Annotated in this window: 57 protein-coding genes and 7 pseudogenes (1 of these 64 cut by a window edge); 42 read left to right on the top strand and 22 right to left on the bottom strand. The window is 35.8% G+C overall.

Annotated elements, in window-relative coordinates; all coding sequences use genetic code 11:
• From GFS03_RS12970 to GFS03_RS12990, 5 genes are all read left to right on the top strand, one after another.
• Positions 1–497, top strand: the final stretch of a protein-coding gene (locus GFS03_RS12970) for a nitrite/sulfite reductase (protein ID WP_153424471.1). The gene continues 1,396 nt to the left of window position 1, outside the view; the window shows 497 of its 1,893 coding nt (coding positions 1,397–1,893); its start codon lies beyond the left edge, outside the window; it ends in the stop codon at positions 495–497.
• Positions 484–1,185: a uroporphyrinogen-III C-methyltransferase gene (cobA, locus tag GFS03_RS12975; protein ID WP_153424472.1), complete on the top strand. Its 702-nt coding sequence runs from the start codon at positions 484–486 to the stop codon at positions 1,183–1,185. Before GFS03_RS12970 ends, cobA begins: the two co-directional genes overlap by 14 nt.
• A 118-nt stretch (positions 1,186–1,303) precedes the next feature.
• Positions 1,304–2,185, top strand: a complete 882-nt coding sequence (locus GFS03_RS12980) for a sulfurtransferase (RefSeq protein ID WP_153424473.1) — start codon at positions 1,304–1,306, stop codon at positions 2,183–2,185.
• Positions 2,182–2,433 (top strand): hypothetical protein, encoded by a 252-nt coding sequence (locus GFS03_RS12985; RefSeq protein ID WP_153424474.1) that lies wholly within the window; start codon positions 2,182–2,184, stop codon positions 2,431–2,433. The genes GFS03_RS12980 and GFS03_RS12985 overlap by 4 nt, the downstream gene beginning before the upstream one ends.
• Before the next feature lie 68 nt (positions 2,434–2,501).
• Positions 2,502–3,605, top strand: a complete 1,104-nt coding sequence (locus GFS03_RS12990; protein ID WP_153424475.1) for an NAD(P)/FAD-dependent oxidoreductase — start codon at positions 2,502–2,504, stop codon at positions 3,603–3,605.
• Here the strand turns inward: GFS03_RS12990 and sdx are convergent.
• From sdx to GFS03_RS13020, 6 genes are all read right to left on the bottom strand, one after another.
• A complete protein-coding gene (gene sdx, locus GFS03_RS12995) occupies positions 3,602–3,931 on the bottom strand; it encodes a sulredoxin (RefSeq protein WP_153424476.1) in 330 nt (109 codons plus the stop codon). The genes GFS03_RS12990 and sdx overlap by 4 nt on opposite strands.
• A 96-nt stretch (positions 3,932–4,027) precedes the next feature.
• The gene (locus GFS03_RS13000; RefSeq protein ID WP_153424477.1) at positions 4,028–4,819 is read right to left on the bottom strand and encodes an MBL fold metallo-hydrolase; all 792 of its coding nucleotides are present in this window, start codon (positions 4,817–4,819) and stop codon (positions 4,028–4,030) included.
• A gap of 227 nt (positions 4,820–5,046) precedes the next feature.
• Positions 5,047–5,466 carry a hypothetical protein gene (locus GFS03_RS13005; protein WP_238699132.1) on the bottom strand — a complete coding sequence of 140 codons (420 nt, stop codon included), beginning with the start codon at positions 5,464–5,466 and terminating at the stop codon, positions 5,047–5,049.
• A gap of 212 nt (positions 5,467–5,678) precedes the next feature.
• Positions 5,679–6,521 carry a hypothetical protein gene (locus GFS03_RS13405; protein WP_181443765.1) on the bottom strand — a complete coding sequence of 281 codons (843 nt, stop codon included), beginning with the start codon at positions 6,519–6,521 and terminating at the stop codon, positions 5,679–5,681.
• Positions 6,522–6,610: 89 nt separating this feature from the next.
• Positions 6,611–7,006: a hypothetical protein gene (locus tag GFS03_RS13015; RefSeq protein WP_153424478.1), complete on the bottom strand. Its 396-nt coding sequence runs from the start codon at positions 7,004–7,006 to the stop codon at positions 6,611–6,613.
• The gene (locus GFS03_RS13020) at positions 6,997–7,857 is read right to left on the bottom strand and encodes a DUF929 family protein (protein WP_153424479.1); all 861 of its coding nucleotides are present in this window, start codon (positions 7,855–7,857) and stop codon (positions 6,997–6,999) included. The genes GFS03_RS13015 and GFS03_RS13020 overlap by 10 nt, the downstream gene beginning before the upstream one ends.
• 99 nt (positions 7,858–7,956) lie before the next feature.
• Between GFS03_RS13020 and GFS03_RS13025 the strand changes: the two genes are divergently transcribed.
• A complete protein-coding gene (locus tag GFS03_RS13025) occupies positions 7,957–9,030 on the top strand; it encodes a hypothetical protein (RefSeq protein ID WP_153424480.1) in 1,074 nt (357 codons plus the stop codon).
• A gap of 51 nt (positions 9,031–9,081) precedes the next feature.
• Here GFS03_RS13025 and GFS03_RS13030 read toward each other — a convergent pair whose 3' ends face one another.
• On the bottom strand, positions 9,082–9,648 hold the full coding sequence (locus tag GFS03_RS13030; protein WP_153424481.1) for a hypothetical protein: 567 nt from the start codon (positions 9,646–9,648) through the stop codon (positions 9,082–9,084).
• A 95-nt stretch (positions 9,649–9,743) separates the two neighbouring features.
• Here GFS03_RS13030 and GFS03_RS13035 point away from each other — a divergent pair, with 95 nt between their 5' ends.
• The 4 genes from GFS03_RS13035 (at position 9,744) to GFS03_RS13050 (ending at position 13,319) form a co-directional block, all read left to right on the top strand.
• Positions 9,744–10,658 carry an aldo/keto reductase gene (locus GFS03_RS13035; protein ID WP_153424482.1) on the top strand — a complete coding sequence of 305 codons (915 nt, stop codon included), beginning with the start codon at positions 9,744–9,746 and terminating at the stop codon, positions 10,656–10,658.
• 56 nt (positions 10,659–10,714) lie between these two features.
• Positions 10,715–11,140 (top strand): carboxymuconolactone decarboxylase family protein, encoded by a 426-nt coding sequence (locus GFS03_RS13040; protein ID WP_153424483.1) that lies wholly within the window; start codon positions 10,715–10,717, stop codon positions 11,138–11,140.
• 42 nt (positions 11,141–11,182) lie between these two features.
• Entirely contained in the window at positions 11,183–11,602 is a 420-nt protein-coding gene (locus GFS03_RS13045) for a (R)-mandelonitrile lyase (protein WP_153424484.1), read from the top strand.
• A 226-nt stretch (positions 11,603–11,828) separates the two neighbouring features.
• Positions 11,829–13,319, top strand: coding sequence for a B12-binding domain-containing radical SAM protein (locus GFS03_RS13050; RefSeq protein ID WP_153424485.1), 1,491 nt, complete (start codon positions 11,829–11,831; stop codon positions 13,317–13,319).
• A gap of 44 nt (positions 13,320–13,363) precedes the next feature.
• Here the strand turns inward: GFS03_RS13050 and GFS03_RS13055 are convergent, their stop codons facing one another.
• Positions 13,364–13,996: a DUF973 family protein gene (locus GFS03_RS13055; RefSeq protein ID WP_256365651.1), complete on the bottom strand. Its 633-nt coding sequence runs from the start codon at positions 13,994–13,996 to the stop codon at positions 13,364–13,366.
• Positions 13,997–14,237: 241 nt separating this feature from the next.
• On the opposite strand from GFS03_RS13055, the gene GFS03_RS13060 reads away from it, so the two are divergent.
• The 7 genes from GFS03_RS13060 (at position 14,238) to GFS03_RS13090 (ending at position 21,902) form a co-directional block, all read left to right on the top strand.
• Complete coding sequence (locus GFS03_RS13060) at positions 14,238–15,041, top strand: XdhC family protein (RefSeq protein WP_153424486.1); 804 nt, start codon at positions 14,238–14,240, stop codon at positions 15,039–15,041.
• A gap of 31 nt (positions 15,042–15,072) precedes the next feature.
• Positions 15,073–16,005 carry an alcohol dehydrogenase catalytic domain-containing protein gene (locus GFS03_RS13065; protein WP_153424487.1) on the top strand — a complete coding sequence of 311 codons (933 nt, stop codon included), beginning with the start codon at positions 15,073–15,075 and terminating at the stop codon, positions 16,003–16,005.
• Between the two features lie 183 nt (positions 16,006–16,188).
• Positions 16,189–17,391 carry an acyl-CoA dehydrogenase family protein gene (locus GFS03_RS13070; RefSeq protein WP_153424488.1) on the top strand — a complete coding sequence of 401 codons (1,203 nt, stop codon included), beginning with the start codon at positions 16,189–16,191 and terminating at the stop codon, positions 17,389–17,391.
• A 34-nt stretch (positions 17,392–17,425) separates the two neighbouring features.
• A complete protein-coding gene (locus GFS03_RS13075) occupies positions 17,426–19,039 on the top strand; it encodes a long-chain fatty acid--CoA ligase (protein ID WP_153424489.1) in 1,614 nt (537 codons plus the stop codon).
• A 23-nt stretch (positions 19,040–19,062) separates the two neighbouring features.
• Positions 19,063–20,250: a thiolase domain-containing protein gene (locus GFS03_RS13080; protein ID WP_153424490.1), complete on the top strand. Its 1,188-nt coding sequence runs from the start codon at positions 19,063–19,065 to the stop codon at positions 20,248–20,250.
• The gene (locus GFS03_RS13085; protein WP_153424491.1) at positions 20,247–20,783 is read left to right on the top strand and encodes a Zn-ribbon domain-containing OB-fold protein; all 537 of its coding nucleotides are present in this window, start codon (positions 20,247–20,249) and stop codon (positions 20,781–20,783) included. The genes GFS03_RS13080 and GFS03_RS13085 overlap by 4 nt, the downstream gene beginning before the upstream one ends.
• Before the next feature lie 6 nt (positions 20,784–20,789).
• Positions 20,790–21,902 carry a 3-hydroxyacyl-CoA dehydrogenase gene (locus GFS03_RS13090; RefSeq protein WP_153424492.1) on the top strand — a complete coding sequence of 371 codons (1,113 nt, stop codon included), beginning with the start codon at positions 20,790–20,792 and terminating at the stop codon, positions 21,900–21,902.
• Between the two features lie 5 nt (positions 21,903–21,907).
• Here the strand turns inward: GFS03_RS13090 and GFS03_RS13095 are convergent, their stop codons facing one another.
• Both GFS03_RS13095 and GFS03_RS13100 read right to left on the bottom strand, forming a co-directional pair.
• Entirely contained in the window at positions 21,908–22,372 is a 465-nt protein-coding gene (locus tag GFS03_RS13095) for a GNAT family N-acetyltransferase (RefSeq protein WP_153424493.1), read from the bottom strand.
• Positions 22,360–23,643 carry an NAD(P)-dependent malic enzyme gene (locus GFS03_RS13100; protein WP_167738498.1) on the bottom strand — a complete coding sequence of 428 codons (1,284 nt, stop codon included), beginning with the start codon at positions 23,641–23,643 and terminating at the stop codon, positions 22,360–22,362. Before GFS03_RS13100 ends, GFS03_RS13095 begins: the two co-directional genes overlap by 13 nt.
• Before the next feature lie 87 nt (positions 23,644–23,730).
• On the opposite strand from GFS03_RS13100, the gene GFS03_RS13105 reads away from it, so the two are divergent.
• From GFS03_RS13105 to GFS03_RS13115, 3 genes are read left to right on the top strand one after another with little or no spacing between them, the layout of a single operon-like run.
• On the top strand, positions 23,731–24,555 hold the full coding sequence (locus GFS03_RS13105) for a DMT family transporter (protein WP_153424495.1): 825 nt from the start codon (positions 23,731–23,733) through the stop codon (positions 24,553–24,555).
• A gap of 31 nt (positions 24,556–24,586) precedes the next feature.
• The gene (locus GFS03_RS13110) at positions 24,587–24,919 is read left to right on the top strand and encodes a hypothetical protein (RefSeq protein ID WP_153424496.1); all 333 of its coding nucleotides are present in this window, start codon (positions 24,587–24,589) and stop codon (positions 24,917–24,919) included.
• Positions 24,916–25,248: a hypothetical protein gene (locus tag GFS03_RS13115; RefSeq protein ID WP_153424497.1), complete on the top strand. Its 333-nt coding sequence runs from the start codon at positions 24,916–24,918 to the stop codon at positions 25,246–25,248. The genes GFS03_RS13110 and GFS03_RS13115 overlap by 4 nt, the downstream gene beginning before the upstream one ends.
• Here the strand turns inward: GFS03_RS13115 and GFS03_RS13120 are convergent.
• Positions 25,195–26,114: pseudogene (locus tag GFS03_RS13120) on the bottom strand (IS1 family transposase). The gene GFS03_RS13115 and the pseudogene GFS03_RS13120 overlap by 54 nt on opposite strands.
• Before the next feature lie 352 nt (positions 26,115–26,466).
• Here GFS03_RS13120 and GFS03_RS13125 point away from each other — a divergent pair.
• The gene (locus GFS03_RS13125; protein WP_153424498.1) at positions 26,467–26,778 is read left to right on the top strand and encodes a muconolactone Delta-isomerase; all 312 of its coding nucleotides are present in this window, start codon (positions 26,467–26,469) and stop codon (positions 26,776–26,778) included.
• 30 nt (positions 26,779–26,808) lie between these two features.
• On the opposite strand, the gene GFS03_RS13130 is transcribed toward GFS03_RS13125, so the two are convergent.
• The gene (locus GFS03_RS13130) at positions 26,809–27,369 is read right to left on the bottom strand and encodes an acetate uptake transporter (RefSeq protein WP_153424499.1); all 561 of its coding nucleotides are present in this window, start codon (positions 27,367–27,369) and stop codon (positions 26,809–26,811) included.
• A gap of 93 nt (positions 27,370–27,462) precedes the next feature.
• On the opposite strand from GFS03_RS13130, the gene acs reads away from it, so the two are divergent.
• From acs to GFS03_RS13150, 4 genes and pseudogenes are all read left to right on the top strand, one after another.
• On the top strand, positions 27,463–29,463 hold the full coding sequence (acs, locus tag GFS03_RS13135; RefSeq protein ID WP_153424500.1) for an acetate--CoA ligase: 2,001 nt from the start codon (positions 27,463–27,465) through the stop codon (positions 29,461–29,463).
• A 74-nt stretch (positions 29,464–29,537) separates the two neighbouring features.
• Positions 29,538–29,978, top strand: a pseudogene (locus GFS03_RS13140) (PaaI family thioesterase).
• 49 nt (positions 29,979–30,027) lie between these two features.
• Complete coding sequence (locus GFS03_RS13145; RefSeq protein ID WP_153424501.1) at positions 30,028–31,428, top strand: selenium-binding family protein; 1,401 nt, start codon at positions 30,028–30,030, stop codon at positions 31,426–31,428.
• Complete coding sequence (locus GFS03_RS13150) at positions 31,397–31,957, top strand: hypothetical protein (protein WP_153424502.1); 561 nt, start codon at positions 31,397–31,399, stop codon at positions 31,955–31,957. The genes GFS03_RS13145 and GFS03_RS13150 overlap by 32 nt, the downstream gene beginning before the upstream one ends.
• Here the strand turns inward: GFS03_RS13150 and GFS03_RS13155 are convergent.
• Positions 31,938–32,123 (bottom strand): hypothetical protein, encoded by a 186-nt coding sequence (locus GFS03_RS13155; RefSeq protein ID WP_153424503.1) that lies wholly within the window; start codon positions 32,121–32,123, stop codon positions 31,938–31,940. The two genes, GFS03_RS13150 and GFS03_RS13155, sit on opposite strands and share 20 nt — an antisense overlap.
• A gap of 33 nt (positions 32,124–32,156) precedes the next feature.
• On the opposite strand from GFS03_RS13155, the gene GFS03_RS13160 reads away from it, so the two are divergent.
• A complete protein-coding gene (locus GFS03_RS13160) occupies positions 32,157–32,573 on the top strand; it encodes a hypothetical protein (RefSeq protein ID WP_153424504.1) in 417 nt (138 codons plus the stop codon).
• 2 nt (positions 32,574–32,575) lie between these two features.
• Here GFS03_RS13160 and GFS03_RS13165 read toward each other — a convergent pair whose 3' ends face one another.
• Positions 32,576–33,700, bottom strand: a complete 1,125-nt coding sequence (locus GFS03_RS13165) for an MFS transporter (protein ID WP_153424505.1) — start codon at positions 33,698–33,700, stop codon at positions 32,576–32,578.
• Positions 33,701–33,856: 156 nt separating this feature from the next.
• Here GFS03_RS13165 and GFS03_RS13170 point away from each other — a divergent pair, with 156 nt between their 5' ends.
• The gene (locus tag GFS03_RS13170) at positions 33,857–35,101 is read left to right on the top strand and encodes an MFS transporter (RefSeq protein WP_238699248.1); all 1,245 of its coding nucleotides are present in this window, start codon (positions 33,857–33,859) and stop codon (positions 35,099–35,101) included.
• Between the two features lie 92 nt (positions 35,102–35,193).
• Here the strand turns inward: GFS03_RS13170 and glcV are convergent, their stop codons facing one another.
• Genes glcV through glcT form a run of 3 tightly spaced genes read right to left on the bottom strand, consistent with a single transcriptional unit; the run spans position 35,194 to position 37,964 of the window.
• The gene (glcV, locus tag GFS03_RS13175) at positions 35,194–36,255 is read right to left on the bottom strand and encodes a glucose ABC transporter ATP-binding protein GlcV (RefSeq protein ID WP_153424506.1); all 1,062 of its coding nucleotides are present in this window, start codon (positions 36,253–36,255) and stop codon (positions 35,194–35,196) included.
• Between the two features lie 3 nt (positions 36,256–36,258).
• On the bottom strand, positions 36,259–37,110 hold the full coding sequence (glcU, locus tag GFS03_RS13180; protein WP_153424507.1) for a glucose ABC transporter permease GlcU: 852 nt from the start codon (positions 37,108–37,110) through the stop codon (positions 36,259–36,261).
• On the bottom strand, positions 37,107–37,964 hold the full coding sequence (gene glcT / locus GFS03_RS13185; protein WP_153424508.1) for a glucose ABC transporter permease GlcT: 858 nt from the start codon (positions 37,962–37,964) through the stop codon (positions 37,107–37,109). The genes glcU and glcT overlap by 4 nt, the downstream gene beginning before the upstream one ends.
• A 194-nt stretch (positions 37,965–38,158) precedes the next feature.
• Here glcT and glcS point away from each other — a divergent pair, with 194 nt between their 5' ends.
• The 7 genes from glcS to GFS03_RS13215 all read left to right on the top strand — a co-directional run bounded on the left by glcS (position 38,159) and on the right by GFS03_RS13215 (position 44,931).
• On the top strand, positions 38,159–39,817 hold the full coding sequence (glcS, locus tag GFS03_RS13190; protein WP_153424509.1) for a glucose ABC transporter substrate-binding protein GlcS: 1,659 nt from the start codon (positions 38,159–38,161) through the stop codon (positions 39,815–39,817).
• Positions 39,818–40,076: 259 nt separating this feature from the next.
• Positions 40,077–40,739, top strand: coding sequence for an ABC transporter substrate-binding protein (locus GFS03_RS13695; RefSeq protein WP_256365643.1), 663 nt, complete (start codon positions 40,077–40,079; stop codon positions 40,737–40,739).
• Positions 40,709–41,482, top strand: a complete 774-nt coding sequence (locus tag GFS03_RS13700; protein ID WP_256365644.1) for a hypothetical protein — start codon at positions 40,709–40,711, stop codon at positions 41,480–41,482. The genes GFS03_RS13695 and GFS03_RS13700 overlap by 31 nt, the downstream gene beginning before the upstream one ends.
• A 12-nt stretch (positions 41,483–41,494) precedes the next feature.
• Positions 41,495–42,250, top strand: a complete 756-nt coding sequence (locus GFS03_RS13200) for an ABC transporter ATP-binding protein (RefSeq protein ID WP_153424510.1) — start codon at positions 41,495–41,497, stop codon at positions 42,248–42,250.
• A 6-nt stretch (positions 42,251–42,256) separates the two neighbouring features.
• Positions 42,257–42,967 (top strand): ABC transporter ATP-binding protein, encoded by a 711-nt coding sequence (locus GFS03_RS13205; protein ID WP_153424511.1) that lies wholly within the window; start codon positions 42,257–42,259, stop codon positions 42,965–42,967.
• A gap of 6 nt (positions 42,968–42,973) precedes the next feature.
• Positions 42,974–43,894, top strand: coding sequence for a branched-chain amino acid ABC transporter permease (locus GFS03_RS13210; RefSeq protein WP_153424512.1), 921 nt, complete (start codon positions 42,974–42,976; stop codon positions 43,892–43,894).
• Positions 43,894–44,931 carry a branched-chain amino acid ABC transporter permease gene (locus GFS03_RS13215; protein WP_153424604.1) on the top strand — a complete coding sequence of 346 codons (1,038 nt, stop codon included), beginning with the start codon at positions 43,894–43,896 and terminating at the stop codon, positions 44,929–44,931. Before GFS03_RS13210 ends, GFS03_RS13215 begins: the two co-directional genes overlap by 1 nt.
• A gap of 477 nt (positions 44,932–45,408) precedes the next feature.
• Here GFS03_RS13215 and GFS03_RS13220 read toward each other — a convergent pair whose 3' ends face one another.
• Together GFS03_RS13220 and GFS03_RS13225 are read right to left on the bottom strand one after the other, a co-directional pair.
• Positions 45,409–45,792: a putative metallopeptidase gene (locus GFS03_RS13220; RefSeq protein WP_153424513.1), complete on the bottom strand. Its 384-nt coding sequence runs from the start codon at positions 45,790–45,792 to the stop codon at positions 45,409–45,411.
• Positions 45,789–46,490: a creatininase family protein gene (locus GFS03_RS13225; protein ID WP_153424514.1), complete on the bottom strand. Its 702-nt coding sequence runs from the start codon at positions 46,488–46,490 to the stop codon at positions 45,789–45,791. The genes GFS03_RS13220 and GFS03_RS13225 overlap by 4 nt, the downstream gene beginning before the upstream one ends.
• 421 nt (positions 46,491–46,911) lie before the next feature.
• On the opposite strand from GFS03_RS13225, the gene GFS03_RS13230 reads away from it, so the two are divergent.
• From GFS03_RS13230 to GFS03_RS13240, 3 genes and pseudogenes are all read left to right on the top strand, one after another.
• A complete protein-coding gene (locus tag GFS03_RS13230; protein WP_153424515.1) occupies positions 46,912–48,669 on the top strand; it encodes an AAA family ATPase in 1,758 nt (585 codons plus the stop codon).
• A 206-nt stretch (positions 48,670–48,875) separates the two neighbouring features.
• Positions 48,876–50,504 (top strand): hypothetical protein, encoded by a 1,629-nt coding sequence (locus GFS03_RS13235; protein WP_153424516.1) that lies wholly within the window; start codon positions 48,876–48,878, stop codon positions 50,502–50,504.
• A 329-nt stretch (positions 50,505–50,833) separates the two neighbouring features.
• Positions 50,834–51,540: pseudogene (locus GFS03_RS13240) on the top strand (mechanosensitive ion channel domain-containing protein); the annotation flags it as partial.
• 21 nt (positions 51,541–51,561) lie between these two features.
• Here the strand turns inward: GFS03_RS13240 and GFS03_RS13245 are convergent.
• A complete protein-coding gene (locus tag GFS03_RS13245; protein ID WP_153421922.1) occupies positions 51,562–52,614 on the bottom strand; it encodes an ISNCY family transposase in 1,053 nt (350 codons plus the stop codon).
• A 76-nt stretch (positions 52,615–52,690) separates the two neighbouring features.
• On the opposite strand from GFS03_RS13245, the pseudogene GFS03_RS13250 reads away from it, so the two are divergent.
• Positions 52,691–52,861, top strand: a pseudogene (locus GFS03_RS13250) (mechanosensitive ion channel family protein); the annotation flags it as partial.
• 100 nt (positions 52,862–52,961) lie between these two features.
• Entirely contained in the window at positions 52,962–53,375 is a 414-nt protein-coding gene (locus GFS03_RS13255; RefSeq protein WP_153421923.1) for an STK_08120 family protein, read from the top strand.
• Positions 53,376–53,382: 7 nt separating this feature from the next.
• On the opposite strand, the gene GFS03_RS13260 is transcribed toward GFS03_RS13255, so the two are convergent.
• A complete protein-coding gene (locus GFS03_RS13260; RefSeq protein WP_153421924.1) occupies positions 53,383–53,703 on the bottom strand; it encodes a DUF4364 family protein in 321 nt (106 codons plus the stop codon).
• 177 nt (positions 53,704–53,880) lie between these two features.
• Positions 53,881–54,900: pseudogene (locus tag GFS03_RS13265) on the bottom strand (potassium channel family protein).
• A gap of 83 nt (positions 54,901–54,983) precedes the next feature.
• Here GFS03_RS13265 and GFS03_RS13410 point away from each other — a divergent pair.
• The 3 genes and pseudogenes from GFS03_RS13410 to GFS03_RS13275 all read left to right on the top strand — a co-directional run.
• A pseudogene (locus GFS03_RS13410) lies at positions 54,984–55,595 on the top strand (molybdopterin-dependent oxidoreductase); the annotation flags it as partial.
• Between the two features lie 3 nt (positions 55,596–55,598).
• Positions 55,599–56,075, top strand: a complete 477-nt coding sequence (locus tag GFS03_RS13415) for a hypothetical protein (RefSeq protein WP_153421926.1) — start codon at positions 55,599–55,601, stop codon at positions 56,073–56,075.
• Positions 56,076–56,357: 282 nt separating this feature from the next.
• Positions 56,358–57,656 (top strand): annotated as a pseudogene (locus GFS03_RS13275) (molybdopterin-dependent oxidoreductase); the annotation flags it as partial.

Consider the following 57,656-nt stretch of genomic DNA (forward strand, 5'->3'; position numbering starts at 1 on the left):
CCTTTACTGACTCTGAAAGATTCCTTCCAGGTCTAATTGACGAGTTGGAGAGAAGAGGTTGGAAAGATATTCAAATCTCAATAGGATTGTCTGGTTGTGTAGCTCAGTGTTCAAGACCTGCTCTTCATCCCATAAGTTGGGTAGGTAGTGGTTATGAGCTTTACATGTTGAAGATAGGTGGAGGGAATGGGAGTTTAGGAGAACCATTAATTGACTGGGATGAAAATTCTATTTACCTATATCAAGTTCCGTCCAATAGGTTAGCTGATGTGACTGAAGCATTATTTGAATTATACGAGAAAAACAAGGATTTAAGTGAAGACCCCGGTGAGGTATTCAGATTACTAGGTAATAAGAAGATAATTGAGTGGTTGAAGAGTCACGAAAAGACTAAAGACCTTATGAAACCTCATAAGTTTGATAGAAAGATTGAGGGTTATAGGGAATATCACAATTTGTTACAAAAACGTTTAGAGGAGGTGAATGCGTACGGGTAAGGTAGTTTTAGTAGGTGCTGGCCCCGGTGATCCCGAACTAATAACATTAAAGGGTATTAAATATTTACAAATGGCTGATGTAATTGTTTACGATAAGTTAGTGTCCAGAGAACTTATTAATTACGCTAAGCCGTCCAGCATTGCGATACTCCTTAGTAACGATGATACTGAAGTTGATTTGTTGAGAAAGTACGCTTTGGAAAATAAACTAGTAATAAGACTAAAGAATGGAGATCCTTACATATTTGGAAGAGGTGGAAAAATTTGTCAAGAGTTAATTAAAGACGGTATAGAGTGCGAGGTAGTACCTGGAGTTTCATCAGTTAACTCAGTTCCTGCATACGCTGGAATTCCGCTTACTTTTAACGGAATCTCAGATATGATAACAATCGTAAGTGCTGTCTCACAAGGTGGGAAACTCTTTGACTTTCAAAAAATTCCAGATTATGGTACTCTAGTAGTTTTAATGGGAGGTAAAAGATTAGAGGAGGTGAGTAAAGGATTGATGATTAAGAGAGATTCTTCAGAAGATGTAGCAGTTATAGAGAGGGGAACTTATCTGGATCAGAAGGTATACGTCAATAAATTAGGGAAGATAGCTGAAATTGGTAATAATCTAGCTACTCCTTCCATGCTGGTCTTAGGAAACGTTGTGAGATTAAGAGAGATTTTATGGAAATTTAGTTGATTATTTGTTTAGAAACTCCTTTATTCTTATTTTTAAATTTTTTGTTAAGTGCCAAATTTGCACATATGAATAGATATATAACTTACGGATAAAGAAAAATAATTAAGGGGAGTGAAAAATGAGTCAAGTACAAGAACAACAAGTAATAGTAGATAATAAGTGGGTGTTAGATCATTTAAAAGATGAGAGAGTTAGAATAGTGGAAGTAGACTATGATCCAAATACTGCTTATAATGTATGGCATATTCCCGGAGCAGTTCTTATAAGGTGGAGAGAAGACTTAAGACATCCAGTCTTAAGGGACTTCATAGAACCTAGTCAGTTTGAGAAGTTAATGGAGTCAAAGGGAATAAGTAATAACACAACTATAGTGCTATATGGTGATTATAATAACTGGTTTGCAGTTTATGCATTCTGGTTGTTTAAGTCTTACGGTCATGACGATGTTAGAATTTTAAATGGCGGTAGAACTAAATGGGCTAAGGAGAATTTACCTACAGAACAAGGAGCAAAAGAACCTCAATACCCTAAAGGTAGTTATAAGGTTAAGAAGGTAGATTGGGGTAGTCATAGGGCTTTCTTCTGGGAAGTTCTTCAGAAGATAACTAAGGGTGAAGTCGGTAAAACTACTATACTAGTTGACGTTAGGTCTCCCAAAGAGTACACAGGTGAAATTAGAGCTCCTCCAGAATATGCTGATGAACAAACTCAAGTAGGTGGGCATATACCAGGAGCAGTGAGTTTTCCATGGGCTCAAGCTGTTAACCCAGATACTGGTGAGTTCAAGTCTATAGAGGAGTTAAGAAGATTGGTTGAGAGCGCTGGTATAACTCCGGACAAGGAGATAATTACGTATTGTAGAATAGGAGAGAGAGCTTCGCATACTTGGTTCGTTCTAAAGTACCTATTGGGATATCCAGCTGTTAGAGTATATGATGGCTCTTGGGCAGAATGGGGAAATATCGTAGGAGCTCCCGTGAAGAAAGGAGCTGAACCATGAAGATCATAGAGAAAGTTAAACTAGATAAATTGGACTCTTGTGGATCCAGAAGCCCATTATCGATAATGCTAGATGTGATTAGGAAAATTAAAGAGTGTGATGAAGGTGTTGAAATTTTAATTAATGACTATGATTGGCTACTAAGCCTAAAATACGTTCTGAAAATTAATGACCTTAAAATGAAAATTGAGGAAAAGGGTAAGGAAGATAATTTTTTAAAGTTAGAGGTATCAAGGGATTGTACATAAATTTAATATTTTTTATATAAACTTTTTTCTACATAAAGTTTAAATTATCCCATTAACAGTATTTAACTATGAAAAGATTAGTCGTAGTAGGAGGAGGAAATGCAGGGACGTTAATAGCAAATCTGCTAGCAGGAAAATTAGAAATCATAGTAATAGAACCAAATGAATACCACACTTATCAACCTGGATTAGTAGATTACATTACTGGGGAGGTTGATGAGACTAAAATACAAATGCCTAATAGGTCATTGTTAAAACCATCAGTAAAAATAGTAAAGAGTAAAGCTACTAAAATAATACCAGAAAATAGAGCTGTAGTAACCGAAGACGGAAAAGTATATGAGGGCGATTATTTAGTAATAGCAACAGGAGGTCAAAATAAACACATATATAATTTAAGGGGATACCATGGAATTGATGAAGCTAGGGCAATTAGAAATGATGTTATAAATCCGAAAGGAAAGAACTTCGTTATTGGATCACTTCCCGGAATAATAAAGTGTCCAGCTGCTCCATGGGAATTATCCTTTTTGATAAAGAGGAAATACCCAGATGCTAATGTTAATGTAATAGTTCCAGCTAAACAACCACCACCATTACAAGTTCCAATGTCAAATATATTCAATAAGAAGGCTAACGAATTAGGAATAAAAGTCTACAAAGGTTTTGTAATACAAGAGGTAAATCATAACGAGAAATACGTAGTATCAACTGAGGGGGAAAAGATTCCTTTTGATCATTTGATCATAGATACGCCTATCTCAACTGGCTTTAGTGAGTTAGCTGATAAGTCTGGATTAATTCCAGTTGATAAGAACAATTTAACTTATAAGGATGGTGTCTTCGTGGTCGGTGATGCCAATAATACCCCAACACCTAAAACCGGTGCGGCTGCACATTTTCAAGCTGAGGTTGTTGCAAATAATATACTAGCTGAGATAGAGGGAAATAGGAATAAAGAGAGTTACGACGGTACTGCAATGTGTGCTGTTTACTCAGGGGCAAATGAAGGTATATTAGTTTGGTTAAACTACGAGAAGAGCAAGGTCTTAGGGCCTACATTAGTTTATCGGTATATGAAAAAAGCGTTTACTAGCTTATATTGGGCCAGTTTAAGTGGTGGAGTGGACTTTATGCTAAAGCCTTTAGTTGAGTCCATTCGGAAGAATTAAACATCAACCTCTATCCAACCACCATTGTCTCTTATTTGATATGTTTTTAATCCCAATTTTTCCTTTGGAGCATCTGGGGCAACATATGGTGGTTCTAGCATCTGACCAGTCCTTAGATCAAATAGCGCATGGTGGCAATAACACTTTACAGTAAGTTTTTCTTCATCTAGTTGACCTAAGATACACCTTGCGTGAGAACACACTGCATCCATAGCGTACAACGTTCCCTTGATATTAGCTATAAAAATGACTTTGTCCTCTACCTTAACTGCTGCGCTTTTCGCTTTTTCTAAGGCTTTTGCAGATATGGTTCTTTTCCAGACCATAAGTCTAACGTACAAATATAACTTATATTCTTTAATTTGATAAAGTTTAAATCATCATTATAAATAAAAATGAGTTATAAGATTATCATATCTTTTTTACATTCTTCCTAAAGCCTCCCTTAAGCCTCTCAAGTTGACTTCTACTTGCTTCCTAAGAATCTCTCCGCCTATACCTCCAATATCAATCTCATCGATATTCACAATCTCTTTACCCAACATCTGCTCTAAGTGTTTATCTAATACGTTAGGACTTACAAGTCCGCCGTGAGCTAAGCCTATCACCTTTGGCTTTAAGGAAATTTGTAATCTTAAACTGTTAACGTAATTGTCGTAGTCTAACGGTGGTGGTGTTGTTGGTATCACGATACCGTTAAAGTATGCTCCCCCACTATCTCCCGTAAATAGAATATCATCGCTGATAACGGAAATGTGGTGTTTAGCATGGCCTGGGGTATAAATTATCTTCAAAGTCTTTCCATCTCCAAGATCAATTACCTCTCCACCCTCAACTTCCACTACTCTATCTGGATCTATTTTTGTAAACTCTCCGTATACGTAATAAAGATCTCCCAATACCTTCTCTGAGCTCTCGTTCAATCTCTTTACACCATCGTCAGTTGTCAAATACTTTTTAAAACCACTTTTTATCATGACTTTAGCATTCTTATACCTCTCTAAAATTTCTGGTAATAGTCCAATATGATCTATATGAATATGTGTTAATATTATTAAATCAAGTTTATCTAGGAACGAGGAGTCCATTATTGAGTTCGTAACACCAGCATCTATCAATACGTTAAATTTTTCTCCGCAGACTACGTAAACAGTTGCAAGTTCAGGGAACTCAGGAGGACCAGCTGGTATTGCGTGTAAACCTCTACATGGCATAATTACTGTATGTAAAGCTAATTTATAACACTGTTTGAGACCTCAAAGATGCGTTGCTCTAAAACGATAAAAAGATCATAAGTTAGTATAGTATGGTAGGGCTACGTGACAACTTAACTTGATACTTACTTAATCGACGGTTAAGGATGATAGAAATAATATCTCATCATTGAAAGTCTATTCAATGCTGACCGATAGAAACTTTTATCTGGTTTTTTCTTAACTATTTAACTACTTAAAACGCTTAGGTTTTTGCTAAACTTTTCAACTATAATTTGAAGTGTCACCATTTTCTGCAAAGTCTTTAATACTTCACTTGGAAAAAGTCTTCCCAATAATCCGATATTGACATTCATTGAGCATAAAACTAATAACTCTGAATAATCCTCGTTTATTTTCTTTACTCTAAATCCTAATTCGTATATTATATTATCTGAAGTAAAATTATATTTTATTAAATCTATATCTGGCTTAGGTCCTTCTAGTTTACCTACAATACTTCTCTTAAATATCAGTCCACTTCTTTGTCTAGTAAAAGGCAAATATAGAATTCCCTTATCTTGAACTGGGGTAATTAGGTTAGAAAGGGCAAATATTATGTTGGGATTTCTAATGATATTATAAAGACTATCGTTCTTTATTTTCAATCTAATGGAATCAGAATAATTGAATCTGTGCTAATTCCTTCTTCTTATATATCTTTTGAAGCCATCTAGATTGTCAAAATCTGTCTCACAACATCTATATTTTTGACCCATAATTAATAATTGATTCAAAGTATTATAAACCTTACTGACAAAATAAAGATATGTTATATAAATTTCTATATATTGTTTTTCGATAATCAATCAATTGATTGTTATTTAAACTCATACTCGTAGATTATCATAACGTCAGCAGACTTATCTATATTCCTCGCCGCAGCAATATATTTCCTAGCCATTTCTATATTATCTGCGTAACCTTGAGTTACACAAGCGTAATTACCAAAAAATGGTATTCCAATAAACTGTATCCACCATAAAAAGTTGAAATATAACGAAGTCAAGAACACTGTGGGGTCATTCCCAAGTATTGAAAAGGAAATTAACCCTACTTGATCCAAATACGAGATTACTGCAAGGACTAACAACGATGTCCACAATACGATAGCGTTGACCCTAAACCACCAACTAATCTTACTAGTTAGTGTTTTTCTTCCTATTTTGGAACTGCGATTAAATGATTTAAGAGAGTTAAAGAACGTTCCTTGTAACATGTAAGGAGCTGTACACGTTACTGAGCATATCTGCCTAGAGCCAAATAACGCTGATAGCACTGCCGTTACTACATAAGTTCCAATAATGCCGGTTAGCAATACGGAAGGGGATACAGGGCCATAAGTACCTAATCCACTATACCACATGTATGGGATATTCTGAATTTTATTGGAAATAGGAGAGAAAGATGGTAAATAAAGGCTATATATCCAGTAAGCAACTATCATTAACATCAACCTTATCTTATTTTCTAGTTTTCTTTCCTCGATAATCCTATAAAACGAAAGGATACCTAACCATATACCTATTATAATATAAAACCAAGGTGTTGAAGTAACTCCAGTTAAAATATTGTAAAGTGTATATGTTAAATTAGAACTTAGGACCTCACTAAACGTTAGAACTCCTAGAGTTAGATTTACATCTATCCCTAAAAACCACATCAATATGAAAGTTAATAATATGAGAGTAAAGGTCAGTTTGGAGTTTTTAAGATAATTGTCTTCAATAGATTTTTGACTGAATTTTAGATCTAAAAATTGACCATATTGATGAAAATCAACAAACTTATCTCAAAGAGGGATAAATTATCCATGACATAGTAGTAAAGGAGAGATATTTCAAATATTAGAAAGATAATTATTAGCTCTAATCCTAACCCTATCTCTTGCCTCTGGTTAAATCTATTCTTGTATAAATGGTTGTGATACATCAAACCTACATAATAGGAGATTAACAACGAGGATAGTAGATCAGCATAAACTTGGTTAACATAAATCAGAATAGCTGAAAAAGGATAAAGTACTGAGAAAAAGATTATGGCGTTAAACGTGATTTTTTTCATCTGCTTCCGGCTAGATAATATAAGGTATAGATTTGCTATAAGAAAGAAACCTAAAGAGTAATAATAAAAAATTTCTATACGCATTTTTTCTCCCCTTCTATTATATATTCTAAACTATAACTTTGTACATTTTCATTATCCATAGTCGTATAGACACTGAAATTTTGTTGAGGATCATATGAATAATCTTGGGTGAAGTGAGAGCATACACTTAAAGGCTTGTCTCCGTCAACCATACAAATATATTTAGTTATTAAATTAGCTTGATAGTAAATTTGCTTATAAATTGGACTATTAGGATTATGCAGTTGCTCTACTACATAAGTCCAGTTTTTACCAGACAATAATTTCGGATTTATCGTAGTCCCAACTTGGTAGTAACATCCTATAATTAAAAAGGGAATAGATAAGTTCCCATATTTTTCCCACATGGAATAAACCGTAGTCGGAACCTTATCTAAATACTGACCTTGCCTATTTTCATACTCAATTCCTACGAATGAAATATAAGGACTACTATAACTAGCATTGGCAAAAGTGAAAGTGGGTACGTTTGGATATACGTCGATTGAGCTAGATAGCATGAATTGAAGATTTGAAAAATTACCGAATCTTAGAAGGGCTATTATTAAAGCCCATCTTTCAGCCCCGCAATATGGACACCACTCCGCTCCAACAAAAATTACCGTTGGTTTATCATTAGAAGAGAAATTATAAGGGAGAATATCTAAATTAGTTTCGGTTACTGATATATTATATCCTTGACCACTCAATTGAACTAACTGCGTGTATAAATCTGAAGGAATTGATCTACCTATTAATGAAGAAATCTCCGGTAATTTACTAGTGTTCATGAGGGAAATTGCTATAGCAGTTACGACTAATGAAATAAAGAAAACAATAACTATTATTCTAATAATCTGTTTGTATCTCATATATTAGTTCCAATTAAGATTACTCTTTTAATATGCGTTAGAATTTTTCGAACACATCTTTAAAGATGTAAATCTAGAATCGTTAGCTAGGTTAAAAAAATGAAAAACATAAAAAGAGCTGTATCTAATGCAGTTTTCGCAGGAGTAACAATAGTTTTAGTAATAATAGCAGCTGTAGGATTTGCATTGTACTTTACTAAACCTACTACTCCTTCAATACCCACAACTTCCGTATCTAGTATAACCGTGACCTCCACTACTACAAGTACAACTACATCAATAGCCACCTCTACTACAACTCAAACTGCAACACAGACTACAACTCAGACATTTACAACAACTCTAACAAGGCCTATAACTGTTAACGCTAGTGGAGCCTTCTATAACGGCCAAGTAATAACTTTCCTATATACTGCCCAATTTGAATGCACCCCTCCCGCTACCACATTCTTCCCTAATGCCGTTAATCAAAGCAAAGTTGCAATGGGTTGTGAAGTAGGTGCTGGCAATATATCAGCATTTCCAAAGGGGGCTGCTCCAGTATTCGTACTAGTACCAGCATTTGCGGGACTATCCATATTTGGCGTTACTAAACTAGGCGCTACCCCACAAGGATTCCCTACGTTTACATATAATAACGTAACATACACGATATTAACACAATGTGGTGCTGCTCTTACTGAAACTGCTTGTCCAGATCACATGAGCCTAATATACTCTCCAGCATTTACTGTGGTTGAGCAGTACTTAGGGATTAAAAACGGTGTATTCGGATTGCCTGAGGGCGTATTACCAACTCCTGCTCATAGTCACTTAGTGACATTCGCTACTAACACCTCAATACCATGGTATATAGTCGTAGTTTTAGTATTCGATCCCAACATATTCCCTAATCCAATAACTGGCCAATGCCAAGCCATAGTTCCATCTAATGTATCTAATCCCACAGAAAACTGCTTAAACAACATACAAGCGCTAGAGAGAGCAATGAGTACTTATGATAGTGCTGTATCTGCTGCCAATGCAAATAATCCAATATGGCAAGCATTAGGAAAGCCTGGGGTAGAGGTTGTAGTACCGGGAATTACTTCACCATCTCAGTTATTTAATACTACTAACTCCAATATGGTTCTTTACTTCAGTGATCCTGCAGTTTATCCATATCCAATCTAATCTTAAGGCAGAAATTTTTTATTTTTTCTCGTTTCTTCAAATCTTTTTTAGCTAATCCATCCAGTAGAGCTCATAAGGTGATAGTTCTTTTGAGTTACAAAAGTCACAATATTCGGCGTCTTCTTCATTTATACTTCCACAAATCATACAAACCTTGTAAGTTCCACCAATTCTGTAACCCGATTTTACAATAAAATTCCTTATTAGTCTTATATTTTTGTGTCGAGTTAAAAATTTAAATAGCAACTTATCGCCATATATTATGACGAACTTTCCGAAAGAGGCCTTATCGTAAATACCAATTATTAAATTTTTATCCTTTAGACTGAACTCAAATTTATCTCTCCTTAAAAGAGCGTTTTTTACTAAAATTCTTTCGTTAATAATTAGAAAACTATAAGTTTCTAGAAGCAAAATTAGTATAAGGAGTATTAAGGACATAAGATAAACCATAAAACCAGTTAATAGTGGGAGCATAATATCTACCTTTTTGACAATTATTGAAAACACGGAGTAGCTGAACAGGGAAACTCCTACTAACATAAAACCAAGGTGAAAAGCCATAATAGAGGGATGGAATTCAATTAGGGATAAGATCTTAATTATCTCCCTCTCCATAAGAATTAATGTGCCTACTCAAAATTAAAAGAAAATTGGTCTAGGCTAAACTCTATTGATAAACATTTAAATACCTAACAATATTTTACTTATTCATGGAAAAGAAGATATTAGGATGGACGAACGAGAAGATATCCCCATTAATTTTAGGTTCCTGGGAATTTGGCACACCTTCAATAATTGATGAGACCAATGCTATGAAAACTATTCAAAAGGCAATAGAGGTAGGAGTCAACGCCATAGACACTGCAGAATCTTATGGAAATGGTCTTTCAGAAACAATTATTGGAAAAGCCATAAGCAAATTCAAGAGGGAAGATTTATTCATAATAACTAAAGTATCAATAGACCACCTAAGATATGATGATGTTTTAAGAGCTTGTGAGGGAAGTTTAAGAAGACTTAATACTTCATACATAGACCTATACCTTGTCCATTGGCCTAATCATTACGTTCCAATAAGGGAAACCGCTAAGGCAATGGAGAGACTATTCAGCGAAGGGAAAATTAGATATATTGGCCTAAGCAACTTTTCCCTTCCCCTATTGAGAGAATTTAGGGAACATCTATCTAAGACGGACGTTGCAGCAAATGAATTACACTATAACGTTTTATTCAGAGATGTTGAAAAGGAGGTTCTGCCTTACATGTTAAAGGAAAATATTCCCTTGTTAGCATATGACGCTTTAGGACTGGGTTATCTGATAGGGAGAAAAGAGATCAGAAATGAGTATAAATGGTACGTTCTCGCTAGGGAAGCTTACGTTAAAAACTTAGAACCACTTGTGGAGGAAATATTTTCAATTGCTAAGGAATTAGGCAAAACTTCCGCTCAAGTAGTTCTAAATTGGTTAGTCAGTAAGGATAACGTATTTGCAATTTTCAATACTACCAAAGAAGATCACCTTAAGGAGAATTTAGGTAGCCTAGGATGGTCATTAAGAGATAGTGACTTGAGGAGATTAGATGAAGCAGTAAAGAAAGTCGTAATAGATTATTTTGCAAGGTAATTCAAACCTTTTTATTTGACATATTACTTTTTTATCTTATATTACTCGAATAGTTTATGGGTAGTCTATTTGAAAAAGATCCAGAATTAAAGAGACTCTATGAGAAAGGGCTTGAAGTTAGGAAAAAAGTCATGGGAAAAGAATACGTGGAAAAATCGCTAAGTCAAGCTACAGACTTCAATAGGGAACTTCAAGAAATGGTGACAATTTTCGCGTGGGGTTTAATATGGACTAGAGACGATGTCATCCCAAGGAAGATAAGAAGTTTAATAAACATTGGAATATTAAGCGCTCTAAATAGGCAAAACGAACTTAAATTGCATGTTAAGGGTGCCATAAGAAACGGTTGTACTGAGGAGGAAATAAAGGAAGTATTATTACACGTTGGAGTGTATTGTGGTCTACCTGCAGCCATGGAGAGCTTTAGAATAGCACAAGAGGCTATTAAGGAGCTTAGGGAAGAGGAAAAAAAGAAAGAATAAAACATAAAGACAGTTAAAAAGAAAGTAGAGGTTTGGGTTAGTATGGATCTAACAATTAGAAAAAATGGCACTATTCCTTTTACTAAAGGTGATCCAAGATTTTTCACTGGGAATGTAATAATTGAACAAGTGCATGATTCAGAAGAACCGTCTAGAGTTACTTCCGCTATTGTAACATTTGAGCCAGGTGCGAGAACAAATTGGCACTATCATCCATTAGGACAGTTATTAATAGTTATCTACGGAACGGGGTTAATTCAAACTTGGGGTAACCCTCCTAGAAAAATAAAGGCAGGAGATGTCATATGGACTCCGCCTAATGTAAAACATTGGCATGGTGCTACGGCAACGACTGGAATGACTCATATAGCTATACAAGAGAAACTGAACGGTAAGACAGCGGAATGGCTTGAAAAAGTCAGTGATAAGGAGTACGAAGAAGCACAGTCTGCTTCTGAGTGAAAACTATTTATTTGACGCATTCTTCATTAATTAAAAGTTAGCTGCCAAACTTTTTATAATATAAAAGTTTATATTTTAAGAGAGAGATATGTTAAATCTGGAGGTGAGTTAAAAGACGTATGATGTAGTATTAACTTCTGATAGGGGTACATTTACGGATTATGGTGGGATAGCTCCATTAGGTTATGTAGCTTGTTTACCTTATAGATTAGTTCCGAGATTTTTCATGGATAAGATATTCACGCCTCCAATCCCTACAGATAAAGAGGGTAAAGCCATAGTAGCACCTTATCCTCTTAGGAAAGTTGAAGCTGTTTTGGCGAGAAGTGGATTTAACGTAATAGTTACAACTCCAGAAAAACTAGAGAAGGTTGTAACTAGTAAGGGAACTAAGGTAATTGGTATTAATGTTCATGACCCGAGAGGTATAGAACCAGTTAGTGCTAAATTGAGCATGATTTTTGGAGGAGGAGAGACGTGGACTGCTAAATTCTTTGACGAATTAGGTGAAATAGTAAGCAGGTTAAAGGAAAAATATCATCTTAAAGTTGTAATAGGAGGTGCAGGTTCTTGGCAATTTGAAAAAGATCCTCCAAGTTGGGCAGATGTAATATTTTTGGGACATGCTGAAGTCGACTTCCCAGAAGTGGTTAAGAGATTAGAGGAAGGAGAAGCATTACCCAAGATAATAAGGGGAAAATACCCTAGGAAATTGGAGGATATTCCACCAATTATTAGCCCAGCTAGAGGTGGTGAAGTTCAAATTACTAGGGGATGTCCTAGAGGCTGTTGGTTCTGTTCAGTAACTCCGGATACATTCATTTCTTTCCCAATAGACTACATAATGAAAGAGGTACAAGTTAATATGAAAGCTGGAATTAAGGATGTTAGTCTAATAACTGATGACATGTTACTATATGGAACTAAAAGGCTTAATGAGGTTAATCATGATGCCATAATAAGGTTATACACTGAGTTGAAGAGAGCTGGAGTGGACTATATAAATTTTGCCCATATTTCCGCCGCACCAGTCAAGTTAAGTCCTAAGACTGTTAAGGCTATGAGTGAGATAGCTGAATGGAATGAGGAAAGGGCTGTTTCTCCAGTGGTAGGACTTGAGACTGGAAGTGAAAAAATATTTAATAAGTATATGAAAATGAAGGCATTTCCATGGAACTACACTCATTGGAAGGATTTAATAGTCGAAGCAACTGCAATAATGAACGAAAGTTACATCTTCCCTTGTTATACGATGACAATAGGATATCCAGAAGAGACTGACAAAGACGTAGAGGATTCAATAAAGTTAGTAGAATACATCATAGATCATGAACCAATTGCATGGATATTCCCATTGCCAGTTATACCAATGGGATTATCTAAAATTAGGGATAATCCTTTACCTGCATTAGAGAGATTACCATCTAGATATTGGGATTTGTTATATCTCTCATGGAAATATGATTTGAAGATTACTAGAAGACTTGGAAATGCAATAGCGTATACTAGTAAGAATCCATTCATAAGATCAATTGTAACGTATATGATCGATAAAGTGTTTAACACTATAGAGTGGTATTTTGAAAGACTTAAGGAAACTAAAGGAAAGTCAGCCTTAGAGTATAAAGACCTAAATCTAGATACTACTTATGGCGTTATTTGGTCAATATTTCAACTATTCAAACTAGCTTTCTCTTCTTCCTCACTAAGTAAGTGAATGATTCGGGAAAAAATAATTTCAACTTTTAGTATAGATTTTTTCTAGAACTGCTTTGTTTTCAGAATTTGACTTAATCCTAATAATATAAGATAAGCACCAAGCAATCCGATAGAACTAACAAACATCTCTGAAAATATTTCAATCGGTTCACTATGTGCAATACCAATTATAAACGCAACTAAAACCCACGTTAAAATCAATGTTCCTCCCCTCTTCATGGTTCTATTATTATAGATATTACTGGCCCCTAGGTATCCTAGTCCTATTAAAAATACTCCCGCCAGTGACACCAAATCTCCACCTATCACAATTCTACCAGCTATAGGGATAACACCTTGTTGTGACTTAATTAGGATAAGAGCTATTAAGCCAGCTAAGACTAATATGTAGCCTACTACTGCAATAGTACCTCCAAGCGTTCCTTTATTTAACCGCTTTCCAGAAGTGGTCAGTAATTTAAATCCCTCTCTTATTCTTAATAAAGAGAGTATAAATATGGGCAATAAAACTGCCTCAGTAATTAAGGCAATCTCCGCGTAAACCCCTGAACGGGCTAGCATGCTATTAATTGTTAGAGGTAAATGAAACACTGAGATTAATATTAGGAAAATTACAGCTGACATTAGAATGTCTAGGATGGAATAAATTAAGAAATAGTTAGCTCCTTTCCTAATATCTTCTAATCCTACTTTCTCGGTATTTTATTGTGGCATAATAAAGTTAGTTTTTCTATATAAAAAACTTTTCTATTATGCTTTTTTAATTAATTGCTATAATAAGAAATTAATGACGCGGTTTTTAGGAACTCACCTATTATTGGAAAAAGGCATACCAGACCAGAGCTTTAATGGATGCTTAAAAAATTGAAACTAATTAGAGAAAAAGGTATTTAATTAGCTAATTTAATAGTAACATATGAGTTCGTGTGAGATCTTTCCATTAATTTCAAAGTTAAGTGCCGAAGGGAAGCGCTTTGCAATAGTTTCAATTTATAAGGGAAATAGACTAGAGAGAACTTTAGTATCAGATGGAAAAGTACTCCTTGGAAGTCTAGATAAAGAAGTAATTGGACTTGCAATGGAAGCATTGGAAAAGGGTGAAGTTATTCAAAAGGATATAGAAGGTGGAAAATTAGTCATTGAACCGATAGAACCTAGACCGGGTATTATCGTAGTGGGATCTGGTATTATTGCTAAGTTTATAGCCAAATTAGCTGTAGATATGGGTTATTACGTTGCAGTAGTGGGTTCTGGAGACGTTAAGGAAGAGGACTTCCCTGGAGTTTACGCCATCTCAAATGATCTCAGCCTACTAGAACAAATGGTAGACGAGGATTCAATTGTAATTGTAGCAAATGAGGGAGGTAAACCGTATGATATAGATGCATTATATATTGCAATGAAAAACAAGGCTAGATTTGTGGGACTATTAGCTAGTCAAAAGAGAGCAGCTTTAATGATTTCACTACTAATGAAGAGAAATATTCCATTAGAGGAAATTAAGAAAAAACTACACTCTCCACTAGGTTTAGATATTGGTTCAAAGACTTCAGAGGAGATAGCTTTGAGCATATTATCTGAGGTGGTTATGGAACTTAGGGGAGGTACGGGGAAAAGATTACAAGAAGTGAAGAATCCTTATCTTCTACTAGACGATGCTTTAGCTGGAAAGATTGAGGATAAATGTATGTTTGTACCTAAGTCTTTAAGTCAACAGTGAATATATTAACAATCAATTCCTTTTTTAACACATGAAAGCAGCAATTCTTACACAGTTTAATTCGCCTTTTATCATAGGGAATGCTGAGCCTAAAGGTGTAGGAGTTAAAGTAAATGTAGCGTATACTGGAATATGTGGAAGAGATTTAGTTATATGGAAGGGCGGATTTAAAAACCTCAAATTACCCTTAATCTTAGGACATGAAATAGTAGGCTACTATAAGGGAAAACCAGTTGCAGTTTATCCAAACTTAAATTGTGGAAGCTGTGAGTACTGCAAAAGCGGGAAGGAGAATCTGTGTGATAATGCTAGAATTTTGGGAGAAGGGGAGATAACTGGAGGATACGCTGAGGAGATTATTGTTCCGGAAAGGAACATTATACCCTTACCAGATGATAAACTTGAAAAATATGCTGCTACGATGGACCCTATAGCCACTGCAATTCACGCGACCAAGCTTGCAAATTTAAATAAAGATAGTAAAGTTTTAGTAACTGGTGCAGGTGGAGGAGTAGGTATTCATCTTATTCAATACTTGAAACTTTTAGGTATATCAAACGTTTACGGGCTATCCTCTAAAGGTGAAAGGTTACGAGAATTGGGAGTAGCACCCATTAGTGATATAAAAGGTGAAAAGTTTGATGTTGTCTTCGAACTAGTAGGTTCTAAAACTATAAACGATTCTCTAAGGGCATTAAAAAAGGAGGGTACCCTAGTTTTGATTGGAAATACTGAGGGTGAGCCAATAACACTGTTAAGACCTGCGATGACTATAATGAGACAGCATAAAATTATAGGTTCAGCGTCCTATACTAAGTCAGAATACGAGGAAGCCATTAAATTGGTGGGAGAAGGTAAAATTAAAGCTATATATGAGATCTACGAACTAGAAAGGATAAATGAGGCATATAGGAAAATGATGGAGAGAAAGATTCTTGGAAGAGCTGTATTAAAGGTAATATAACCTTCTTCGTACATGTAGTTCTTATAAGGTGTTAACCTTAATATTATATTTTTGCGTTGTTTTTTCTCTGTTTTCACAGAATCAATACATTAGTTTCTGAGATAATTATATGTAAAAATATAGGCTGAAATAAAACATAATGATAGAAAGAGTTATAATCAGTCTAGTTGGTCATTAGAATATATGGTCTTACCTTTCAGTAGTGTGGAAGCATTTTCTATAAACATTTCTGAAAAACATGAATTATTTAGGAGAGCAGTAAGAGAATTCATGGAAAGGGATGTTGCGCCATACGTAGAAAAGGGTGAAAAAGAAGGTACGGTACCGAAGGAAGTATTGGAAAAGGCTAAGGATATTGGTCTATATGGTGTTGCGGTACCAGAACAGTACGGTGGACAAGGTGGAGATACGTTAATGACAGCAATAGCACAAGAGGAAATATCAAGAGTTTGGGCTTCACTGTCTACGAGAATATCTGTTGGAGGTCTATTCATGACTCCAATATTGCTTTTCGGTAATGAAGAACAGAAGAAAAAGTACGTTACTCCAGTGGCTAGGGGAGATAAAGTCGCAGCTTTTGCTAATACTGAACCAGCAGCTGGATCAGACGTTGCAGGAATACAGACAGTAGCTAAAAAGATAAATGGTAAATACGTTATTAATGGTAGGAAGATCTTTATCACTAATGGTGGAATAGCTGATTACTACATAGTTACAGCTAGGACGTCACCACCAGAGCCTAATGCTAGATGGAAAGGAATATCAATGTTTATAGTAGAAAGAGAATGGAAAGGAGTTAAGGTATTAAACAGAATTGAGACTATGGGATTAAGAGCTTCAAACACTGCTGAGTTAGCCTTTGAAGATGTTGAAGTCCCTGCAGAAAATCTATTGGGAGAAGAGGGTAATGGATTCAAGTACGCAATGGCGACTTTCGATAGAACAAGGGTTGGTGTTGCTGCTCAAGGAGTTGGTGTTGCTCAAGCTGCTTTAGAGAGAATGGTTGCATATTCGACTCAGAGGTTTGCTTTCCAAAGTCCATTAATAGGATTTCAAATGGTTCAAGAAAAGATAGCCGAATCATTAACTGAAGTAAATACTGCAAGATTACTTACATACTGGGCAGCCAGTTTATTTGACCGTGGTCTTGAGAATGAGGCTATAGTAGCAGCCTCAATGGCAAAATTATACGCTACAGATATCGCAGAGAAGGTCGCGATTAGGGCTATAACTGTTCATGGAGGATATGGTGTAGCTACTTCTACTGGTGTCGAGAGATTGTTAAGAGATGTCGAAGTAATGAGAATATATGAAGGGGCCAACGATATTCAGAAACTTGTTATATTAAGGGAAACTGCGAGAAGACTCCTCGGAATCAAGATGTAAAATTTTTTATAGATGTTTTTCTAAGTATTATAACATGAATAGCGAATATTACGAATACCAATTAACAATAGATAAGATATTAGATTCTGGTTCTAGAAGTTTTCCAGATAGAGAAATAGTTTACAGAGATATTAGAAGATACACATTTAGATCTTTCGCTAATTCTGTAAGAAGATTTGCAAACGGATTAAGAAAGATAGGAGTTAAGAAAGGAGAAAAGATAGGAGTTATAGATTGGGATACTGATGTCTACATGCACAACTATTACGCAATACCAATGATAGGTGGAGTGCTACATACAGTGAATATCAGATATCCCTTAGAGTTAATAGCTAAGACCATATTACATGCAGAGGATAAGTATTTAGTAGTAAGAGATGAGTTCCTTCCACTTATAGAAAAGGCGAAGGGAATAATGCCAGTAGGGATAAAAATAATATCCTACAGTGATTCTAAGGAAAAAGTGAGAAGCTCATTAAATACGATAGATTTTTGGGAATTGATTGAATCAAATGAGCCATTAGAAGAGGAAATTAACGTTAATGAAAACGATATGGCAACGATTTTTTACACTTCTGGTACTACAGGTGAGCCAAAGGGCGTATGGTTTAACCATAGGAAGATAGTATTACATGCTATGAGTGTAAGCTTGGTTGGAGCTAGACCTCCCTTAAGTTTGACCTCAAACGATGTATATATGATCCTAGTTCCTATGTTTCACGTTCACGCCTGGGGATATCCATATGTGGCACTAATGGCTGGAGTTAAATACGTATTGCCAGGTAAATACGATTACAGTTTTATACTAAAGTTAATGGATAAGGAGAACGTAACTTATTCAGCAATGGTACCAACTATACTGTACCTATTACTAACGAATCCCGATGCTCCTAAGTATCTCCATGTATTTAAGAGGTGGAAGGTCACAATAGGAGGTTCAGCATTACCGGAGGGATTAGCTAAAAAGGCTAAAGAGTTGGGTATTACAGTAATAGGAGGATATGGTCTATCTGAAACTTGTCCAGTATTGTCAGTTGGTTACTACAACTCAGAAGTTGAAGGACTAGATGAAAATACAAAATTCATGGAGCAAATATCTGCTGGGGCACCCATTCCCTTAGTCCAAATTAAAATTATAGATCCGGCTACTGGAAAAGAAAAGGAGACTGGCAAGATAGGGGAAATAGTAGTTAGAGCACCGTGGTTAACCCAAGAGTATTATAAGGATCCAGAAAAGACTAAGGCCTTATGGAAAGGTGGATGGTTGCATACTGGTGACTTAGCCTATATGGATCAGTACGGATATATACATATAGTTGATAGAGAGAAGGATGCCATAAAGAGCGGTGGTGAATTCATTCCTTCGCTACTCTTAGAAAACGCCATATCGTTACATCCTAAGGTATCTCAAGTTGCAGTAGTTGGAGTTAAAGACGAGAAATGGGGAGAAAGGCCAGTTGCATTCATAGTTCCAAAAGAGCAAGTGTCTGAGGAGGAAATAAAGCAATTCTTACTGAAACTCGCTGAAGAGGGTAAAATCCAGAAGTGGTGGATTCCAGATAAGATCATATTCATAAGTTCTATGCCTCTAACTTCAACCAATAAGATAGATAAAAAGGTACTTAGAGACATGACACAAACTAAATAAACTATCAAGCGGTAGATTAAATTATGAGAAATGTAGCAATTATCGGGACTGGACACACCAAATTCGGAGTAAGGACAGATGTTAATTTACAAGAACTGGCATGGGAAGCTGTTAAACAAGCGTTAGAGGAGGCAAATCTAGAACAAAACGAGATCCAATACTTCGTAGTTGGCAATGTAGGGAATTGGAGTTCAGAAGAATTACCAGCAGTAATCGTAGGGGAATATTGTAACCTAACACCAAAAGGGACCATGAGAGTTGAGGCAGCGTGTTCTACTGGAAGTGCAGCTATAAGAGATGCATATCTGGCAATTAAATCTGGTGAAGTTGATATCGCATTAGTCGTGGGAGTAGAGCAAATGCATCAAGCACCTAATCCTCAAGTAGTTGAACTAATTGGTAGAGCTGGAGGTTATTTCTGGGAATTTGAGAACTTCGGACTAACCTTCCCGGGGTATTATGCACTTCACGCCTCAGCGTATATGGCTAAGTATGGTATGAAGGAGGAAGATTTAGGAAAGATTGCAATTAAGAATCATTATTATGGGGCTAGAAACCCTTATGCGCAATTTCAAAAGGAAATAACCATGGAGGAATATTTGAAGTCTAAACCAGTTGCTTATCCATTAAAGCTTTTGGACTCTTCTCCAATTACTGATGGTGCTGCTGCAATAGTTTTAGCATCTGAGGAAGTTGCTAGAAAGATAACTGATTCTCCCGTATGGATAGTATCACAAGGAGTTGCTAGTGGTACTGCAAACTTGAGTAGGAGAACTGACTTCACACATATAGAAGCAGCGCAGATTGCTGCACAACAGGCATATAAGAAAGCTGGAATAGAATTCGATAACGCGTGGAAGAACTTCGACGTAGCAGATGTACACGACTGCTTCACAATAGCGGAAATAATGGCATATGAAGATTTGGGATTTGCAAAAAGAGGTGAGGGGTATCTATTGGCAAGAGAAGAACAAACATATATCGGTGGAAAAATACCAGTAAACGTTGATGGAGGGTTAAAAGCAAAAGGGCATCCAATAGGGGCAACTGGAGTAAGCATGGCAGTCTCAATAGCTCGACAATTGCTATACAGAGCCCATAAGGGAACACAAGTAGAGGTAAGAAACGGAATGGGGATAACGCATAACGTAGGAGGAACTGGTCATTACGCATACGTAACAATATACTCAACTAGGAGGCCATCTAAATGAGTTTAAACGAAATAAGAGATAAGATGCAAAAGGAAATCTCGCAATCTTTGACAATACTTGATAATGTAATAAAGACCACAAAATTGCCAATAGTGAATGAACAAAAGACTAATAACCCTCTCTGGATAGACGTAAGGGAAATAGACTTAAGGTATCAGGTTCCAGTTAAAAAGATAATCAAGTTCTTTGAAGGATTAAGGGAAGGTAAAGTTCTAGCCACGAAATGCCCCAAATGTGGTTCAGTATATTTTCCCCCTCAGGATGACTGTCCAAAGTGTAAAATCTCCAATTTAGATTGGATCGAAATGCCTAAGGAAGGCGAAATCGTAGCGTATACTATAATTAACGTTAAACCTCCGTCCTTCTCACACTATCAAGATTACGTAGTTGGCATAGCTAGAATGAGTAATGGGGTAAATGTTCTAAGCTGGGTAAGGGCTAAAGAAGTTAAAGTTGGAATGAAAGTTAGACTCGAAGTTGTGGAGAGGAAACCAGAAGGTTATCTGACTTATGAATTAGTGCCAATGGGCTGAAGTTTCATGATAAGAAGCGTTTTAGTTATTGGATCAGGTACAATGGGGCATGGAATTGCAGAAGTTTCAGCTATTGCTGGATATAATGTTTACTTGAGTGATATTTCAAAAGATATACTGGATAATGCAATGCAGAAAATTAGATGGAGTTTAGAAAAGTTATATGAAAAGGGTAACTTAAAGGAAAGTGTAGAAAACGTTTTGGGAAGAATTAAGACTATAATAGGGTTGCCAAATGAGTTAAGAGAAATAGACATCTCGATAGAAGCAATTCCAGAGAAATTGGATTTAAAGAGGCAACTATTTTCTAAGCTTGAAGAACTCTTACCTAACAGCGCAATACTAGCTACTAATACTAGTAGCTTACCAATTACGGAAATTGCCATGGCTGTAAAAAGGCAAGAAAGGGTTATAGGAACGCACTTCTTTAATCCCCCAGTGTTAATGCAGTTAGTGGAGATAATAAGGGGAAGTAAAACTTCTGACGAGACAGTTAAACAGACTTATGAGTTTATTAAATCCCTCGGAAAGAGACCAATAATAGTTAATAAGGACGTACCTGGTTTTGTCGTAAATAGGATATTATTAAGAATAATCACCACAGCTTGCATGTTGATCGAAAATGGAGTTTGTGATTACACTACAGTTGACGCAGTTGCTAGATATAAGTTAGGATTTCCGATGGGAGTTTTTGAGCTTGTAGATTATACTGGAGTAGATGTTAACTATTACGTAAGTTCTGCAATGATTGAAAGAGGATTTAAGGCCTATCCATGCAGGACATTAGAGGAGATGAGCAAAAAGGGATATCTTGGTGTAAAGACTGGAAAAGGCTTCTATACTTATCCATCAAATAAGTACATCAAGCCTAATTTACCTCCACAACTCGCTGAGAAGTTAAATCCATTGTACATAATTGCCCCCGCAATAATTGAGGCAAATTGGATGGTTAAAAACGGAGTTGCAAGTAGGGAAGATATTGATCTGGGTGTCAGATTAGGACTAAGTTTTCCTAAAGGTATTTTCGATTACGAAAGAGAGTACGGAAGAGAAAACGTAGTTAAAGCCTTAGAGGAGTTGAAGAAGATTTCAAATATGGAAGAGTATTTATCCGAATAAAAAAGCTAAATTTTTTTAACGAATTCGCAATATATTTCTCTGAAGCCCATTTTTCTATAAAATGAGATCGCTATTAAATTTCTAGATGGAAATTCAGCTCCTATTATTTCTATTCCTTTATTTTTCAACTCATTTATTATGAAATTTACTATCTCGTTACCTACTCCCTGCCTTCTATACGAAGGATGTACGTAAAATTCCCTAATTAATGCTTCTTTTTCCGGTACGTAAAATAGCCTATCTATTATTAAGACCCTTGCTGCTCCAACTACCCTACCTTGATCTTCCGCAACCACTATCATCTCATTTGTATCTTCGAGACTTTTCTCTAACACCTTGTTAATTCTTTCCTCCAGGTTTTCTGGTGTCAATAGTAGAGGATCAAACTCACTATTTAATCTATACATTCTACTGAAAAAATCTATTAAAGTTTTGACGTCCTCTCTAGAAGCCCTTCTTATGGTGACCATGTGGATATCACCAGATTCATTATTTTCCTAGCCCTTAATATTCTCTCCTTAGCAATCTCTCTAAACTCTTCTTTACTCTTTTTAACTCTAGCTAATCCTAATTCAACAGCCTTACTTGCGACTGCTGCAGCTTCCTCATAAAATGCCTCCCATTCGTCCATTCTAGGTATTATGTAGTTCTCATTTATCCCCTTATCCCTAGCGTATTTTGCAAGAGCCTCTGATGCGGCAATTATCATCTCGTCTGTTATCGCCTTAGCCCTACTATCTAAAACTCCTCTAAATATTGCTGGAAATATTAAGGAGTTATTTACTTGATTAGGAAAATCGCTCCTGCCTGTTGCAACAATTTTCGCTCCAGCCTCCTTAGCTTCTTGTGGCCATATCTCCGGAACTGGATTAGCTAAGGCAAAGACTATTGCGTCCTTATTCATTAAACTTATCCATTCCTTCTTTATTACATTTGGGCCCGGAGTAGAGGCTGCAACTACAGCATCAGCGCCATTAAACGCATCCTTTATTTCTTTAGCTTCCCATTTATTTGTTTTTATAGCTAATTCATACTTCCATTTATGATATAACATTAAGTGATCAACATCTTCTCTATCAGCATACAGCGGGCCCTTGCTATCAATCATTACCATGTTTTCATATTTGAAACCATATTTAGCTAAAATTCTAGCGGCTGCAATATTTGATGCTCCAGCACCGTAGAATACTACTTTACTTTCCTTAGGGTCCTTATTGGTTAAGATCATTGCGTTAATCAACCCAGCTAGGATAGCCGCTGCAGTACCTTGTTGATCATCATGCCACACTGGAATATTTAATATTGATTGTAGTTTTTCTAGAATATAGAAACATTTTGGTGACTCAATGTCTTCAAGATTAATTCCACCAAAAGACGTTTCTAAGGCCTTTACAACATTTGTGAACTCATCTGCATTCTTAACATTAATTGGTAAAGGTACTGCATCAACGCCTCCCAAGTATTTGAATAATAATGCCTTCCCTTCCATTACCGGCATTGCAGCTGTTGGACCAATATTTCCCAAACCCAAAACTCTTGTTCCATCTGTTACTACTGCTATTGTGTTCCATCTGCTAGTTAACTCAAAACTTTTGTCCGGATCCTTATAAATTGCCTTGGATACTTCAGCCACACCTGGAGTATAAATAAGTGCGAAATCGTTATAAGAGGTAATGGGAATTTTCGGATATATCTCGATTTTTCCTTCGTACTTCCTTGACAATTCTACAGGATCAACCATGAAAAAATATATCATAAAACAAATTTATAAATGAATACGCTCACTTTTGTTAGGTAACTTTAAAGTTTACTCCCAAATGGTTAGTGTGTGAAAATATTAAAATACCTATTACCTTATGTAATGGTAACGTCATTTAACTACTACTTTGCAAAGGATGCAATAACGTTTTCATCCCCAATCTCTTTCAATCTCATTAGGTATGTTATATCTTCTATTATATTTTTGTCAATTAGTAGAGGAAAAATAATCTTTAACAGAGATGTGATACAATTGGCAGTTTTCACTACAGTATCATCATTATTATGGGCCTACGGCTTAATTTACGTTAGCCCAGCTGAGTCAGCAGTCCTAAGCTATACAATGCCCTTGTTTTCAATACCTATTTCCTTATTTATATTATTAGAAAGACCTACACTACTTGAGATTGTTGGAGTAATTATAGGTTTCTCAGGGGTAATCTTATACGGTTTACCACTAGTTCACGGCCTTACGCTATTTGGATCAATTCTAACAATTATTAATGCCTTATTTTGGGGATTATTTACGGTTTACTACAGAAAATTAAGGGAATACGATTCTATAACAGTGAATGTGAGCCAATTTACGATAGGAAGTATAATTCTAGCATTGCTACTCCCAATCGACTATAACATCGATACAAACCAAGAATTTTATGTGGGCATTGCATATACATCAACTTTAGGTGGTGCCATTTCATTCTTCCTTTGGAACATGATGGTTAAGGTGGAGAAGATACCTAAGGTTACAGTTCTTAGTTTCTCAGTGCCTATTCTAACCACTCTTGTGGAGTATCTACTGTTTCACGTTATACCTTTTCCTATACAATTGTTCGGAATTTTCTTGATGTTTTTGGGAATTTTAATCTCCAGATCAAGAACATTATTAAGTTAAACTTTTTAATGTGACTTTAAAAAATAAAAGTATGGCAAAAGTCCTCTTCTTAATAATGTCTGGAGACGAGAAGTTCGATTTAGCAATGAGGATGGCTTATAACTCAGTTAAAAATAAGAGATATGAAGACGTTAAAGTTATATACTTCGGACCAAGTCAGAAGAAATTAACGCAATTAGATGGGGATATGAAGAACATGTTCCAAGAACTACTTCAAAACAAAATTATAGATTCAGCTTGCATAGGAGTTGCACAAGCAATGAACATAAAGCCTCATTTAGAGAATTTAGGAGTGTCATTATTACCAGCTGGTGAGAGAGTATCCTATTACGTTAATCAAGGCTATGAGGTAATAACATTTTGAACATATGGTTAGCAGGTGCTGGAATAGCAATTTTACAAACACTTATAGGAAATATAATCGTTTTTTATAACTATCCTTCTCTATTGTTACTTCACGTGTTAGTTGCCATTGTACTTTTAGCAATAACGAGCTATGGTTATTTTAAGGTAAAACTACCAGTAGAAAAGAGAATTCTTGCCGGAAATATTGGATTAATTGTGATTACTGGTGCATTAGGTTATCTATATACGGGAGTGTTCTCATGCAGTCATCTTATTCGATATATTATAGTAAAATTATATCAGATTATCTCTAATATACTGTACTGCCCTCAAGTAGATCTCGTTTAAGGGCGTTATCTCTCTTGAGAACACGTGAGGATACATAACGTTCAACAAGGCTAAACTGTAATCCACCATCCTCTGACTCCTATTAACCCTAGTATCCCTAGCTAACCTTGCAAGATGAGACCTACACCAAGAATTATGGCTCTCCACAATGTAAGTGTACCTCTTGCTCGCCACGCGTTTATCAAGAACTTGATAAACACAGTAGTGATCAGTATAATTTACCCCACTCCTAGGTAACCAGCTCAAGAGGAGACGGAAAGTCCCATAACTCTATCCCCAAACTCGTAAAAAGGTACCCCATCAGAAAGAGCAGTCCAAATCCAGAGATCCGCTCTAACCTTCCCATGCCTAACACGAAGATAAGTCCAGAACTCGTCAAACACTGTAGACTTGGCCACGAAACTCTTGAGTTGCCCCCTCAATATTATTAAGCTCGTGAAGGCCTTTGCTCCAATCCTCTTCACTAGGCTGTAGTTAATGGCTTTCCCTCAACTCTTGATATTGCCCTCATGCTCATCCTGTTCAAGTACTCCTTTAAGATTCTCTCCCTTTGTTCCTTATTCATTCTGTGTTTCAACGTGTTGTAAAACGTTCTTCCACACGCTTTACACTTGTATTTTTCTTTCCCTCTAGATGAGCCGTTCTTGACTACCCTATTCGAGTTGCATGATGGGCATGTTGGTCTCTTCTCCTCCCTATTTCCTCAAGTAGTAGTATAGTGTTGATGGTGGGATTCCTATTTTCGTGATCTGAACTCCCAAGGAGTATGCTAACGCTAGTGCAATATCCTTTAGCTCGTACTTTCTTTTAAGATTTAAATTTCTTAAAATCAAAAGTATTAGTTGTGCGAGAACTGCGAGCTGCATGCTATTCGCCCGCTCAAAAAAACTCGCGGCTCTCGCACATAAAGCTTCTTAGACTATTTTGTACATTCTAGTTTCGTGGTTACCTCTAGATCAAGATGATTAATTATAAAAATTACTAGTCTGATATATTTTTACAATAATATATCGAATAAGATGACTGCATGAGAACACTCCCCTATATACTATAAACGCTACTCCAATAATCTCCATAATTCATCTTCTTTTGGCAATTGGAATCATATCTAATTTTTCTGTACTTTATGGATTTGAGAGAGGACAAAAATATAAGTAGATACAGTTCACTTACGAACAAACAAATCAATTTATAAGTAACTAAACTTAATATTATTTAATGCTATTCCTTCTATGGTTTAAAGTAAAACAGCCTACCAATTTAACGCAAAAACAGCTAATGGAGATATGGAAGAGAGAAGCTGAGGCAGCAATGCCAGCAGTTAAGGCTGGGAAGATAAAGGGTCTATATAAGGTGACTGGAAGAAGAGAAGTTGTAGCAATAATTGACGTTAACTCTCATGAGGAATTAGATGAGATTTTAGAGACCCTACCAATAGTTAGAGAGCTTGGTCATTCATTAACAATAGAAGTAACGGCTATTCATCCTTATGAAAACTTCTATGAGTTAATGAAAAAATTAATACAATAAAAAGTTAATATCTAAAATTAAAAATCTTTTTTATTTCATTATAGGTTTCCCTAGCGGAGGATTCTTACCTAAACTTTCGGCTACTACAATAGCTAGTCCAGTATACCACGCTGCTATTGCAGTTAATATCCCTAGATACCCTCCAGCATGAGATAATCCAACATTTCCGGTCATAGCACCTATACCAAGGAGGAAGAAGGTTATCCACAATAATAGGAATGTCATGAATAATCCCAGATTTGCCTTAAATGTACCGAACCACATTACAAACGTGAAAATCCCAAATGCAATCAATACTAGCCCTATCGCTTGAGCTGTCACTCCTCCAAAAAACCCTCCTGCAGTTAGGAAATACCATTCCCAAAATGCACCATATGTAAAGAACGCGGTATAGCCAAAAGTATTTCCCGCCCTCCACTCTAGAATGCCCGCTAAAAGCTGAGCGAGACCCCCATAAAATGCTGCTAACCCCAAAACTACTGAAGCCCCTTGCGTTATTAACCCCGCATTAAAGGTAGATAACACGAGTGTTGTTAAGGCGAAACCAGAAAGTCCTAAAGGAGCTGGATTTGCCCTTTTTTGTTCAGTCATTATGATATAATATAATAACAATTTACTTATAAAGTTTGTTATCTTATGGTATTATACTTAACATTTATTACCTTGTATTTCTCTATATATCATATGTCAGTAACGTGGGCTCTACCTTTTGATAAAAAGATAAATCCAAAGCTTAATTCAAATAGGCTAGTAAGTATAAATACGTATAAGGAGCTTCATAGTCAAACTATAAAAGATTACAAACAATTTTGGGCATCCGTAGCCTCAGAAATTGACTGGTTCAAACCGTGGGAGAAAATATTAGACGATACCAATCCTCCATTCTATAAGTGGTTTGTAGGTGGAGAGCTTAACGCATCTTATTTAGCAGTAGATAGACACGTAAAAAGTTGGAGAAAGAATAAGGTTGCTATAATATGGGAAGGAGAATCAGTAGATGAAAAGGGTAATCCGAAGGAAGTTAGGAAATTAACATATTACGATCTATATAGAGAAGCTAATAGAGTAGCCTATCTACTAAAAGAGAAATACGGCTTAAAGAAAGGTGATACAATAGCGATTTACCTTCCAATGATACCAGAATTACCAATATTCATGTTAGCTGCAGCGAGGTTAGGAATAGTCTTTACAGTAGTGTTCTCTGGTTTTAGTGCTGATGCGTTAGCAAATAGGATTAATGATGCTGAGGCTAAGTTACTAGTTACTGCAGATGGTGGATGGAGAAGAGGTAAAGTTGTTGAGTTAAAGGGAATTGTTGATAAGGCTTTGGAGAAGACACCAACAATAAAGGATGTAATAGTAGTTAGGAGGATAGGGAATAAAGTTAACATGGTTGAGGGTAGGGATAAGTACTTTGATGAAGTGATAAAGGACGTTCCACAAAATGTTTACGTTGAGCCAGAAAGGATGAAATCCGAAGATCCATTATATATATTATACACGTCTGGAACAACTGGAAAGCCTAAGGGTATAGTTCATGATATTGGAGGATATATGACCTTACTGCATGCTACTATGAAGTGGGTATTTGATATAAGAGATGACGATATTTACTGGTGTACTGCTGATATAGGATGGGTTACTGGACATTCTTATATTGTATTTGGACCTTTAATGGAAGGTGCGACTGAAGTAATGTATGAGGGTGCCTTAGATTATCCACAACCAGACAGATGGGTATCGATAATTGAAAGATACGGTATTACAATCCTTTACACTTCACCCACAGCTATTAGAAGCTTTATGAAATATGGTGACAATTGGGTTAGGGCTCACAATACTTCCACCGTGAGACTAATGCATTCTGTTGGTGAGCCTATAAATCCTGAAGCTTGGGAGTGGTTGTGGAAACTAGTGGGTAGAGAAGAGATACCATTTGGAAGCACTTGGTGGATGACTGAGACCGGAGGTATTCTAATATCTCATTTGCCCGGATCATATCTTGTACCGATGAAACCAGGGACAAATGGTCCACCATTACTAGGAATTGATGCAGATGTAGTTAATGAAGATGGGAAACAAGCTAATCCTGAAGAAAGAGGGTATTTAGTTATTAAAAATCCATGGCCCGGAATGCCATTAACAATCTATAAAGATCCCGAAAGATATGTAAAAGTTTATTGGAGTAGATTCCCTGGAATGTTCTATGCTGGCGATTACGCTGTTAAGGATAAGGATGGATATTTCTGGATATTAGGAAGGGCTGATGAAGTGATTAAGGTAGCTGGACATAGGTTAGGTACATACGAATTAGAATCAGCTTTAATTGAACACCCTGCAGTAGCAGAAGCTGCAGTAATTGGAGTCCCAGATCCAGTTAAGGGAGAGGTACCTTATGCATTTGTAACTTTAAGACAAGGTTATTCACCTAATGAACAGCTTACACAAGAGATACTAAAGACCGTCAGAGAAAAGGTAGGACCTATAGCTACTATAGATAAAATATACTTCGTTGGTAAGTTGCCTAAAACGAGAAGTGGAAAAATAATGAGGAGAGTTGTAAGGGCTGTTGCAACAAGGGCAGAAATAGGAGATATAACTACACTTGAGGATGAGGCTTCTGTAGAGGAGATTAGAAAGGCTTTAGAAGAGTTTAAGGCAGAGTTTGAAAAGATTAACAAATAAGATACAAGAAATTAATATTTTTTTATATCTCTATAAAGGTAGGTTTTTAAGAATGCTTATACATTCATATATCGATGAATTCTCAAAACTATGATATTGAAAAATTTTACAGAGATACGATAGCGACTATGTATTTCATTACCTAGGTGTGAAAATTTTAGAGATAAAGGAGGGATATGCAATAACATAAATACCTTTCAAGAAGGAATTGACAAGAAGAGGAAATATTCTGAACGGTGGAATGATAGTAGTTTCCATAGACTACACGGGGATTGGCAGTTCTATCAATAAACGATGGAATGGATCAAGTCACACAAGAACTAAAGGTAAATTTCCTAGAGCCAATGTATAAGGGGCCATTCATTGTTGAAGCAAAGGTAATAAGAAAAGGTAGAACTGCAGTAGTAGTGGAAATTACTTTTAAAGACGTGGAGAGACGTCTTGGTGCAATTGGACTTGGAACATGGTATATAATAAGGGATAAGAAAATTAACATGAATGTTGAACCTCAATAATTTGCACAAATAATAAAACTTTATAAGGTTTAGATACAAAATAACTTTAATGGAATTACCGTCAGTTTTTGCCCCCTTTAAGAGAGATCCCACATTTTACCCATCTCCAAAAATGGCCATGAAATCCCCTCCAGAGGACTTAGCTTATGTAGCTTGTCTATATACTGGAACTGGAATAAATAGGCCAGATTTCATAGCGGTAGTTGATGTAAATCCCGAATCGGAAACTTATTCTAAGATAATCCATAAGGTTGAGCTACCATATTTAAATGATGAGTTACACCACTTTGGTTGGAATGCTTGTAGCTCTGCATTATGCCCTAATGGAAGACCAAATTTTGAGAGAAGATTCTTAGTTGTACCTAGTTTACGTTCCTCAAGAATTTACATAATGGATACAAAATTAAATCCCAAACAGCCTAATATAGTTAAAACTATAGAACAAGCTGAAATTAAGAAGGTAACGGGCTACAGTAGGCTACATACAGTACATTGCGGACCAGATGGTATCTACATAAGTGCTTTAGGTAGTGAAAATGGTGAGGGTCCAGGGGGAATTTTAATGTTAGACCATTACAGTTTTGAACCCTTAGGCAGGTGGGAGATATATAGAGGGGATCAATATTTGGCCTATGATTTCTGGTGGAACCTACCAAATGAGGTAATGGTAACTAGCGAATGGGCAGTGCCGAATACTATTGAAAATGGCCTTAAATTAGAACATCTGAAAGATAGGTATGGTAATAGGATACACTTCTGGGACCTTAGAAAGAGAAAGAAAATAGCAAGTCTAACTCTTGGAGAGGAAAACAGAATGGCGTTAGAACTAAGACCATTGCATGATCCAACTAAACTTATGGGATTCATAAATATGGTTGTAAGCCTTAAGGATTTGAGTAGTTCCATCTGGTTATGGTATTATGAAGATGGAAAGTGGAATGCAGAAAAGGTTATTGAAATTCCCGCAGAGCCTACTGAAGGAGGTTTACCGGAGATATTAAAACCATTTAAGGCCGTGCCACCATTAGTTACGGATATAGATTTGAGCCTTGACGATAAGTTCCTTTACGTCAGCTTGTGGGGTATAGGAGAGGTTAGACAGTATAATGTAAGCGATCCGTTTAAACCAGTACTTACTGGGAAGGTTAAATTAGGTGGTATATATCATAGGGCTGATCACCCCTCTGGCCATAAACTTACCGGAGCTCCTCAAATGATTGAAATTAGTAGGGATGGAAAAAGAGTATACGTTACTAATTCCCTTTATAGTTCTTGGGATAACCAATTCTATCCAGAGGGCTTAAAGGGATGGATGGTTAAACTAAATGCTAAGTCAGAAGGAGGTTTGGACATCGATAAGGAGTTCTTTGTGGATTTTGGAGAGGCTAGGTCACATCAAGTTAGGTTAAGGGGAGGAGATGCTTCCTCTGACTCTTATTGCTATCCTTAGCTTAGGGATAGTAGAAGGACTAGATCCTTACAAGGGATTACTTTTTTCCTATTATTTCTACTCATTTAAAAAAGTGAAAGAATCTTACACAGTTCCTATCATTTCAAGTATTACATATTATATGATAGGCACTTTAGTAGCGATATTGCTTAATATTAGTTACAATATACTAACTAGGGAAATAATATTTTCCCTTTTAATTGCGCACATATTCATAAAGCTTGTAATGGGTAAGGTTCTCCACTATCCAGGCAATATGAAACCTAAAATATTAAACGTTATCCAATGGTCAGTTTTGAACTCGATAATTCAGATGAATGTAATAGTACTCTTCACCCTCTCACTTCTCTCAAAACTAAGCCTTATTCTTTTACCGGTTACAGTAATTATTGTAAGGGAAATCACATATTGTTTATCGCTAAAGAATAATAAGATTCTCTTTAATTTAACTAAATATAATTTCGATTACTTCTACTTAATTACAATGTCATTATTAGGTACTCTCATTATCATTCCACCTCTATTATGACGTCTTCACGATCTTTAAAGAGTTCGTGTAGAGAAATCCAAATCCTAGCTCTGTCACAGTATCTGTTACTTTTAACTCTTATTTTTGTAAATTTCTTATCTTTGCTGACTTGTATTTCTGCATTTGGATCAAATTTCCTTACAGTCTCCCTAACTTTATCCAACATAGATATATAATAGTCTAGGTTAATTTTAAGATTATGATCAATAGAAAAGGGGTAATAATTATGACTGTTTTCTCGTTTATTTACGCCGTACTCGAACTAGGAATGCAATGGGATCCTTCAAAGGTTGTAAGTTCACCAGCATGGATGAAAAGTATATTTACTCCAGCAATATCACTTTATTTCTACAGAGTAATTTACATATTAATTTTTGGATTTCCTTCATATCTTGCGTCGGGAAAACTACTATCCATTGAGACAGTTTGGTACTTAATTTACGGCTCAGTAGTTGAGGATGTTATGTATTGGATAATTGATCTTAAGCTACCCTTTTCGTGGGCGTGGTTTTATCCAGTTTATGTTGATATTCCGATTGATGACGTGATAGGAGTAATAATTTTAGTGGCAATTTATGAATTCGTTAAGCAAAAGTCTAACGCCAGAATGAATTAATATCAAATTTTTATCCTTTTTATTTGATACAAATACATAACTGCAGAAACGAGACCAAAGGAGGACATTATTCCCCATAAGATAACTGGAGTGTATAGATAATAGTTCATAAGCTCACTCATTAACGATGATCCCAATACCCTGCCAATTCCAGTAACCATACTGTATAATCCAATTTGTCTTCCCCTAGAGCTCTGATTTGCTAAAGAGTTTGCAATGGCTTGTGATAGTGGCGTCACCATCATTTCAGCGATTGTTATAATCATAATGTCAATAGATGCCACTAGAAAGTTAGTGATGAATGCAACTGCGAAATATCCAAAGGTATAAATTAGCATCCCAATAATGATTAACCACACCCTTTTACTTATAATTCTCCCGACAACATCTTGGAATGCTACTATCATAATTCCGTTTATGGCAAATAATATGCTGACTTGAAATTCTGTGAAATCAAGTTGGGTATTATAATATGTTAGCAAACCGAATCCCAACTGCCCCACTAACACGAAAGTAAGAAAGGTAGAAATTAGGAAAAGGATAAATTGCTTATTAACGTTAAAATTTAAAATAGTACCCTCTCCCTTAAATTCAGGCAATAATTTAACTAGGGATATTGGGAAAATCGCAATCAGACTTGATACTAGTAGTAGTAACCTAAATCCGTAAAATGTGAAAATATATCCGCCAATTAAGGGCCCCAAGGCCCACCCAGCATTAATCCCAACCCTTTGCCTACTAAATGCCTTAACTAGATCAGCCCTTTTATAGATATCCCCGACTATTGCAGTAGAAGATACGTTGTATATATTATTAAAGAATGTTTGCAATAAAATCAATCCCGCTATGGGTATGGGGAGATTGACTAGATACGCAGTGAATAGGGCCAGTGAGGAAGCAATAATAGAAATCATCATTGCGTTTCTCCTCCCTATATAGTCGACCACTATCCCTCCAATAATTGACGCAATAACGTTTATTAGAGCTTGGAATAAGTAGAATATTGAAACTGTATCCAGGGAGAATCCATACACTTTATATAAAGCAAACCCAATGAATGGCCAAATTATGGAGCCGCTAAAAGACCTCACTCCTCCAATAATAGCTATTTTATTTATGTCCTTCATATCTCTCTTTACCATTTAAGAGGTATATAATGTTGAGCATGATAAGCTGTTAAAATATATTATATTCTCTTCTACAAGAGTTAAATTCATAAAATAGTAAGTTTTTTATATAATACTATGGAGCCAGAAAAGTTCACCTGAGACTCCGGTAAAGCAATAATATCCCAGTTTATAGGATTCCTTCTAGACTCCTATGATTTAACAATGATTTTAAGTATAGCTCCAGTGTTAGCAAAGGTGATTCTACCACCTGCAAGTCCACTAATTGCAACCTTTAATATTATTCTTTCTTACTCTCTAACAATAATATTCAGACCTTTAGGCTCAGCAATATTCGGGAATTTGGGAGATAAGATAGGTAGAAGAGCTGACTTAATAATTACGGTGTTAGGTTTAGGAATAGTTAGCGCGCTAACTTCTGCATTACCAACTTACGCACAAGTCGGCATTCTTTCATTCATTCTATTCGTTTTAATAAGAATTGCAGTAGGAATTTTCGCTGGTGGTGAATACTCTGCTGGCCATCCATTTGCCATGGAATGGACGCCCTATAAATGGAGAGGTCTCATTAGTGGACTAGTCCAAGGCGGTTTCTCATTTGGTGCTGCATTAGCTGCTGTTGTAGAGGGAATCTTCATAAGAATTTATGGTGTAACCGGTGTTCAAGAATTTGCGTGGAGATACGTGTTTTTAACTGCCCTAATACCAGCTTTTATAGCTCTAGCAGTAAGACTAGCAATGAAAGAAACACCAGTTTTTGAGGACGTTAAAAAGAAGAACTTAATCAGAAGGACACCACTAGTGGATTTGTTTAAAGCTCCCTACAGAAGAGACTTCTTCCAAGTCATGGCTTATATGACTGGCATGTTCTTCTTCGCCTATGCTCTATTTGCATTTGTTCCTACGATTTTAGAACACAGCCCTTCCACATTTAGCCTTGGAGAAGCAAACTACATATACAGTATTGGTACTTACGCTGCATTTGCTGGTGCAGTAATGTTTGGTGCCTTATCCCAATACGTTGGAAGAAGAAGGTTAACAATAATATGGAGTATAATCACCTTTATCATTGCAATACCAATTTATTATGGACTGATAACTGCTGCAATTGCGGGTAACCCTTCAATTGCTATGTTATTTTCAATAATTATTGGTATAATAACACAAGGACCTTGGGGAATAATACCGATATACTTATCTGAGAGATTTAAAGCGTCAATGAGAGCTTCAGGAGTTGGTTTCGGTTATTCCTCTGGAATTTTCATAGGTGGTTGGTTCAGTATATACGTACCATTAATGCATAATTACTTATTCAAGTCAATAGATACGCCAAGTAACGTATGGTTCTCTACTGCAGTATTATTAATGATTGGAGCTTTAATAGTTGGTATTGCTCAATAGTTCGGACCAGAGACATTAGGAACTAGATTAACTGAAGAACCACAAAGAACCCAATAGATAAAAATAAAAAATAGGATTTCTTTTTTAGTAACCTAATTTTTTTCAAAGATTTTTATCTTATCCTTTCTCACATACACTAATATTTCTTCGCCAGAATGTATTGGATGATCAGAGTACGTAAATATTTCTTCCTCCGAATCTAACGGAGTTATAGTTACTCTGAATAATCCTCCTTGATAGCCTATAACTTTGACCCTTCCCTTCCCCACTAAAATCCAAGAGTCGTCCCTAATTACATCTTTGGATAGCCTCACATCTTCTGGTCTAATACCAATTATCACTCTATCACTAGAGACACTTACTGGAAATCTAAAACTACCTATAACTATACCCTCATTAGTTACCTTTCCCTCCAATTCGTTGATTTCACCTATGAGGCTGGCAACTTGAATAGATACTGGATTATCATATACATCTTCGGGTTTACCTACTTGAACTAATTTACCTTTAACTAACACCCCTACCCTATCAGCAATGGCGAAAATATCAGCAGGATCATGGCTAACAACAAGTAAGGTTACACCTAATCTACTTTGTACTTCTTTAACTAAAGCTCTAGCACTATCTCTCATCCTAGCGTCTAAATTACTAAATGGCTCGTCTAGCAGAAGCAAGGATGGATCTTTAACTAAAGCTCTAGCTAGAGCAACTCTCTGTTGTTGCCCTCCAGACAATTCTCTAGGAAAGTGATTTAAAACATGGTGGATATCTAAAATTTTGGCTACTTCTTCAACTCTTTTTCTTATCTCTTCTTTACTCATCTTCATATTAGTTAAAGGAAACGCAATATTCTCAAACGCTGTTAAATTAGGATATAGAGCCCAGGTTTGAAATACCATTCCTATTTTTCTATCTTCTGGAGGTACTATTAGTTTACCGTTTGAAGCAACCAATTTATCATCGAAGTACAGTTCTCCGGTAGAAGGTACGTCCAACCCTGCTATGATCCTCATGAAGGTTGTCTTACCAGCTCCGCTCGGACCCAATATACCAAATCTCTCTCCATTTTCAATAGTTATATTAACGTTATCTAATGCTACTACTTTGCCTTTCTTAAAAACCTTAGAGACGTTTTTTACAATAATCTTAACCATTTTTTACACCCCCTTACCTCCTCCTCCTAGTGCCATTAATCCTCTTATAAAGTATCTACCAAGGAACACAAATATTGCCAGCGGTATTATGCTTGCAAGCATTCCAGCCGCGAACGTATCATTATATAAAGTACCATAAGCTCCACTATAGGATAATACAGCTATTGATGTTAGTTTCATTCCGGGAGTTGTCACTAATACTAACGGAATAAAGAAGTTATTCCACGTCTGTATTATAATAAATATTAACGTTGAAATAAAGCCGGGCATAGAAAGTGGGAACACTATTTTTATGAAAATCTTTAAATCCCCTGTTCCATCCATCTTCGCCGCCTCAATCAGACTCCTAGGGATAACTGAAATAAACATTGACATTAATAAAGCTCCAGTAGGTATATAAAATATCAATAGTGCAAATATTATACCTATATAAGAATCTAATAGTCCCATACTTACTATTAGCCTAGTTAGAGGTAATAGCGTAGCTTCCTGGGGAATAAATGTAGCTAGGGATATTATAGAGAATAAAACATCACTTATGGCGGAAGAAGCTCTACTAAACGAATAAGATAATGTGTAAAAGAAATATGCACCCATGGCACCCAGGAATGCTGAAATGAACGAAGTAGGAATAACTATTATTAGACTATTAATTAGGGGTTTAGCTAGTGTTAGAAGGACTGAGATATACGCTTCAAACGTAATTTTGGTAGGTGGTACTAAAACTGGAGTAGATAGAACTTCAAAATTACTCTTAAACCCATTTATGAGCATTGCGTAAACTGGTATAAGCCATATAACGCTGACAATCGCTAATGCTAGATAATGTAAACTCGCCTTTATTACCGGTCTCATCTTCTTATCCACCTCCTAATCACAGTTAAGGCATACGGAATAATGACTATCGTAGCGACTAATGTTATTATTGTTGCAACTGCTGTGGCTTGAGAGAAATACTCCACAGTAAATAAATAATACATATATAACTCGCTTGTTTGAAGGAAGATATTCGTAGTACCACCTGACAACACATAAGGCAGATCAAATATCCTAAAGGAGAACAAGAATAGAAGGGCTGTTGCAATAATAAAAGAGTTAATCGAATTAGGAATTAGTATCTTGTAGAGTATTTTGAAAGCACTAGTTCCATCCAATCTCGCCGCCTCCACTATAGTCTTATCTATATTCATAAATCCCGCTAAATAAAACAGAGCCGCAATTCCAGTATATGCCCAAACTGTGACCAACACTAAGCTAGGAAACATCGTAGAGGTAGAGGAAAGCCATGGAAATTGAGGTAAACCAATCTTTACTAAAAGCCAGTCTATTCCAATATGAATATTAAATAACCAAAGCCAAATGAGTCCATTAACAGCCATGGAAATTGCTAAAGGATATATTATTACTGAGAGAAAAATGGATCTGGCCTTTTCGGAATTTAAAAAGTATAGTAAAGCGGCAATTAATATACCCAGAATGTTCCCAATAATTACTAAGATTACCGACAATTCTATGGAGTGTAGCAAAGAGTTTGCGAATTGAAAGGTCCTTATTACGGTTGCGTAGGTCTCAAGTCCGACAAATGTCGGTCTAGAATTCAACAAGGACCAATTCATAAAGGATACTACTGCATTCCATATTACTAAGTACAATAATATTGCAGAAAAAACGGCCGTGGGAACAACCAAGATTATTGTACCCTTCTTCATCGAGATTAAATATATATAGGGGGATATATAAATTAATTATGATGTAGAATCTATGATGTTTATATGAAAATTGTTTTAGTATCTATATAGAGAAACTTTCTAAATAGGGGTATCTATATATAATAATATATATAAGTTTAATAGTAATTACAATGAAAAACTTTATAAACCATCATTAGTTATCATAAATTGCCATGAAAAGGAAATATCCTTACAGTTTAGCAAAAGGATTAACATCTACCCAAATCGCAATAATAGTAGCCGTAATCGTAATAGTGATAATAATAGGAGTAGTTGCAGGTCTCGTACTAAATAAAAGTCCTTCTACGACTCCTGTAACTACTACAATAACGAGCACATTTACTACAACTACTACAATACCCACTACAACAACGTCAACCCCTAGCAATACAGTGGTCTTCTATACATGGTGGGGTGGAGGTGATGGAGGAGAAGCACTAAGCCAGATAATACCTGCAGTTAAACAATATATAGGCTTACAAATGCAAACATACTCTATTCCGGGAGCTGGAGGTACAAATGCAAAGTATGCTATCTTAGCCCTTATCCAAGCTGGTAAGCCTCCCGCTGCATTTCAAGTACATTATGGACCAGAAATGATAAGTTATGTTGAGGCTGCTCCCAATGGTATAAACACTTTTGTAAATATGACTCCTTATTTAGCCCAATGGGGACTACTTAATAACGCGGTCTACGCAGTATTACAAGCTGGAGCTTATAATGGTACATTATTATCCGTACCAATTAACGTACATAGGGGAGCAGTTCTTTATGTAAATGCTCAATTATTAAGGGAATATAATTTACCGTTCCCCTACAACTTTAGTACTCTCGTATATGATACTGTACAACTAGCTAGTCACGGTGTGAGTCCATGGATTATACCTGGTGGAGACGGTGGATGGGATCAATTTAACGTATGGGAGGACATATTCCTATACTTAGCTGGACCACAAATGTACAATGAAATGATATATGGCACATTAAACTTTAGTAACCCAACGGTTCAAAAGCTAATAAATGAAACAAACTACTGGTTCTTGAATTTCACCAGTTATAACTATCCAGGTTGGCAATCTATGTCATGGGAACAAGGATTTGCACTGCTAGCTCAAGGTAAAGTAGCATTTCAAGCTAATGGAAATTGGGTAACTAATTACGCAAGTTATATAAATGTTTCAGTTTATCCTCCGTTACCCCAATACATAAGCAACTCAAGTGTTTCTGTAATTGAGACGCCATTCCCAGGTACACAGAATTACTATGCGTTAGTGATAGATACGATCGGTATACCTGTAGGTCCTCAAGAACAGCAAGCTTTACAACTAGCCCATTTCTGGTCCTCATATCAAGGGCAGGAGGTCTGGACGAAATACAAAGCAGTAACCTATTATAAGAATGGTACGGATTGGTATGCTCAACCAGCACAATGGTATGATTATCAGCAATTACTAAATACGTCGGAGCAAAACTTCGTTTATCAGCTCTCTGATGGTGGAGTATTTGATGACGTTTTCGCCCAACTAGATTCAGGGTTGCTAACTTTACAGCAAGTTGGCAAGGTTGGATTATCTGCTTGGAACTCCACATTAGTATCTTCAATGCAACAAGAACAAAGCGAATGGTTAGCTGCAGCTAAATTAGGATTAGGATATTTAGGATTCCCTGGTCATCCTTTCGCTGGGTACTACCCACCATGGGTTACAAATCCATCAGCATATGGGCTAAAGAACACTACGCAAGAGAAAAGTAATAGTATACTACTATTCTTGCTCCCATTCTTAGCATTACCCCCTGCAATTACAAGTAATTATAGGAAATATTATTTTTAAGATAATATTATTCTTTTTCTTTTTTATTTATTTATGTCGACATGTTCAATATGATCTTGTTTAATATACTTGTTCCCGAATATAAACTTTAGAGTTTAAGTTTAAACAGATATTACCGCCTCAAACCAGCTATTTTTATCCCTAAGACGCCATTTAACGCTTTATTTTAAGCCTTTTATATATTTAGATTAATCAGTTTGCAGTTAAACAGCTAATATAGTAAAATTTTTATACCGTTCTAACGTTACCTTTAAGTAGTATGAAAGATAAATATAGAAGAGCAATATCGACAACCAACGCAATAATAATAGCAGTTGTAGTAATAATATTGATAGTAGTAGGTGTAGTAGCATATTTTCAGCAGATGGGAAGTCATGTCCCTACACCAAGTTCTTCTACGACTAGCCAATCCTCTGTATCCTCAACCTCTCAATCTCAAAGTACCACACAACAAGTTATTAAAATTGGGGCTCTATTGCCACTTACGGGTCAACTATCTTCAGTTGGAGCTGAGGCACAACAAGTTTTAATGTACGCACAAGATCAAGCCAATTCTCTTCTTAAACAATTAGGTGTGAATATGCAAGTACAAGTGGTAATAGAGGATACGGCAACTAATCCACAGACTGCCCTTTCTGATTTGCAGACTTTATACTCCCAAGGAGTTAAGCTAGTAATTGGACCATTTTCAAGTGGTGAATTGAGGCAAATAATGTCTTATGCTGAAAGTAATGGCATAATGCTCTTCTCCCCATCATCAACTTCTCCTGCGTTAGCAACACCAGATAGGATTAACGGAACTATATTTAGGGATGTACCTAATGATACCTATCAAGGGGCCGTAATAGCAAACATAATGTATCAGCAAGGTATTAGGGCAATAGCAGTAATATGGAGGGGGATACTTATGGTGATGGATTAGTAAGTGTGGTAAATAAGACATTTACCGCATTGGGTGGAAAAGTAATGCTTGTGGCCAGATATGATCCCTCTACTACAGATTTCTCCAGTTATGTAAGTACGCTAGCAAATACTATTACTCAATTAATTAATCAGTATGGTAAAGATCATGTAGCTGTTTACGATGTATCTTTTGAAGAAGGAGCTAGTATACTTCAGTTAGCAAGCCAATATCCACAACTAACAGAGGTTAAATGGTATGGTTCAGATGGTACTGCTGGTGTGGGATCAATAGTGCAGAATCCAGTAGCTGCCCAAGTTGCTGTTGAAACATTGTTCTTAAATCCTATTGCAGCACCAGCCCACACGGTATTCTATGATCAATTAACACAACACTTCAATAAAACACTTCAAGCTTATTCCTATATAACATATGACATATTCTGGATATACTTTTACAGTGTATTGAAAGTAGGAAGTGATAATGTAGCTGCTATTAAATCAATTTTACCGAAAGTAGCTGCTAAGTTCTATGGCGCGTCTGGATATCACTTGTTTGACAAATATGGTGATAGAGTATCTGGTGTATATCAATTGCAGATAGTAAATAAGACAGCTTCTGGTTACGAATGGACTATCTACGGTGTTTATGATGTTACTACACATACGTTAACCATAGGATTTCCACCAGCTGCACAACCCCCACAAGGATATCTATATCCAGATGATCCGCAAGCTCTGTCTAAGTTAAGTAGTATAAGTTAATATATAAGGGGTGTGTATTTTTTGTCTCTTCTTAAATTGGATTCCGTTTCTAAGTATTTTGGAGGTATTAGGGCTTTGGATAATGTAACATTGGAGGTCGAACATTCCAAATTCACTTTACTTATTGGACCTAACGGAAGTGGAAAGTCGACTTTAATTAACGTCGTGACTGGCGTTTATAAGCCAGATTTTGGAAGTATTTTTCTTGAAAAAACAAATATAACTGGAAAGAAACCTCACGAGATGTATAAATTAGGTATTATTAGGACTTTTCAAAACCCCCAGATTTTTCCTAACTTATCAGTTTTAGATAACGTAATATTAGGCGTATCCCCAATAAGGGGTGAATCAATATTTAAATCTCTATTTAGACCGTTTTGGATTAAGGAAGAGGAAGAATTGGCCGATAAGGCATATAACATCTTAAAGATCGTGAAACTTGATAGGTTATGGGATAGACCAGCAAGGGAGTTGAGTGGAGGACAGTTGAAGTTACTGGAAATTGCGAGAGCGCTAATGACCAAGCCTAAGCTTTTGATTATGGATGAGCCATTAGCTGGAGTGACCCCTCAATTGGCAAAGGAACTCTTGAATATTCTTACGGATCTAAAGAAGAATATAGGTATTTTTGTTGTAGAGCACAGACTAGATATAGTGGCTAATTATGCTGATTACGTTTATGCCATGTTCATGGGTAAAGTAATAGCTAAAGGCTCAGTTAACGATGTACTTAATAATCCCACTGTAATAGACGCATATCTAGGGTGACATTAGATGTTAGAGACGGTTAAACTTAATGCTGGTTATGGAAAATTACAGATCTTATTCGACGTGGATTTTATTGCAAACAGGGAGCAGATCGTAACTATAGTTGGACCAAATGGAAGTGGAAAGTCCACATTTCTTAAGACTCTAATAGGTTTAACGAATGTATTATCAGGAAAAATATTATTTGAGGGAGACGATATAACTAGGTTTCCTCCTTATAAGAGATCGAGGAAAGGATTAGTTTACGTGGCACAAATTGATAATGTCTTTAGATCGTTAACAGTAGAGGAGAATTTCAAATTAGCCTCTTATAATCTATCTGAAAGTGAATACAACGAGAGGATGGAGATAATATTCACATTATTTAGCCAAATTAAAGACATTTTAAAAAGAAAAGTGTATCAGTTAAGCGGAGGGCAAAGACAGATGGTAGCCATATCATTAGCGTTGTTAAGAAAACCTAAGATACTCCTACTTGATGAACCTACTGCACAGCTAGCTCCTAAAATCGCTAACGAGGTCTTCAAAAAGATTGTTGAGATAAGGGATTTGACTGAGGTAGGGATAATATTAGTAGAACAAAACGCTAAGAAAGCACTTGAGATAGCCGATAATGCCTATTTGTTCACAAGTGGAAGGGTTCTTTTTAGAGGTAAACCATTAGAACTTTTGTCAAATCCCGAATTAGGAAGAATCTTCTTAGGTTTAGGGGTTTAGGTCAAAATGATAGATCCTCTAATTATAAATACAATAGTTTATGGTTCAATTCTTGGCCTATCGAGTCTTTCTCTAACTTTAACTTACTTAACAACTAAGGTACCCAATTTCGCTCACGGTATCTTTCTGTTATTTGGCTCTTATATGACCTTTACCATAGCCGAGGTCTTAAAACAGAATCCATATTTCTCATTACCTATTGCCTTCTTATTAGGTGGGGCAATAGCATTAATCCAATACTATGGAGTATTGCTACCCTTAAGTATGAGAGGGGGTGGTTTAGTGTCGCAAATGGTTGCTACTCTAGCCTTTTCAATATTACTATATGGAGGACTAAACGCATATGCAAGCTATCTTGGCTACGTATATAATGTACAATCTAGGGATGTAACACTAGGATTCCTAGATTACCAAATAGGAGGAGGGATTAGAGCAGTTTTCCTAGTTTCCATCATTTTAACAATAGCGTTTATACTCTCACTTTACCTCTTTTTGAATAAGACTAGATTAGGTATATCCATTAGAGCCACAGTTGAAAACTCCTCATTAGCTGAAAGCATGGGTATAAACACGAAACTTGTTAAGGCAATTTCTTGGTTTTTGGCTGGAGGTATAGCAAGTGCTGCTGGCTCCTTATATCCTTTACAATTCGTATTTTCACCCACGCTAGCGTACACAATATTATTGAGCATATTCGCAGCAAGCGTACTGGGAGGTTTAATGAGCCTATTTGGTGGGTTTATAGGTGGGTTTATAGAAGGGTTCATTGAGAAATACGTAATGGCTGAATTATCGATATATTTATCTCCAGTTATAGGAGTAAGTCCTTTTGTTATTAACCAATACTCAACATTAGTACCACTCATAGTAGTTGCAGTAGTACTATTAATAGCGCCAAATGGAATTATGGGAATGAGGGTGAAATGATGGCAGTAGATATTTCCTCTCTTATTTTAGCCATAATCCTTGACTTCTCAGTATACTTAATGGTTGTAATATCGTTAAATGTAGAAATAGGATTAACTGGAGTTCCAAATTTTGGTAGAGTCCTAGCGTATGCTGGAGGAGCTTTTATAGCTGGAGCAATACCAGGGAGGATTTTACAATTAATATATGGACTTCACGGTGATTATATCCTTAATAATCCCTCTATAGTAGCAGAGATAAACGATAAATTGTTTGAACAACCATTAATGGCTCTTGCAATTTTAATTCTTACCTTAATCCTAGCTGGGATAGTTGGAGCTGTCTTGGGCTATATTTCATCTTATCCTGCCTTAAGATTAAGAGAGGACTACTTGGGAATACTATTATTGGTAGCTGGGACTTCACTAGTAATAATAGGGATTACTTACCCACCAATAGTTGGAGGTACAGTAGGTGTTCAAGTTCCCGCTGTATTTAACGCACTTCTAGGTCAAGGATCTAGTTTATATTACAAGATATCAATAGTGCTGTTAGCGTTCTCATTAGTGATGCTTCTTCTATTCAACTTAATATCGAACTCCCCAATGGGAAGAGTGCTTAGAGCTGTCAGAGAAAATGAGGATCTAGTAGAAGTTCTAGGTAGAGATATAGGTGTGATTAGAGGTAAGGCAATGGCATTAGGAGGATTTCTAGCCGGTGTAGCTGGATCGCTCTACGCTTTTTATATAGGCTCAGTTTTTGCAAGCGCATTCGATAATTTAACGTGGTCGTTTAACCCATATTTAATGTTAGTATTAGGAGGTGCAGGGACTTCAATAGGCGCAATGCTAGGAGCTCTAATCTATTCCACATTATATCACATTATCGATCTATACAAACAAACAATAGGGTATTATCTGCATTTCGATGCAGTATGGTTACAATATATGCTATTTGGACTTATACTAACAATAATCCTTATAATAAGACCTCAAGGTATTATGGTAGAAAAAGCCAAGCCATTAGTAAGACCTAAAGTTAAGGACAAGGAAACCTAACTGGTTAAAGAGATATTTTTTCTTGTCATAAATTATCTGATACTATCATAAAATGCTTAAGGAGGTTTCTATAGATTAGGAAGTCCGAGGAAAATTAAGATAATTTAATGCGAGACCTACTTTGTACCGTAAAAAAGGAGGGGCTTTCAGTTGTAAAGGAAGAGGATTAGGAACAATAGTCTGATTCTAAAAATATAAAAGCTTTATTCCATGGTATAAAATAATACTATTTAACGTTAACCTTAAAGACTTGCTTCCAAGGTTAATAATATATTGTAATTCTTACATTACTTTTTTTGTATAAGCATGAGATGTAGAGTACATAACAAAGCTTATTTCATTAATAATGAAAATTTATAAGATAGCAAGTAAAACATAACATTTATGTGTTATGAAAAATATGAGAAAGCTATGATACAGCAAAGGAAGGCTAAAAAACAGAGAGTGATTGAAACTATCCCAGTAAGGTGAGCTAGGTTAACTACCTTTTTCTTTTAATTTAATATATTTTTTATATAGCTTATTAACTTCTTTACTATTCACCTTCCTTCCATGAGCTCTTAACCCACCACTAAACTTGTATGGGATATGAAGTATTTCGTGAATCATTACTTTAATTCTATCCTCATTAGACAACCTACTAAATCTATCTGAAACTAGTTCTATTACGTAGAGGGGTTCTAAATTAAAAGTTTCAAGTACAATTTTGGGAACTGCCCAAATTCTAGCTATTGCCTTAGATTTAGCTCCATAAGAATACACAACTCTTACCCTATCTAAATTAATATAGTCTAACCCGAGAACAGTAACGATGTCTCTTAATAAATTTTCACCGTCTCTTGACCTAACATACTTTATCATACCTTAAAGTTCAATATTAACCATATTAATTTATCTACAGTTTCATTTAAGATCTTCTTTCCAAGTTCTTCATCAATTCGAATCGGTTTGCCGTCATTCAATACTCCGAACTTATTAGCCTCAATTGCTGAATAAAGTACAAATACGTTATCTTTAACCTCATAACTTCTTATGTCTTCTATTTTATTTAACCTCACCATTGTTTTATCTATTGCGTATATTTTTGATGTCTCTATGGTACCCGCATGAAGGTCGTTTACGTTAAATCGAAGTTTCTCCTCTTCACTGAATGTATTAAAAATTATTACCTTAGCATCGTTATGTTTCATATTAAATTCCCTTTGAACTAGTGGAAGGAAATAGGAATTTCCGCCATGCCCATTAACTACGATTATCCTCCTTAATCCTAGATCCTTGAAAATGCTTTCTAGTAAGTCATTAAAGAACGAAATTGTGGTTTGAAAGGATAATGAGACGAAAGGAAAACCTTTGTGTTCTAAAGATACGCCATAATAAACGGTGGGGAAGAGTAAAACCCTATCCTTTAATTTTTCCTCAGCTTTAGAAGCTACATATTCCGAGATTATACTATCAGTACCCATTGGTAAATGAGGACCATGTTGTTCGATGCTTCCAACCGGCACTAAACCCACTAGATCACTCCTTATCTCATCCCTTGTTATTTCTATTAATTTCATGTGATAGAATTCCCCGTTGAAGAAAAATAATTTACTTAATAGATTGTTTAGCCTTAGACGAGAAAATACTCTTGACAAGTGAATGTTAGATTAAGAGAATATGTGATGAAACAAAACTCGGTGAGAGAATTGAATTAGTTCACCTCAAATTGGAGAGTTGTGACGTTGTCCTCAATAAAGCCTTCATATGGTTAATGCAAAACTTATGAACCCACACTAAAGGTTAACCTCAATCACGGTATTGAAAACTTGTAAAGGAATCGTAGGTGAACAAACGTAGGATAAACTAACTATGGGACCTATTCTTGATAACTTAGACATCCCACTGATTTTCCCTCTATTAGTCTAACTTCTTTTTTATAATGTGAGAAAATCTTGGATCATATAAAGATAAAAGGTTTGAGAGGAAAAATTAAAATGTATGTCGACAGTGTCTTCTAATAACTCTAGTATACTGATAGGATTGAGCAGTAATACTATTCAGTTGATCTTGGAGATAATACTAACAATACTATTTTTCCTTGTTCCACTAATTTTCTGGGTTTATTTCTCTAGGAGGATGATGATAGGAAATACTACTAAAAATAGAAGACCTAAAGTTTATATTCCTAATATTAGATGGGATGAAATATATGATTTAAAAGATGTTAAAATAAGATTGGAAGAATTAGCTAAAATGGTTCAAGAGGGAAGGGCATACGGAGTAATACTCTTTGGTCCACCTGGAACTGGTAAAACAACAATTGCGAAGGCTCTAGCAAATAAATTAGGCTGGGCTTTCTTTGAGTTGAGACCAAGCAAAATATTAAGTAAGTGGTATGGTGAGAGTGAACTATTGTTAGATAGTTTCTTCGATCAAGTAGAAATGAACACACCAGCTGTTGTGTTTATAGACGAATTGGATAGCCTAGCTATGAGTAGGCAGAGTGATCTGCATGAAGTTACTCATAGGTTAGTAAATATAATGTTAATGAGACTTCAAGATTTACACGATAAGAGCTTAAGGGTGTTAATAATCGGAGCGACAAATGTACCTCAAGAAATTGATGAAGCGTTTTTAAGACCAGGGAGATTTGACGAAGTAATCTACGTGGCTTTACCAGATGAGAAAAGTAGAGAGGAAATATGGAGGGGTTACATAAAGAGGGAAGACGTAAATTATTCCCTATTGGCTAAAAAGAGTGAAAGATTTTCTCCTGCAGATATTAAGAACGTTGTTGATAAGGTTATGAGTAAGAATAATAGTCCAAAAACTGAAGACTTTCTAAGAGAAATTGAGAATTACAAACCATCTATTCAACTTTCAACTATAATTAAATTTGAAAATATTGCTAGAAAATATGAAAGGAATAAACTAATAATAAAGACGTATGGTGTTCCTAACATTTCTTGGAATGATTTAGGAGATTTAGAGGAGGTTAAGAGGATAATAAGGGAGTCAATAGTATTACCCATAACCAATAAGGAGTTTGCCGAGAAATTGGGAATATATCCGGTTAAAGGCATACTCCTATATGGCCCACCTGGGACTGGAAAAACTAGTATTGCTAAGGCCCTAGCTAATGACTTGAGGTTTAATTTCATAGAACTGTCTGGAGAGGAGGTAAGTAGTGCTGGTCCTCTAGATGCCCCAAAGATTATAGCTGAGAAATTCTATATTGCCCTAGATAACGCACCGGCAATTATATTCATTGATGAGATAGATATGATAGCGAGGAATAGAATGGCTAATGAATGGAGAAATGCCTTAACGGAATTATTAAGGCAAATGGATGGTTTAAGGGAAATCCATAACGTAATAGTGGTTGGTGCTACTAACAGACCTTGGGACTTAGACCCAGCAATATTGAGGGCTGGCAGATTCGATAAGATAATTTACATCCCTCCACCAAATAAGGAAGGAAGGGAAAAAGTATTAGAGGTGCTTATAAGAGATCTAACTGTAAGTAGAGATGTTATTTCAAAGGTTGCTGAACTTACCGAGAATTATACTCCAGCAGATTTAAAACTAGTTGTGGAGGAAGTAAAGAGGAATTTACTAAGAGAGGCGTCAATTAACGGTAATTTAAGAACTGAAGTAAAGTTAGAGGATTTCATGGATGTGTTAAAGAGAGTAAAGGCGAGCTTAGATAGACAGACATTAATGATGTATGAGAAGTTTGGATTTGAAAGAAGATAAGCTTGGGGAAAAAGTTTAATCCTAATGCGATTAAGATAATAGCGTGCAGAACTGGATCAAAGGACTTATTGGTTTCTCTCTATTTTTACTTATACTCGAGGCTATGCTTCTGTATAGTATTAAATTGGTCTCATATCCTTTTCTTCTCTACTCGTCCCTTGTATATTTCTTCGTTTTACTATTAGCTCTGTATCTCGGTGATTTCAATGCACCTAAAAGGACTAATAAAAAGAGATGATATAATTTACGTATCAGTTTTTGTAATAATATTTTTAATAGCGCTGAGGAATTATATACTATCTCCTCCTTACACACTGGGAGATACTACAATACTTCCACCTACAAATCCTGGGTTATATACGCCATCAGCTACGATAGAATACTATTTATCCCTCTTGATGGGTAACAACAACCTCATAAAAACGTTGAACTTCCTCGCTTTCATAATAGGGCCAATTTCTATTTACTTTACGTTAGGAAAGAAAGGCGATTTATTTAAAAGACTAATCTTACCTTTGATCTTTACATTAAACCCTATTGCAATTTCAATATTTTATGCTGGAGATGGTGAAAGTATACTTTTAGTCTACTCGTTACAACCACTAGTGTACTATCTTACATACAAAATTCTAAACGACGCAAAGGATAGATTGAAATATTTCATTTATTTGAGTATTGTAGAGGTAATTGGCCAGATCTTCTTCTTTCAAATGTTTCTCTTCTCCTTCTTTTTTCAATTACCCTTTATCTTACTATCAATTAGAGAGAAAAAATATTCGTTTTTAATCTACCCTATTCTGGCTGATCTACTGGGATTTCTATCAGAACTATCTTGGGAAATTTACTTATACATAGGCGTTGTCCCTAGCGTATTAGTTTCCCCATCAAATACTCTAGTAAGATTAGGATTAGCCTATTATTCTACAATAGTGTCAGCTCTTCTATTCGCTATTGTAATAATTACCGCTTTTACATATAAAAATAAATACGCTTTGGCCACAATTTCCTCACTAGGATTTCTACTTGTAATTTATTCTATTTTGCAGAACTTTCAATTCAATATTCCAATCATTTCTGCATTGCTTGCTGCTATAACAACATTCCAAACTAAGGTATACCTACTAAGTTTCGGTCTTCTGGATATAAGTTTGTTTTATCTAAAAAGAACTAAGGAGCTCATAATACCTTTACTCTCGTTGATATTAATAGTTCTTCTTACAAATACTGGAGGTTTGCAAGCAACAACTTATTCGATCTTCTCCTTTAGCCCACAAGCAGTACCTACTTGGTATTATCAACTTTATGATTACTTAGCTCAAAATAATCCGAGTAATGTTTACTCTTTAGCAACTCAGTATCAATACTTACAATATTTGCCGGGATTTAGTGGCTTCGTTTATGATCCTAGCTTTATCCATAATCTAACTAGCCCGTTTTATGGAATGAAATATCTTCTTTCAACATCGCAGATAAATTACACCGGAATAAGACTGGTGAAAACATTTGGTCCAATTCTAGTATACTACAACGAGAATTATACCGGGTTAGTACATTACTTAAATGGAAGTCCAGTTAGCAATTACAGTATTTCCAGTGACGAGATCAGAATCTTTGGTGATAAGTCACCTTACGTAGTCTCATTACCGTATTCAAGATATTGGAGTAATGCTGAAAATTACAGTGGTTTTCTTGAACTTATTAGTAATATTTCCCAGAATTCTCTTATAACTTTAATACACAAATTGTTCTTTGTTAGCTTATTTTTCCTTATCTTACCTTTCATTCTGTTGATTTTTGAAAAAGGTCCCATGAAGAGTCTCATAGTCGGTCGCTGACACGACCTTCATTCTCAATCTTCATGGGATTCTATATATAGTATGGGGGTTATGCTATTTTATTTTTGTCCTAAATCTATTGTTGTAGTCCTTACAAACTATATGCAGAAAACTTCATGTGGGTGAGGTTATCAATTCATTATGTTTTTCCTTTAATGTCCTATCTTTAGGTGCCTACTCATAAATAAAACGACTGCTTACTGTACTTGGCGAGATATGGGGCTGTGAAGCAAAACTCTCTATCCTCTGAGAGTAGTTAGCTCACGTTCAATAAATCAGTTAAAATAATTCTCGCAACGCTTATTACCCATGGTTTAAAGTTTTATAGTATGGATTATAGGCCCTTCATAAAAATTCTTCTCACTCTAGTAATTTTTGCCCTTGTGGACTATGTAGTCAGTGTAATTTTGAAAGCACTAACGTTTTACTTTCCTCAAATATCCACGTATACCTCTGATGCCTTTACAGCATTAACGGTTATTATAATAGCCATAGGTGGTTTTTACATTATAAGAATTTTACAAGGTGTAATTTACAATCAATTACTAATAAAATTAGAGAAAAGTACTGCATCTAGTATAAAAGTCGCCCTCGATATCATATTTTATACAATTTTAGTTCTTGTAATACTAGCAGCATTAAAAGTAAACTTAACTGGAGTATTAGTTGGTGGGGCCGTAGGTGGTATTATAATTGGTTTAGCAGTCCAAACTATTGCGCAAAATACTATCTGGAATATTAGTGACTTCTAGTAGAACCATAAGGCTGAACGATTCCGTTTCATTAATATCATGGATATGGGGAGGCCCAATTATCGGAGAAGTAAGTAAGTAAGATATCACTACTCTTTACAGAAATTAAGACAATTAATGGAAACACTATCAAGATACCTAATTCAGCGTTTCTAGTAAATACTGTATTTCAAAAATTGGAATCTGAACACTCCTTAATATATCCTTATCAATTATTGATTAATGCAGACGTTCCAGCTAACGATCTACTTAATTTAGCTAAGGCTTATATTAATGACTCTTTTCCTAATAGTACTTTATAGATTTTATCGTAGTCTGAATAGTTTCTTATAGTCAAGGAAGTATCCATAAACGTTTTTCAAGTACCTTGAGAGAGCCTTTACACCAAGGTGGGAACCGAGCTCATACTTCAAGATGTGGAGGAAGTTCACAACTAGGCCAACAAGCTTCATGTATCCGAGGATCTTGACTACGCTCTTGAACGAACTGCTCCTAAGGCCTAGGACCTTCAAATCCCTTATCACAGTTTCAACATCCCACCTATTCTCCCAAGTCGTTATTACCTCCTCAGAGGTCATGGTTAGGTCGGTCGTGAAGAAGTACCTCCTCCCGCAACCTTTATAATTATTAACTACAATTAATTTAATAGGAACGCCGAGGTACGTGACGGAGAACTCTCCCTCGGGGAACTCGGCGACCGGCACGGATCTACCTCCCTCGGTAACCCGCGCGCTCGCCTTAAGTTCCGAAACAACACCGGGCAGAAGAGTTCTCCTGTTCACGTACCACGAATCGAACGCTATTGAACTAACGTTAAGCCTCCTCCTCACTTTCTCTATCAGCTCAATTGCGATTTCGATCTTCGTTCTGAACTGGACTGGCTTCCCTTCTTGTTTCAAGATATTCACGACTTTTTGTGGTAGGTAGATCTCGAGGTGGATCAAGTAGACCTCGTTGGTTTCCAAGTCCCTTATTGTGGCTACAAGGATTTGGTGTGCTGGGATGTAGGTTTTATCCTTCCTGGAGTAGAAGAATTGGGTCATGTGAGCTGAGACCCACGCGGCTTCAGCGTAGTATTTCTCGTTTAGTGTGTCGTCTATTGAGAGCTGGACCTTGTGTTCCCCTACTAATTCCTTCACTACTTCGATTAGATCGACCTTAGCGACCTCCTCTAACTTCCTCAAGGCGTATTCGTAGTCAATTCCAGCCGTGGTGCACTTGGTCCTCATTGATCCATCTTCGATCAGAGATGCGCCCAGTAACTTCACTAGGGATTTACTGCCTAGCGTCTTCTTCACTTTCTCTAGGTACTTCCTTACCCTTGCAAATCGTCTGTTGAAGAGACTCGTTATTTTCATTGTTTAGTCTTGGTATTATCATCCTAAAAAGTTTTTAAGGTATTTCAAATTGACGTCATTTTCAGGAAACTACTATCCTAAAATGAAAATCAGATTACCAGAAATTTACTTCACGGGAAAAAATGGAGGTACAAACGCTTTTACTATTATTTTACATTTCGATGATATAAATCAACTCAATGACATATTAAGTTTAGTAAATGAGGCATTCGATAAGGTTTACTGGGAACTTAAGAAAAAGAGTTAAATTATAGATCAAGTCTAATACTAAAATAGAAATGTATTAAAAGATTATATTATATGTTATAGTTTAAACTTTATTATACACAAAGCCACACTAATATATAATGGAATGGACAAAGATAATAAAAACCAAGCACGATATCGATATAGTAGTCAAAATAATAGCTAATCCAGAATTTTTCATACCTTTAGTTTTGCCGGTTAGGAAATTTATTCTGAGTTCTGATAAATTATATAGATGTGAAGGGGATATAGGAGGATTACCCGTTATTTTCCATGGCAGAGAATATGTTGGATCTTATACAATTACTCACGTAATTGAATTTTATAAACAACCAAACATCTCTGGAAAAATAAATATTCAAGGTATCGAGGATAAAGTAAATATTACCGTATTACTTCAGAATTTATATATTATATATTTACCGTTAAGAGTATACATATCCAATAAATTAAATGAGCTAGAGAAAATATTTGATGAGAAAATTCGACTAGAGAGAATAAAGAGAAAACTTTGACTACTTATTATTGTTTATCCACGTTGGGTTTTAAAAGTTCGATGACTTTCTCCCTAGCATAATACAAATTCTCTCTTATCTTTATAAACTCCTCAATATGTGCCCTCAACAATTTACCCTTTTCAGTTATTTCATAGAGCCTCTTTCCATTTTCAGTTTTAATGCTTAAAGCACCTGTTTTTATTAATTGATCTAAATATTTCTGAGCTACTGCATAATTTATGCCAGCGCCATATATAACCCTTGTAACACCGCATTCAGGATCGCAACTTTTCAATATATCAAGTATTATTTCCATTTCTCCTCTTTTACGCCGTTGAAGTTGCATATGATAATATATAAGTAGAAGGTTATAAATATTATCGGAAAATTTAATAACAGCGAAAATATTATAGGAATAGATTGAAATTTAGAACTCAATATTAAAACCTAACAAGAAATTATCATGATAAAATTTTTCCGATAAGTTAATGGTACTTCGATGTAAGTTTTTGGAGGAACTCTTTTAATCAGACAACTCTAGGAGTTCCCTAACCTTTTGAAAAGTCGATGGATTTCCTAGGACTATTAACTGATCTCCGGGGTTCAGTTCTGTATCCTTATTAAAATAAGGATCTATTTTGTGGTTTCTAATAATAGCTAACGGAATAACTTCATTAGGCAAATCACTAATTTTCTTCACCTTCCTAACTTCAAAGATTCCAATTATCATATCTCCAGTTCTTTCTGGAAATATTAAGCTTGCAATATTTGTTGAGAGAGCAGCACTAGCTGCTATTCTGCCTATAATGTCTTCACTCGGTATTACCAAATCTGCTCCAGCAGTCTTAAAGAGATCAGTTAATGAGTAATCATTAATTGCAACTATTACTTTTAGGGGAGGGTTAAGTTTTTGTAGCTTAAGTGTTATTAACAGAGCTTCCATATCGTTATCCATTATAACTATAGCATTTTTTGCATAACTGATACCAGCTGAAATTAAGTTATTATCGTCCTTAGGATCACCTAGGATTACTGCATCTCCTCTGATACCGTTAGCAATGTCTTTAGAACTGGTCAGCACAATGTAGTCTACACCAAATCTGTTTAGTCTCCTAACCGCGCTAAGTATTTCAGTACCGTTACCTATTAAAATAGGATGACCTTTCATATGTCTGCCTCTCCATCTGGCTTTTGCGTCATTCCATGTAGCTCTACTTATTAAGGTAGCTACAATATTCTGTATTATGCTAGTATATAACCCTACCGCAAGAATAATAGTTAACGTTAATGCTATCTTTTCGGTAGATGACATTTGGTAAATGTTAGGTGATTATAATCCTACTGTAGTTACTACATTCACTCCAGTGTATATAGCGGAAATCCAGTCTAAATGCTGATAGTTTACAAAAACTATTGCGTTAATGAGTACTGCTACACCTAACAATATAATTTGAATATAGATCCTCTTAAATACTGAATATGGTGCAACTAGATTTTCTAAGATCGGTATAACTATCCTATTCCAAACTTTATCCTTATTCACAAGTAGGATTTAATGTTATAATATTTTAAATAACCGCTTGGATTTGGGAAAATCCTTAATAGCATTGCCTCATTATTTCAGTCGTGAGGCTAACAAATAGAAGGAATTTCTTAAAATTACTCCTCATTTCCTCATCATTGTCGGTCTTGGGTAGGTTATCAATTAGTGAAATGCAACATGCTCAAAATGGTTTAACACCATTTGGTTCTTGGTATGTGGCTCAATATAGTCAAATTGTACCCGATATACTACTGAGTAACTACGTTTTAACAGTAGATGGTGAAGTCGAGAACCCAGTGCAATTAACTTATCAAGATCTACTTAACATGCCTTCAATTGAGGTTAAGGATACGCTTCAATGCGTTTCAGACCCCTACTTTCTCAGAGCAAATATCGTCTGGAAAGGAGTACCATTAAGTTATATAATCGACATGGTTAAACCTCACTCTAATGTGATAAAAATAGTTGGATATAGTGCTGATGGCTACACTGCAGATTTGCCTATAGTGAAGGCAAAGGAACCAAATGTACTAGTAGCTTACATGGCTGATGGTAAACCATTGCCACAAGTGCATGGATATCCAGTTAGGCTTGCAGTACCGGGATGGTGGGGATATACTTATATTAAATGGTTAGTTAGGCTTCACTTCACATCTAAAAACGTTTTAGGCTACTGGGAATCTCTGGGGTACCCGATTATGCGAAAAAGTAACATTGGAATGATTATCTCGGCAATAATTCCGACATTTACGTTAATCTATCAACCAGTTTGGATATTAGGACTAATGACAACTTCTATATCTTCTACTAAGGCCTTTGATCCAACCTTTAAGGATTCAATTTATAGCTCTAATTTCAGAAAAGATACTTCAATAATCCTACTAGTCTTATCAATCTTAGAGGGTATTTCGGGATTCGGTGCAGGGCCTCAAACTTCGAATATAATTAGTACATTAACCTTTAACTTGTTAAATAGAGGAAACTCTTTAGAATTGCACCTAGTTCTAATAATTCCATTAGCGCTATTCTTCATCTTACATACTGTTTCTGGATTTGGGTCATTATTGCTTTCAAGAGGTATCAAAAATCCTATATTATTCAAATACATTATCCCTATAACTTGGATAATAATGTATCTCGCAGTAGTTTATTTAGATCTATACTACTTCTTATGAACTAAATGGTCATTTTAAATAAGAAAATATCCAAAATTAGTAATAAAGATTTATATATATGCATAAAGTAATGTAGATTATGTACTCTAAAAAGAGGAAATACTATACAATACGAAGGATATCAATCTGTAATTCGAGTTATGGAATATTCAAATGTGATGATAAGGAGAGATATACCCTAATAGCGTATACTTATGTAAGTAATCTAGCGAGCTCCTTATTTTTAACTTTTGAAAATTTTAGTAACAAACTTTTTAAGAGCTCCACGAGAGATGATTTTTCGTGCCAGTAAAACTATCTATAGATAATAAAGAGAATATAGCTAATGAAGGAGAGACAATTTTATCAGTGCTAAAGAGGAATGGTATTTACATTCCCACACATATGTTACAACCAAGGACTAGTTCCTATAGAAAGCTGTGATTCTTGTTTAGTTGAGGTTAACGGGAAGCTAGCTAGAGCTTGTTCAACAATAGTCGAAGATGGAATGAGAATTTCAGTCAACTCTAAAAGAGCTATGGAAGCAAGAAAAACCGCAATCTCCAGAATACTAAGGTATCATAAGCTTTACTGTAGTATTTGTGAAAACAATAATGGTGATTGTGTTCTTCACGAAGCAGTAATAAAATTGAATATTAACTCTCAAAAGTATATAGAAAAGCCTTATCAAGTTGACGATAGTGGCCCCTTCTATGTATATGATCCATCTCAATGTTACTATGCGGAAGATGTGTTGAGGCTTGTCAAGACTTTGCGGTAAACGAGGTAATATGGATTAATTGGGATCTCAATCCCCTAGGGTTTTTGGGATAATGGCAATCCAATAGGTAACTCCTCTTGTGTAAATTGTGGTACATGCGTTACAGTTTGTCCAGTTAATGCGTTGATGGAGAAGTCAATGTTGGGAGAGGCTGGATATCTCACCTGGATTAATAAGGATTTAAAGAAAAAGGCAATAGAAGCCATAGGGAAGGCTGAGGACAACTTCAGTTTATTAATGACTTTCAGCGAGATTGAGGCTAGGGCTAGAGACTCACAAATAAAGAAGACTAAAACTGTGTGTATATATTGTGGTGTTGGATGTTCGTTTGAGATTTGGACTAAGGGTAGAAAGATAGTAAAAGTTGAGCCGAAACCGGAATCACCAGCTAATGGTATTCTAACTTGCGTGAAAGGTAAGTTTGGATGGGACTTCGTAAATAGTCCAGAGAGGATCACTAAACCATTAATAAGAAAGGGGACAAGTTCAGGGAAGCTAGTTGGGATGAGGCTATTTCATACATAGCTAAGAGGTTAAAGGAAATTAAGGAAAGATATGGTCCAGATTCCATTGGTTTCATAGCCTCAGATAAGATGAGCAATGAAGAGGCTTATCTATTGCAGAAATTGGCAAGGGCTATAATAGGCCCAATAATGTAGATAACTCAGCAAGATACTGTCAAGCTCCGGCAACAGTTGGTGGAGAACAGTGGGAATAGGTGCTGATTCTGGTACAATTAAGGATATTGAAAAGCAGACCTAATTATAATTGTTGGACACAATACCACTGAGAGCCATCCCGTGATAGGAAGTAAGGTAAAA

The sequence above is a fragment of the Sulfolobus sp. E5-1-F genome (assembly GCF_009601705.1).
In the GTDB taxonomy this organism is placed as follows: Archaea; Thermoproteota; Thermoprotei_A; order Sulfolobales; family Sulfolobaceae; genus Saccharolobus.

Excerpts from the sequence above, each read along its gene's own strand:
- GFS03_RS13125 (WP_153424498.1), top strand. The coding sequence starts at position 26,467 with ATGCTATTCCTTCTATGGTTTAAAGTAAAACAGCCTACCAATTTAACG.
- GFS03_RS13015 (WP_153424478.1), bottom strand. The coding sequence starts at position 7,006 with ATGCGTATAGAAATTTTTTATTATTACTCTTTAGGTTTCTTTCTTATA.
- GFS03_RS13050 (WP_153424485.1), top strand. The coding sequence starts at position 11,829 with ATGGATAAGATATTCACGCCTCCAATCCCTACAGATAAAGAGGGTAAA.
- sdx (WP_153424476.1), bottom strand. The coding sequence starts at position 3,931 with ATGGTCTGGAAAAGAACCATATCTGCAAAAGCCTTAGAAAAAGCGAAA.
- GFS03_RS13065 (WP_153424487.1), top strand. The coding sequence starts at position 15,073 with ATGAAAGCAGCAATTCTTACACAGTTTAATTCGCCTTTTATCATAGGG.
- GFS03_RS13230 (WP_153424515.1), top strand. The coding sequence starts at position 46,912 with ATGTCGACAGTGTCTTCTAATAACTCTAGTATACTGATAGGATTGAGC.
- GFS03_RS13070 (WP_153424488.1), top strand. The coding sequence starts at position 16,189 with ATGGTCTTACCTTTCAGTAGTGTGGAAGCATTTTCTATAAACATTTCT.
- GFS03_RS13150 (WP_153424502.1), top strand. The coding sequence starts at position 31,397 with ATGCTTCCTCTGACTCTTATTGCTATCCTTAGCTTAGGGATAGTAGAA.
- GFS03_RS13255 (WP_153421923.1), top strand. The coding sequence starts at position 52,962 with ATGGAATGGACAAAGATAATAAAAACCAAGCACGATATCGATATAGTA.
- GFS03_RS12985 (WP_153424474.1), top strand. The coding sequence starts at position 2,182 with ATGAAGATCATAGAGAAAGTTAAACTAGATAAATTGGACTCTTGTGGA.
- GFS03_RS13030 (WP_153424481.1), bottom strand. The coding sequence starts at position 9,648 with ATGGAGAGGGAGATAATTAAGATCTTATCCCTAATTGAATTCCATCCC.
- GFS03_RS13155 (WP_153424503.1), bottom strand. The coding sequence starts at position 32,123 with ATGTTGGATAAAGTTAGGGAGACTGTAAGGAAATTTGATCCAAATGCA.
- glcV (WP_153424506.1), bottom strand. The coding sequence starts at position 36,255 with ATGGTTAAGATTATTGTAAAAAACGTCTCTAAGGTTTTTAAGAAAGGC.
- glcT (WP_153424508.1), bottom strand. The coding sequence starts at position 37,964 with ATGAAGAAGGGTACAATAATCTTGGTTGTTCCCACGGCCGTTTTTTCT.
- GFS03_RS13235 (WP_153424516.1), top strand. The coding sequence starts at position 48,876 with ATGCACCTAAAAGGACTAATAAAAAGAGATGATATAATTTACGTATCA.
- glcS (WP_153424509.1), top strand. The coding sequence starts at position 38,159 with ATGAAAAGGAAATATCCTTACAGTTTAGCAAAAGGATTAACATCTACC.
- GFS03_RS13035 (WP_153424482.1), top strand. The coding sequence starts at position 9,744 with ATGGAAAAGAAGATATTAGGATGGACGAACGAGAAGATATCCCCATTA.
- GFS03_RS13020 (WP_153424479.1), bottom strand. The coding sequence starts at position 7,857 with ATGAGATACAAACAGATTATTAGAATAATAGTTATTGTTTTCTTTATT.
- glcU (WP_153424507.1), bottom strand. The coding sequence starts at position 37,110 with ATGAGACCGGTAATAAAGGCGAGTTTACATTATCTAGCATTAGCGATT.
- GFS03_RS13215 (WP_153424604.1), top strand. The coding sequence starts at position 43,894 with ATGGCAGTAGATATTTCCTCTCTTATTTTAGCCATAATCCTTGACTTC.
- GFS03_RS13080 (WP_153424490.1), top strand. The coding sequence starts at position 19,063 with ATGAGAAATGTAGCAATTATCGGGACTGGACACACCAAATTCGGAGTA.
- GFS03_RS13695 (WP_256365643.1), top strand. The coding sequence starts at position 40,077 with ATGAAAGATAAATATAGAAGAGCAATATCGACAACCAACGCAATAATA.
- GFS03_RS13245 (WP_153421922.1), bottom strand. The coding sequence starts at position 52,614 with ATGAAAATAACGAGTCTCTTCAACAGACGATTTGCAAGGGTAAGGAAG.
- GFS03_RS13040 (WP_153424483.1), top strand. The coding sequence starts at position 10,715 with ATGGGTAGTCTATTTGAAAAAGATCCAGAATTAAAGAGACTCTATGAG.
- GFS03_RS13085 (WP_153424491.1), top strand. The coding sequence starts at position 20,247 with ATGAGTTTAAACGAAATAAGAGATAAGATGCAAAAGGAAATCTCGCAA.
- GFS03_RS13025 (WP_153424480.1), top strand. The coding sequence starts at position 7,957 with ATGAAAAACATAAAAAGAGCTGTATCTAATGCAGTTTTCGCAGGAGTA.
- acs (WP_153424500.1), top strand. The coding sequence starts at position 27,463 with ATGTCAGTAACGTGGGCTCTACCTTTTGATAAAAAGATAAATCCAAAG.
- GFS03_RS13210 (WP_153424512.1), top strand. The coding sequence starts at position 42,974 with ATGATAGATCCTCTAATTATAAATACAATAGTTTATGGTTCAATTCTT.
- GFS03_RS13145 (WP_153424501.1), top strand. The coding sequence starts at position 30,028 with ATGGAATTACCGTCAGTTTTTGCCCCCTTTAAGAGAGATCCCACATTT.
- GFS03_RS13110 (WP_153424496.1), top strand. The coding sequence starts at position 24,587 with ATGGCAAAAGTCCTCTTCTTAATAATGTCTGGAGACGAGAAGTTCGAT.
- GFS03_RS13060 (WP_153424486.1), top strand. The coding sequence starts at position 14,238 with ATGAGTTCGTGTGAGATCTTTCCATTAATTTCAAAGTTAAGTGCCGAA.
- GFS03_RS13160 (WP_153424504.1), top strand. The coding sequence starts at position 32,157 with ATGATCAATAGAAAAGGGGTAATAATTATGACTGTTTTCTCGTTTATT.
- GFS03_RS13000 (WP_153424477.1), bottom strand. The coding sequence starts at position 4,819 with ATGCCATGTAGAGGTTTACACGCAATACCAGCTGGTCCTCCTGAGTTC.
- GFS03_RS13205 (WP_153424511.1), top strand. The coding sequence starts at position 42,257 with ATGTTAGAGACGGTTAAACTTAATGCTGGTTATGGAAAATTACAGATC.
- GFS03_RS13075 (WP_153424489.1), top strand. The coding sequence starts at position 17,426 with ATGAATAGCGAATATTACGAATACCAATTAACAATAGATAAGATATTA.
- GFS03_RS13225 (WP_153424514.1), bottom strand. The coding sequence starts at position 46,490 with ATGAAATTAATAGAAATAACAAGGGATGAGATAAGGAGTGATCTAGTG.
- GFS03_RS13045 (WP_153424484.1), top strand. The coding sequence starts at position 11,183 with ATGGATCTAACAATTAGAAAAAATGGCACTATTCCTTTTACTAAAGGT.
- GFS03_RS12980 (WP_153424473.1), top strand. The coding sequence starts at position 1,304 with ATGAGTCAAGTACAAGAACAACAAGTAATAGTAGATAATAAGTGGGTG.
- GFS03_RS13165 (WP_153424505.1), bottom strand. The coding sequence starts at position 33,700 with ATGAAGGACATAAATAAAATAGCTATTATTGGAGGAGTGAGGTCTTTT.
- GFS03_RS13415 (WP_153421926.1), top strand. The coding sequence starts at position 55,599 with ATGCGAAAAAGTAACATTGGAATGATTATCTCGGCAATAATTCCGACA.
- GFS03_RS13130 (WP_153424499.1), bottom strand. The coding sequence starts at position 27,369 with ATGACTGAACAAAAAAGGGCAAATCCAGCTCCTTTAGGACTTTCTGGT.
- GFS03_RS13100 (WP_167738498.1), bottom strand. The coding sequence starts at position 23,643 with ATGGTTGATCCTGTAGAATTGTCAAGGAAGTACGAAGGAAAAATCGAG.
- GFS03_RS12990 (WP_153424475.1), top strand. The coding sequence starts at position 2,502 with ATGAAAAGATTAGTCGTAGTAGGAGGAGGAAATGCAGGGACGTTAATA.
- GFS03_RS13700 (WP_256365644.1), top strand. The coding sequence starts at position 40,709 with ATGGAGGGGGATACTTATGGTGATGGATTAGTAAGTGTGGTAAATAAG.
- GFS03_RS13220 (WP_153424513.1), bottom strand. The coding sequence starts at position 45,792 with ATGATAAAGTATGTTAGGTCAAGAGACGGTGAAAATTTATTAAGAGAC.
- GFS03_RS13405 (WP_181443765.1), bottom strand. The coding sequence starts at position 6,521 with ATGTGGTTTTTAGGGATAGATGTAAATCTAACTCTAGGAGTTCTAACG.
- GFS03_RS13260 (WP_153421924.1), bottom strand. The coding sequence starts at position 53,703 with ATGCAACTTCAACGGCGTAAAAGAGGAGAAATGGAAATAATACTTGAT.
- GFS03_RS13090 (WP_153424492.1), top strand. The coding sequence starts at position 20,790 with ATGATAAGAAGCGTTTTAGTTATTGGATCAGGTACAATGGGGCATGGA.
- cobA (WP_153424472.1), top strand. The coding sequence starts at position 484 with ATGCGTACGGGTAAGGTAGTTTTAGTAGGTGCTGGCCCCGGTGATCCC.
- GFS03_RS13095 (WP_153424493.1), bottom strand. The coding sequence starts at position 22,372 with ATGGTCACCATAAGAAGGGCTTCTAGAGAGGACGTCAAAACTTTAATA.